The organism is Halomonas sp. Cn5-12 (assembly GCF_021532545.1).
GTDB lineage: Bacteria > Pseudomonadota > Gammaproteobacteria > Pseudomonadales > Halomonadaceae > Vreelandella > Vreelandella aquamarina.
Genome location: NZ_JAKGAY010000003.1, coordinates 1 through 57,454, shown reverse-complemented (window position 1 = coordinate 57,454; position 57,454 = coordinate 1). Strand labels below are relative to the sequence as shown.

General features: G+C 54.7%; 53 protein-coding genes and 2 pseudogenes (1 of these 55 cut by a window edge). 16 read left to right on the top strand and 39 right to left on the bottom strand.

Going from position 1 to position 57,454, the window contains the following annotated elements; all coding sequences use genetic code 11:
* Nucleotides 1-332, bottom strand: the start of a protein-coding gene (locus L1249_RS02940) for a class I adenylate-forming enzyme family protein (RefSeq protein WP_172416218.1). It extends 1,270 nt beyond the left edge of the window; only the first 332 of its 1,602 coding nucleotides appear in the window; it begins with the start codon at nt 330-332; its stop codon lies off the left edge, out of view.
* Nucleotides 332-1,483, bottom strand: coding sequence for an acyl-CoA dehydrogenase family protein (locus L1249_RS02935; RefSeq protein WP_044629402.1), 1,152 nt, complete (start codon nt 1,481-1,483; stop codon nt 332-334). Before L1249_RS02935 ends, L1249_RS02940 begins: the two co-directional genes overlap by 1 nt.
* Nucleotides 1,484-1,677: 194 nt before the next feature.
* Here L1249_RS02935 and L1249_RS02930 point away from each other — a divergent pair, with 194 nt between their 5' ends.
* The 7 genes from L1249_RS02930 (at nt 1,678) to L1249_RS02900 (ending at nt 9,002) form a co-directional block, all read left to right on the top strand.
* Entirely contained in the window at nt 1,678-3,210 is a 1,533-nt protein-coding gene (locus L1249_RS02930) for a 3-hydroxyacyl-CoA dehydrogenase (protein WP_062373858.1), read from the top strand.
* Between the two features lie 57 nt (nt 3,211-3,267).
* Nucleotides 3,268-4,476, top strand: coding sequence for a 3-oxoadipyl-CoA thiolase (locus L1249_RS02925; RefSeq protein WP_044629404.1), 1,209 nt, complete (start codon nt 3,268-3,270; stop codon nt 4,474-4,476).
* Between the two features lie 142 nt (nt 4,477-4,618).
* Nucleotides 4,619-5,440 (top strand): IclR family transcriptional regulator, encoded by an 822-nt coding sequence (locus L1249_RS02920; protein ID WP_044629405.1) that lies wholly within the window; start codon nt 4,619-4,621, stop codon nt 5,438-5,440.
* A gap of 82 nt (nt 5,441-5,522) precedes the next feature.
* Entirely contained in the window at nt 5,523-6,635 is a 1,113-nt protein-coding gene (locus L1249_RS02915; RefSeq protein WP_062361265.1) for an MlaE family ABC transporter permease, read from the top strand.
* Nucleotides 6,636-6,652: 17 nt separating this feature from the next.
* The gene (locus L1249_RS02910; protein ID WP_058576360.1) at nt 6,653-7,456 is read left to right on the top strand and encodes an ABC transporter ATP-binding protein; all 804 of its coding nucleotides are present in this window, start codon (nt 6,653-6,655) and stop codon (nt 7,454-7,456) included.
* Between the two features lie 5 nt (nt 7,457-7,461).
* A complete protein-coding gene (locus L1249_RS02905; RefSeq protein ID WP_062373861.1) occupies nt 7,462-8,403 on the top strand; it encodes an MlaD family protein in 942 nt (313 codons plus the stop codon).
* The gene (locus tag L1249_RS02900) at nt 8,400-9,002 is read left to right on the top strand and encodes an ABC-type transport auxiliary lipoprotein family protein (RefSeq protein WP_062373864.1); all 603 of its coding nucleotides are present in this window, start codon (nt 8,400-8,402) and stop codon (nt 9,000-9,002) included. The genes L1249_RS02905 and L1249_RS02900 overlap by 4 nt, the downstream gene beginning before the upstream one ends.
* Nucleotides 9,003-9,011: 9 nt before the next feature.
* Here the strand turns inward: L1249_RS02900 and L1249_RS02895 are convergent, their stop codons facing one another.
* From L1249_RS02895 to L1249_RS02850, 10 genes and pseudogenes are all read right to left on the bottom strand, one after another.
* On the bottom strand, nt 9,012-10,883 hold the full coding sequence (locus L1249_RS02895) for a protein kinase domain-containing protein (protein WP_062373867.1): 1,872 nt from the start codon (nt 10,881-10,883) through the stop codon (nt 9,012-9,014).
* Between the two features lie 18 nt (nt 10,884-10,901).
* Nucleotides 10,902-12,152, bottom strand: a complete 1,251-nt coding sequence (locus L1249_RS02890) for a 2-oxo acid dehydrogenase subunit E2 (RefSeq protein WP_172416219.1) — start codon at nt 12,150-12,152, stop codon at nt 10,902-10,904.
* A gap of 17 nt (nt 12,153-12,169) precedes the next feature.
* Complete coding sequence (locus L1249_RS02885; protein ID WP_058576352.1) at nt 12,170-13,147, bottom strand: alpha-ketoacid dehydrogenase subunit beta; 978 nt, start codon at nt 13,145-13,147, stop codon at nt 12,170-12,172.
* Nucleotide 13,148: 1 nt separating this feature from the next.
* Nucleotides 13,149-14,351: a thiamine pyrophosphate-dependent dehydrogenase E1 component subunit alpha gene (locus tag L1249_RS02880; protein WP_235253076.1), complete on the bottom strand. Its 1,203-nt coding sequence runs from the start codon at nt 14,349-14,351 to the stop codon at nt 13,149-13,151.
* Between the two features lie 152 nt (nt 14,352-14,503).
* The gene (locus tag L1249_RS02875; protein WP_286701382.1) at nt 14,504-15,280 is read right to left on the bottom strand and encodes an ABC transporter permease; all 777 of its coding nucleotides are present in this window, start codon (nt 15,278-15,280) and stop codon (nt 14,504-14,506) included.
* Nucleotides 15,270-15,872 (bottom strand): annotated as a pseudogene (locus L1249_RS02870) (ATP-binding cassette domain-containing protein); the annotation flags it as partial. The gene L1249_RS02875 and the pseudogene L1249_RS02870, both read right to left, overlap by 11 nt.
* Nucleotides 15,844-16,380, bottom strand: coding sequence for a hypothetical protein (locus L1249_RS02865; RefSeq protein ID WP_235253068.1), 537 nt, complete (start codon nt 16,378-16,380; stop codon nt 15,844-15,846). The gene L1249_RS02865 and the pseudogene L1249_RS02870, both read right to left, overlap by 29 nt.
* A 1-nt stretch (nt 16,381) precedes the next feature.
* A pseudogene (locus L1249_RS02860) lies at nt 16,382-16,660 on the bottom strand (glycine betaine ABC transporter substrate-binding protein); the annotation flags it as partial.
* 129 nt (nt 16,661-16,789) lie between these two features.
* On the bottom strand, nt 16,790-18,175 hold the full coding sequence (gene cysS / locus L1249_RS02855; RefSeq protein WP_172416220.1) for a cysteine--tRNA ligase: 1,386 nt from the start codon (nt 18,173-18,175) through the stop codon (nt 16,790-16,792).
* Between the two features lie 11 nt (nt 18,176-18,186).
* A complete protein-coding gene (locus L1249_RS02850) occupies nt 18,187-19,866 on the bottom strand; it encodes a glutamine--tRNA ligase/YqeY domain fusion protein (RefSeq protein ID WP_228168467.1) in 1,680 nt (559 codons plus the stop codon).
* Nucleotides 19,867-20,022: 156 nt separating this feature from the next.
* Between L1249_RS02850 and L1249_RS02845 the strand changes: the two genes are divergently transcribed.
* Entirely contained in the window at nt 20,023-20,523 is a 501-nt protein-coding gene (locus L1249_RS02845) for a peptidylprolyl isomerase (RefSeq protein ID WP_044629418.1), read from the top strand.
* 14 nt (nt 20,524-20,537) lie between these two features.
* On the top strand, nt 20,538-21,329 hold the full coding sequence (locus tag L1249_RS02840; RefSeq protein WP_054645075.1) for a UDP-2,3-diacylglucosamine diphosphatase: 792 nt from the start codon (nt 20,538-20,540) through the stop codon (nt 21,327-21,329).
* Nucleotides 21,330-21,387: 58 nt separating this feature from the next.
* Here the strand turns inward: L1249_RS02840 and L1249_RS02835 are convergent, their stop codons facing one another.
* From L1249_RS02835 to L1249_RS02800, 8 genes are all read right to left on the bottom strand, one after another.
* A complete protein-coding gene (locus tag L1249_RS02835) occupies nt 21,388-23,205 on the bottom strand; it encodes a SurA N-terminal domain-containing protein (protein WP_172416222.1) in 1,818 nt (605 codons plus the stop codon).
* Between the two features lie 111 nt (nt 23,206-23,316).
* Complete coding sequence (locus L1249_RS02830; protein ID WP_044629421.1) at nt 23,317-23,589, bottom strand: HU family DNA-binding protein; 273 nt, start codon at nt 23,587-23,589, stop codon at nt 23,317-23,319.
* A 191-nt stretch (nt 23,590-23,780) separates the two neighbouring features.
* A complete protein-coding gene (lon, locus tag L1249_RS02825; RefSeq protein WP_172416223.1) occupies nt 23,781-26,207 on the bottom strand; it encodes an endopeptidase La in 2,427 nt (808 codons plus the stop codon).
* 199 nt (nt 26,208-26,406) lie between these two features.
* Nucleotides 26,407-27,687: an ATP-dependent Clp protease ATP-binding subunit ClpX gene (clpX, locus tag L1249_RS02820; protein ID WP_062373880.1), complete on the bottom strand. Its 1,281-nt coding sequence runs from the start codon at nt 27,685-27,687 to the stop codon at nt 26,407-26,409.
* A 74-nt stretch (nt 27,688-27,761) separates the two neighbouring features.
* Nucleotides 27,762-28,379, bottom strand: a complete 618-nt coding sequence (gene clpP, locus L1249_RS02815) for an ATP-dependent Clp endopeptidase proteolytic subunit ClpP (RefSeq protein ID WP_044629424.1) — start codon at nt 28,377-28,379, stop codon at nt 27,762-27,764.
* Nucleotides 28,380-28,444: 65 nt separating this feature from the next.
* A complete protein-coding gene (tig, locus tag L1249_RS02810; RefSeq protein ID WP_172416224.1) occupies nt 28,445-29,797 on the bottom strand; it encodes a trigger factor in 1,353 nt (450 codons plus the stop codon).
* A gap of 151 nt (nt 29,798-29,948) precedes the next feature.
* Nucleotides 29,949-30,317, bottom strand: coding sequence for a hypothetical protein (locus L1249_RS02805; protein WP_044629426.1), 369 nt, complete (start codon nt 30,315-30,317; stop codon nt 29,949-29,951).
* Between the two features lie 2 nt (nt 30,318-30,319).
* The gene (locus L1249_RS02800) at nt 30,320-30,781 is read right to left on the bottom strand and encodes a flavodoxin (RefSeq protein ID WP_058576341.1); all 462 of its coding nucleotides are present in this window, start codon (nt 30,779-30,781) and stop codon (nt 30,320-30,322) included.
* Nucleotides 30,782-30,938: 157 nt separating this feature from the next.
* On the opposite strand from L1249_RS02800, the gene L1249_RS02795 reads away from it, so the two are divergent.
* Nucleotides 30,939-31,145: a DUF2788 domain-containing protein gene (locus L1249_RS02795; RefSeq protein ID WP_058576340.1), complete on the top strand. Its 207-nt coding sequence runs from the start codon at nt 30,939-30,941 to the stop codon at nt 31,143-31,145.
* A gap of 80 nt (nt 31,146-31,225) precedes the next feature.
* Here the strand turns inward: L1249_RS02795 and L1249_RS02790 are convergent, their stop codons facing one another.
* From L1249_RS02790 to L1249_RS02735, 12 genes are all read right to left on the bottom strand, one after another.
* Entirely contained in the window at nt 31,226-31,525 is a 300-nt protein-coding gene (locus L1249_RS02790) for an integration host factor subunit alpha (RefSeq protein ID WP_044629429.1), read from the bottom strand.
* 67 nt (nt 31,526-31,592) lie between these two features.
* A complete protein-coding gene (gene pheT, locus L1249_RS02785) occupies nt 31,593-33,974 on the bottom strand; it encodes a phenylalanine--tRNA ligase subunit beta (protein WP_172416225.1) in 2,382 nt (793 codons plus the stop codon).
* A gap of 26 nt (nt 33,975-34,000) precedes the next feature.
* A complete protein-coding gene (gene pheS / locus L1249_RS02780) occupies nt 34,001-35,020 on the bottom strand; it encodes a phenylalanine--tRNA ligase subunit alpha (protein WP_172416226.1) in 1,020 nt (339 codons plus the stop codon).
* 156 nt (nt 35,021-35,176) lie between these two features.
* Nucleotides 35,177-35,530: a 50S ribosomal protein L20 gene (gene rplT, locus L1249_RS02775; protein WP_009097607.1), complete on the bottom strand. Its 354-nt coding sequence runs from the start codon at nt 35,528-35,530 to the stop codon at nt 35,177-35,179.
* Nucleotides 35,531-35,587: 57 nt separating this feature from the next.
* Nucleotides 35,588-35,782, bottom strand: coding sequence for a 50S ribosomal protein L35 (gene rpmI / locus L1249_RS02770; RefSeq protein WP_009724291.1), 195 nt, complete (start codon nt 35,780-35,782; stop codon nt 35,588-35,590).
* An 81-nt stretch (nt 35,783-35,863) separates the two neighbouring features.
* Nucleotides 35,864-36,403, bottom strand: a complete 540-nt coding sequence (gene infC, locus L1249_RS02765) for a translation initiation factor IF-3 (RefSeq protein ID WP_074210535.1) — start codon at nt 36,401-36,403, stop codon at nt 35,864-35,866.
* Nucleotides 36,404-36,415: 12 nt separating this feature from the next.
* The gene (gene thrS, locus L1249_RS02760; RefSeq protein WP_228168469.1) at nt 36,416-38,338 is read right to left on the bottom strand and encodes a threonine--tRNA ligase; all 1,923 of its coding nucleotides are present in this window, start codon (nt 38,336-38,338) and stop codon (nt 36,416-36,418) included.
* 212 nt (nt 38,339-38,550) lie between these two features.
* Nucleotides 38,551-39,420, bottom strand: a complete 870-nt coding sequence (locus tag L1249_RS02755; protein WP_228168470.1) for an OmpA family protein — start codon at nt 39,418-39,420, stop codon at nt 38,551-38,553.
* A gap of 247 nt (nt 39,421-39,667) precedes the next feature.
* Nucleotides 39,668-40,135, bottom strand: a complete 468-nt coding sequence (locus L1249_RS02750) for a DUF2489 domain-containing protein (RefSeq protein ID WP_228168471.1) — start codon at nt 40,133-40,135, stop codon at nt 39,668-39,670.
* 57 nt (nt 40,136-40,192) lie between these two features.
* The gene (locus L1249_RS02745) at nt 40,193-41,260 is read right to left on the bottom strand and encodes a COX15/CtaA family protein (RefSeq protein ID WP_228168472.1); all 1,068 of its coding nucleotides are present in this window, start codon (nt 41,258-41,260) and stop codon (nt 40,193-40,195) included.
* Nucleotides 41,261-41,296: 36 nt separating this feature from the next.
* The gene (locus L1249_RS02740; protein WP_044629437.1) at nt 41,297-41,803 is read right to left on the bottom strand and encodes a hypothetical protein; all 507 of its coding nucleotides are present in this window, start codon (nt 41,801-41,803) and stop codon (nt 41,297-41,299) included.
* A 1-nt stretch (nt 41,804) separates the two neighbouring features.
* Entirely contained in the window at nt 41,805-42,449 is a 645-nt protein-coding gene (locus L1249_RS02735) for an SURF1 family protein (RefSeq protein ID WP_323133901.1), read from the bottom strand.
* Nucleotides 42,450-42,510: 61 nt separating this feature from the next.
* Between L1249_RS02735 and L1249_RS02730 the strand changes: the two genes are divergently transcribed.
* Nucleotides 42,511-42,699 carry a DUF2909 domain-containing protein gene (locus L1249_RS02730; RefSeq protein ID WP_058576338.1) on the top strand — a complete coding sequence of 63 codons (189 nt, stop codon included), beginning with the start codon at nt 42,511-42,513 and terminating at the stop codon, nt 42,697-42,699.
* A 7-nt stretch (nt 42,700-42,706) separates the two neighbouring features.
* Here L1249_RS02730 and L1249_RS02725 read toward each other — a convergent pair whose 3' ends face one another.
* From L1249_RS02725 to L1249_RS02705, 5 genes are all read right to left on the bottom strand, one after another.
* Complete coding sequence (locus L1249_RS02725) at nt 42,707-43,573, bottom strand: cytochrome c oxidase subunit 3 (RefSeq protein ID WP_228168473.1); 867 nt, start codon at nt 43,571-43,573, stop codon at nt 42,707-42,709.
* On the bottom strand, nt 43,570-44,154 hold the full coding sequence (locus L1249_RS02720; protein ID WP_058576336.1) for a cytochrome c oxidase assembly protein: 585 nt from the start codon (nt 44,152-44,154) through the stop codon (nt 43,570-43,572). The genes L1249_RS02725 and L1249_RS02720 overlap by 4 nt, the downstream gene beginning before the upstream one ends.
* 36 nt (nt 44,155-44,190) lie before the next feature.
* Nucleotides 44,191-45,849 (bottom strand): cytochrome c oxidase subunit I, encoded by a 1,659-nt coding sequence (gene ctaD / locus L1249_RS02715; protein ID WP_228168474.1) that lies wholly within the window; start codon nt 45,847-45,849, stop codon nt 44,191-44,193.
* Between the two features lie 48 nt (nt 45,850-45,897).
* A complete protein-coding gene (coxB, locus tag L1249_RS02710; protein WP_228168475.1) occupies nt 45,898-47,013 on the bottom strand; it encodes a cytochrome c oxidase subunit II in 1,116 nt (371 codons plus the stop codon).
* 125 nt (nt 47,014-47,138) lie between these two features.
* A complete protein-coding gene (locus tag L1249_RS02705; RefSeq protein WP_082051444.1) occupies nt 47,139-47,312 on the bottom strand; it encodes a DUF2970 domain-containing protein in 174 nt (57 codons plus the stop codon).
* Nucleotides 47,313-47,652: 340 nt separating this feature from the next.
* On the opposite strand from L1249_RS02705, the gene L1249_RS02700 reads away from it, so the two are divergent.
* Nucleotides 47,653-47,889: a hypothetical protein gene (locus L1249_RS02700; protein WP_054641114.1), complete on the top strand. Its 237-nt coding sequence runs from the start codon at nt 47,653-47,655 to the stop codon at nt 47,887-47,889.
* Between the two features lie 14 nt (nt 47,890-47,903).
* Here the strand turns inward: L1249_RS02700 and hrpB are convergent, their stop codons facing one another.
* Nucleotides 47,904-50,348 carry an ATP-dependent helicase HrpB gene (gene hrpB / locus L1249_RS02695; RefSeq protein WP_228168476.1) on the bottom strand — a complete coding sequence of 815 codons (2,445 nt, stop codon included), beginning with the start codon at nt 50,346-50,348 and terminating at the stop codon, nt 47,904-47,906.
* A gap of 3 nt (nt 50,349-50,351) precedes the next feature.
* Nucleotides 50,352-51,002, bottom strand: coding sequence for a TetR family transcriptional regulator C-terminal domain-containing protein (locus L1249_RS02690; protein ID WP_062361300.1), 651 nt, complete (start codon nt 51,000-51,002; stop codon nt 50,352-50,354).
* 207 nt (nt 51,003-51,209) lie between these two features.
* Here L1249_RS02690 and xdhA point away from each other — a divergent pair, with 207 nt between their 5' ends.
* The 4 genes from xdhA to guaD are packed head-to-tail and all read left to right on the top strand — an operon-like array spanning nt 51,210 to nt 57,246.
* Nucleotides 51,210-52,661 carry a xanthine dehydrogenase small subunit gene (xdhA, locus tag L1249_RS02685; RefSeq protein ID WP_044629447.1) on the top strand — a complete coding sequence of 484 codons (1,452 nt, stop codon included), beginning with the start codon at nt 51,210-51,212 and terminating at the stop codon, nt 52,659-52,661.
* The gene (xdhB, locus tag L1249_RS02680; protein ID WP_228168477.1) at nt 52,645-55,068 is read left to right on the top strand and encodes a xanthine dehydrogenase molybdopterin binding subunit; all 2,424 of its coding nucleotides are present in this window, start codon (nt 52,645-52,647) and stop codon (nt 55,066-55,068) included. Before xdhA ends, xdhB begins: the two co-directional genes overlap by 17 nt.
* The gene (gene xdhC, locus L1249_RS02675) at nt 55,065-55,934 is read left to right on the top strand and encodes a xanthine dehydrogenase accessory protein XdhC (protein ID WP_054641115.1); all 870 of its coding nucleotides are present in this window, start codon (nt 55,065-55,067) and stop codon (nt 55,932-55,934) included. The genes xdhB and xdhC overlap by 4 nt, the downstream gene beginning before the upstream one ends.
* 1 nt (nt 55,935) lies before the next feature.
* On the top strand, nt 55,936-57,246 hold the full coding sequence (guaD, locus tag L1249_RS02670; protein ID WP_228168478.1) for a guanine deaminase: 1,311 nt from the start codon (nt 55,936-55,938) through the stop codon (nt 57,244-57,246).
* Nucleotides 57,247-57,454 lie beyond the last annotated feature (208 nt).

Genomic DNA, 57,454 nt, shown 5'->3' with positions numbered 1-57,454 from the left:
CGCGAATTGACAATCGCGACCCAAACATCCATTTCACTGGCGGCCAACAGCAGTACTACCAGGGCACGGCAGTTTTCACTGACCGTCATAATACGGTCGCCGGGCCGTATGCCTAAATTAGCTAACCACTCGCAGGCGGCATAAATCTCTTGCCCCAGCTCGGCGTAGCTCCAGCGGACGTTGCCATCCACAAGCGCGGGGTGATCCGCTAGGCGTTTCGCATTTTCCAGCACGCGGGTGCTCAAGCGCTCGGGAAGTTCTGCTAACAGCTCGCTTGCCAGACGGCCAAAGATTTTCTCATCTGGCGCTTGGTAAGGGATCGACAGAGCCATTAGGACGCCTCCCGCACCATGTTCCGGGCAATCACCAGCTGCTGAATTTGCGTCGTCCCTTCGTAAATGCGGAACAAGCGCACATCGCGGTAGAAACGCTCAACGGCGTATTCCGACATATAGCCCGCACCGCCGTGCACCTGCACGGCGCGATCCGCGACGCGCCCCACCATCTCGGCACAGAACAGCTTGCAGCAGGAGGCTAGGGTTGAGACGTTTTCGCCATCATCCTTGCGGCGTGCGGCGTCCATGACCATGGTTTTGCCTGCGTAGGCCTCGGTTTTGCTATCTGCCAGCATGGCCTGCACCAGTTGGTGCTCCGCCAGCGGAGCACCAAACTGCTTACGCTCCATGGTGTAGCGCAGCGACTCGTCTACTAAGCGCTCGGCCACGCCCACACACACGGCGGAAATATGCAGCCGCCCACGGTCGAGCACTTTCATGGCGGTTTTAAAGCCTTGTCCCTCTTTACCGCCAATGATGTTTTCAGCCGGTACACGGCAGTTATCAAAAATGATATCGCAGGTATGCGCGCCCTTCTGGCCCATCTTATTATCCGCCGGGCCGCGAATCAGACCGGGCGTATTGCCTTCAACAATAAAGGCGGAGATACCGCCAGCGCCTTTGTTGTCTGGGTCGGTACGCGCCATCACGGTGAACAGGTCCGCCTCCGGGCCGTTGGTGATATAGCGCTTGGTGCCGTTTAACACGTAGTGGTCGCCATCGCGCACGGCGGTGGTGCGCAGGCTGGCGGCATCGGAGCCGGAATCCGGTTCGGTCAGGCAGAAAGAGCTGAGAATTTCCCCGGTGGCCAAGCGCGGCACGTATTTGGCTTTCTGCTCTTCAGTGCCGTCAATCAGAATGCCCTGGGCACCGATGCCATTATTCGTACCGAATACCGAGCGGAACGCGGGAGACGTTTTGCCGATTTCCATGGCTACCAGAGCTTCTTCTTCCATGGTGAGCCCTAAGCCGCCGTACTCTTCAGGAATGGATAGCCCGAACAGCCCCATCTCCTTCATTTCCGCCAGGATCTCGGCGGGCACTGCATCCTCTTCGGCAAGCCGTGCCTCATTGGGAATCAAACGCTCCCGTACAAAGCGGGCAATGGTATCAACCAACTGATTCAGCAGTTCGGGATCACGGATCATAACGGCTCCTGGTAGCAACGATATTTTTATGGTTGGCGTTCGCGCGGGCAGTGAGGCCTGCAATAATTCTGCATGGCGAAACTAGCGTTCACTCTCTTGTCAGGCACTTTTGCATAGCCTAGGATGGCAGTCAATAAACGAAATGCTATTTTGCAATGCAGAACAACAAACACTTGCAGCGAGGATTTTGACCTATGTCCAACGACGCAGTCGCCCATTCGTTCAACACTCTTGGCATTGTCGGCACCGGGGCCATGGGTAGAGGGATTGCTCAGCTCGCCGCGCAGGCAGGCCTGAACGTCATGCTATTTGATGTTAAAGAAGGCGCGGTGGCGGAAGCGACTGCCTTTATTAATGGATTATGGCAGCGCAGCGCCGACAAGCAGCGGATTACCCAAGCCCAAGCCGAGCAGTACGGCGAGCGATTGATTGAGGCCCGCGACCTCGCCGCTCTCGTCCCTTGCGATATTGTCGTTGAAGCGATTATCGAGAAGCTGGAAGCCAAACAGGGGCTGTTTAGCGATTTAGAGGGCATTGTTCGCCAGGATGCCGTGCTCGCTACCAACACCTCTTCACTGTCTGTTACCGAGATTGCTGCCGCCTGCCAACACCCAGAGCGCGTGATTGGCTTTCACTTTTTCAACCCCGTTCCGCTGATGAAAATTGTGGAAGTGATTCCAGGGCTACGTACCGCTGACACCGTCACCCAGCGGGTTGATGCCCTGGGCACCGCCATGGGCCACTTTACCGCCCAGGCCACCGATACCCCTGGCTTTCTGGTCAATCACGCCGGGCGCGCTTTTGGCACCGAAGCACTGCGCGTTCTGAGTGAGAGCGTGACAGACCCTGCCACCATTGACCGCATCATGGTGGATCAAGGTGGTTTTCGAATGGGACCCTTCACGCTGCTGGACCTGACGGGCCTGGACGTTTCCCATGCGGTGATGGAGTCGGTGTACCACCAGTATTATGAAGAGCCGCGCTTTCGCCCTTCACCGCTCACCCGCCAGCGGCTCTCAGCAGGCTTGCTGGGGCGCAAAACCGGTGAAGGCTTTTATCGCTACGTGGATGGCCAGCAGCAGATGCCGGAAGAGCCCGCCATTGCGACAGCCTCGCCTTGCCCCGTGTGGATCAGCCAAGACGACCCTGGCAGCGCCGCCCAGCTTGCCGAACTGGTCGCCACGGCGGGCTGGCCACTAGAAAGTGCGGATCAGCCCTCCTCAGAGGCGCTGTGCCTGCTGACACCGCTGGGCGAAGACACCACACAGTGCGCTCTGCGCCAAGGCTTGAATGCCGAGCAGTGCGTCGCGGTGGATATGCTGGCGGGGCTGGATAAGCGCCGCAGCCTGATGGCCTCCCCCATTACCCGACCCGAACTAGTCAATGCCGCCGCCAGCCTGTTGAATGCTGACGGCACGCCGGTCAGCACCCTACAAGACAGCACCGGCTTTGTGCTGCAGCGCGTGGTGGCCTGCATCGTCAACGTTGGGGCAGATATCGCACAGCAAGGCGTCGCTGCACCCGCCACTATTGATCGTGCGGTGGAACTTGGCCTGGGCTACCCATTTGGCCCGCTGCGCATGGGCGACCATTACGGCGCTTCGCGCATCCTGACCATTTTGAACAACCTATTAGACGCCACCGGTGACCCCCGCTATCGCCCTAGCCCGTGGCTGCGCCGCCGCGCCGCGCTGGGCATGCCCCTCACTGACGGGCCAACGGGCTGAACCCCCTCAGTTTCAATTACGGCTTAAGTAAGGCTTACACAAACAAGGAAAATAACCATGCAAGACGCCTATATTTACGACGGATTACGCACCCCTTTCGGCCGCCATGGCGGCAGCCTAGCGGCCATTCGTCCGGATGAGCTGCTGGGCTTAACGCTCAAAGCACTGGTGGCGCGTAATCCGTTTGCCCCAGAAAGCTACGAAGAGGTGTTGGCGGGTTGCACTAACCAAGCGGGGGAAGATTCTCGCAACGTGGCCCGTCACGGTGCGCTGCTAGCGGGCCTGCCGATTGAGGTGGCAGGCCAAACCGTCAACCGCCTGTGCGGTAGTGGCCTAGCCGCGATGATGGATGCCGCCCGTGCCGCTCGCTTAGGCGAAGGTGAGCTATTTTTGGCTGGCGGCGTGGAGTCCATGTCCCGCGCGCCTTACGTGCTGGGCAAAGCCGACTCCCCCTACGCTCGCAATCAGCCGATGTTTGATACCGTGATTGGCTCGCGCTTTCCCAACCCGTGGATTGCCAAAGAGTACGGCAGCCACAGCATGCCGGAAACTGCCGATAACATTGCCCACGACCTGAACATTGGCCGCGAGGCCAGCGACGCCTTTGCCGCCCGCTCCCAAGCGCGCTATGCCAAGGCGCTGGCAAACGGCTTTTATGAAGGCGAAATGTTTGGGGTAGACGTGCCTCAAGGACGCAAACAGCCGCCGCTGTTGGTAGATAAAGACGAGCACCCCCGCGCTGAAAGCACCGAGGAAAAACTAGCCAAACTCGGCGCGCTGTTTGAAGGTGGTGTCGTGACCGCAGGCAACGCGTCTGGATTAAATGACGGGGCTGCCGCGCTGATTGTCGGCACGCGTGCAGCAGGCGAGCGAGCTGGGCTTGCTCCGCGAGCGCGTATCGTTGCCAGCGCCGTGGCGGGCGTTGCTCCCCGCGTCATGGGCTTGGGGCCGGTACCCGCCTCGCAAAAAGCGCTGGCCCGGGCTGGCCTCTCGCTTGAGCAGATGGACGTGATTGAAATCAACGAAGCTTTTGCGGTGCAGGTGTTGGGCTGCGTTCAGCAGTTGGGTCTTTCCGCCGACGACCCGCGCCTTAACGCCAACGGTGGCGCCATTGCCATTGGCCACCCGCTGGGTGCCTCGGGCGCACGTTTGGCACTCACTGCGCTGCGCCAGCTAGAAGCCACCGGCGGGCGCTATGCGCTGGTCACCATGTGTATTGGCGTTGGCCAGGGCATCGCGACCATCATTGAACGCCTGGACAGCTAACCGCCCTCCTGCGGCGCTAGCACAGTATCTAAGGCAGGCGCCGCAGGCCAAGCGTTGACTAAGCTCTCTTATCGCGCTTTGCAACGCCCCAGCGCAGGTATGCGATACTTGCCATTCAATGATTGATTAGCCGAGACGCTTGATGGAACCAACCGACGCCGCTGCTGATGAGCCGCAATCACCCGAAAAAGATCGCAACTTTGTCACCGCGCTTGCGCGGGGGTTAGAACTGCTCCGCGCTTTTGGAACAGGGGAAGAGTACCTGGGCAATGCAGAGCTCTCTAATCGCACCCACATCCCGCGCCCCACGGTGTCCCGGTTAACCTATACGCTGACCCAGTTAGGCTACCTGCAACACAACCGTCACCTGGAGAAGTACCGCCTCGGGCCAGGTGTGCTGGCGCTGGGTTACCGCTTTCTGGCCAATATGGGCATTCGCGAAATTGCTCGCCCCCATTTACAGCACTTTGCCGACGCCACCGACTGCAACGTGAGCCTGGGCGGTGCCGACCGCAGCGACATGGTGTATCTGGAAACCTGCCACGGCCACGGCCCGCTGATTATTCGCTTAGATGTTGGCTCTCGTCTACCGATTGCCACCTCGGCGATTGGTCGTGCCTGGCTGTGCGGATTATCTGACGAGCGCCGCCAACAGGTGATGCAAGAGCTAGCCGCGTTTCACGGCAGCGATTGGCCGCGCCTTCATGCCGGTATTGAACAGAGCCTGCGCGACTATGCCGAGTATGGCTTTTGCCTATCCGAACAGGATTGGCAGCGGGATATCAGCGCCGTGGCCATGCCGCTCATTTTAGAAGATGGTGCCGAAGTGATGGCGATTAACTGCGGTGGCTCTAGCCTGCGTTTAGATCATGATCGATTGGTCAACAACCTTGGCCCCAGACTCAAGGAAGTAGCAGCAAAAATTATGCAGGAGCTGGCCCCCAAGTATCGTGCGTCACGTTAAGAAACGACGGCTTACCTTTCACTAACGCTCGTTTTATTGCATCATAGGCCTTCACTGCATGTGAAGGCACTGAGGAGCAGGGATGCCAAACGAGTGGATCACTCAACAGGGCGAGCATGTCTCGCTGCACGGCGAATGGACACTACGCCACTACGCTGAGCTGAAGCGCGCCCTACAGCAGCAGGGTCGGCTAAGCTCGGCAGCGCTGTCGCTACCCGGCTTTGAGGGGCTGGATACCGCCGGCGCGGCGCTGATCGTTGAGCTAATTGGTGTTGAAAAAACCAAACAAATTGGCGAGTGGGCAAGCGATCTTCCCCAGGTGCAGCAGGCCTTGCTAATACGCATTGCCGAGGCTATGGACGCTCCGCTTGAGAGCCCCACACCCCGCCCCAACCGGATTAGCGAAGCCTTAGCGACAGTGGGCCAGCAAATGGTGGCGCTGGGGTCTCAGCAGCGCCAGCTACTGGCTTTCATTGGCTTGGTGCTGGCCACATTTACCTCACTTCTGTTTCGACCCCGCCACTGGCGTATTACCGCCACCGTCGCGCATATTCAGCAAAGTGGCTTGAATGCGGTGCCTATCGTTGCGCTCTTAACCTTTATGGTGGGCGCAGTGGTGGCGTTTTTGGGGGCCACGGTGCTCCAAGACTTCGGTGCAACGGTTTACACCATTGATCTCGTAGCATTTTCATTTTTACGGGAATTTGGCGTGCTCTTGGCCGCGATACTTTTGGCAGGCCGCACTGCCAGCGCCTTTACCGCCCAGCTTGGCGCGATGAAATCCAACGAAGAGATTGATGCCCTTAAAACATTGGGACTCGACCCGATTGAGCTGCTAGTGCTTCCCCGGGTGATGGCGATGTTGATCAGCCTACCGCTGCTGGCGTTTGTGGGCATGCTGAGCGGCCTCGTCGGCGGCGCGGTGGTGGCCACCCTATCGCTGGATATTTCTGTGAGTCAGTTCATCACCACACTGCAAAAAGACGTGTCGGTCACTCATTTTCTGGTCGGCTTGAGCAAAGCGCCGGTATTTGCCTTTGTGATTGCCGTCATTGGCTGCCTAGAAGGGTTTAAAGTTAGCGGCAGTGCCCAATCGGTAGGCGCCCACACCACCTCAAGCGTGGTGCAGTCCATCTTTATGGTGATTCTGATAGATGCGTTAGCGGCGCTATTTTTCATGGAGATGGGCTGGTGACCGAGCGATATTCAGAGATGCCGCAACAGCCCGAGCGCGATGAAGCGGTTATCCGCGTGCAGGGGCTGGTGAATCGATTTGGCGACAACGTCGTTCACGAAGGGCTAGACTTGACCCTCTACCGAGGCGAAATTCTCGGCGTTGTCGGCGGCTCAGGTACCGGTAAATCAGTTCTACTGCGCAGTATTGTGGGCTTAAAGCGGCCAAATGACGGCACAGTAGAAGTGCTGAACCAGCGGTTAAATGAGTTAAGTGAGTCCCAACGCAGCCAGGTCGAGCGGCGCTTTGGGGTGCTCTTTCAACGTGGGGCGCTGTTTAGTTCGCTCAACCTGCAAGAAAACGTTGCGCTGCCGCTTATCGAGCACGCCAAACTCTCTAGGGAAGAGGCCGAGTATCTGGCGCGTATCAAGCTCTCGCTGGTAGGCCTGCCCCCTCATGCCGCCCGACAATTTCCAGAATCGCTCTCTGGGGGCATGGTGAAACGTGCCGCGCTTGCCAGGGCACTCGCCCTGGACCCGGATATTTTGTTTCTCGATGAGCCTACCGCAGGACTCGACCCCATTGGCGCCGCCGCGTTTGACCAACTGCTGGTCACGCTGCGCGATGCAATGGGCTTTAGCGTTTTTTTGGTCACCCACGACCTCGATACCCTCTATGCAGCCTGCGACCGGGTCGCTGTGCTGTCGCAAAAACGCGTTCTGGTGGTGGATACTCTGGAAAACGTCGCGAAAACGGACGACGAGTGGGTACAGGATTACTTTAATGGACCACGTGGACGCGCTGCACAGCGCTCTGCTGGCCCAACCTCTTCTCAGGAGTGACGCACATGGAAACCCGCGCGCACCATATTTTGATTGGCCTGTTTACCGTGCTGACGGCCGCTGCCGCCCTGCTGTTTGCGCTCTGGATGAGCTATGCGGCTGACCAACGCGACTATCAACCCTACCGCATTTTGTTCGAGCGCAGCGTCAGCGGCCTCTCGGTGGGCAGCAAAGTGCAGTACAACGGCATTGAAGTGGGCGATGTTACCGAGCTCTCCCTCAATCCTGACGACCCACGCCAAGTGATCACACTTATTCGCGTGTATGAAGACACTCCGATCAAAGTGGATACCCGCGCAAAGCTAGCCTTTGCCAGCATTACCGGCAGTATGTCCGTGCAGCTCTATGGCGGCACCCCAGAAAGCCAACGCTTGCTAGCGCAAAGCAGCGACGATACGCCTTTCATTCAAGCCGACCCGTCGCCTATTGCTACGCTGTTTGACGAAGGCGAAGAGATGGTCGAAAACCTCAACGCGATTTTGCAGAGTGTGAACGAGCTCTTCGATGACAATAATCGTGAGCAAGCAGGCAATATCCTGACCAATATTGCCCAGATCACCGAGATGATTGCCTCTCAGCAGTCTGCCCTGGATGAAAACATGGCGCTCTTTGGCGATGTGTCACGCCAAGCCTCCACCACGCTTGAAAGCATCGAATCGCTTAGCCTAGAGGCGAACCGCTTGCTGAGCCAGGAGGGTCAGCAGGTGATGCGCAGCGCAGAGAGCGCCAGCCGCGATGTTGCCAGCGCTGCCCAGCGGATAGAACAGTTGGTGAACGATAACGCGGGTGCTGTCGAAGGCACTCTACAAAGCACCCGCGACATTGCCCCGGCCCTAGCGGCGTTACGCTCGACACTCGCTACCCTTGACCGCATTACGCGAGAACTTGAAGAGAGCCCGACGGACTTTTTCCTAGGCCGCGATCAAGTAGAGGAGTTCCGCCCATGAACATGCACGCTTTACGTAACGGCTTTCTTTTAAGCGCCCTATTCACCCTTTCGGGCTGCTCTATTTTACCGGAGAAAGCGCCATCGACGCTGTATCGCTTGCCTGCGACCACGATGCAGAGCGACCCTGCCACCATCACGCAGCCAGAGCGGCTGGCTATCGCTACACCAGAAGCCGGCCACCTGCTCAGCAGCAATCGTATCGTGGTGTTTCCCGAAGGCAATGTGGTCAATGTGTATGAGGGTGCTCGCTGGCATGAAGATGCACCGGACATGCTGCAGGCCCAGCTCATTGCAGGCCTTCAGCAGCAAGAGCTGTTCGCCAACGTGAGCAGCGATCGGCTCCCTCACGACTTGCTGCTATTAAGCGAGCTGCGCCACTTTCAGAGCGAGTATGACACTTCTCCGCCAAGCGTTAACCTGCAGTTGGACGTTCAATTACTCGGCGCGGACCAACAGCCCGTGGCCTCCACCAGCTTTGCGATCCGGGAGCGCGCCACAAGCACTGGGATACCCGATGTGGTGAACGCCTTTGGTAGCGCCACCGACCGTTTAACCGAACAGTTGGCGAGCTGGCTAATCACAAACGCGCCGAATTAACAGTGCCGCCTAACGCGGCGGCGCGGGCAAGGCGCTTTTTCTCACATACTCTTTTGGATCTTTGGGGTAGAAGTGCTCTGGCTGTCGTTCTAAGTGGGTAAAAAAGCGCGTGTCTTTGTAGGGCATCTTCATAAACCCTGACACGCCCAGCCCCTCGATTTGACTGACAGCGGCCAGCATTCGGCTCAGTAGGCTGCGAAACTCCTGCTCACGTTGAGGGTCGAGCAGCCGGTAGTAGCTATGGATTTTGAGATGTTTGGGCAGCGCTTCAAAGATGATCATACCGGTATGGTGAATCTCATTGAGCCGCTGAAGCAGTTGCATAATGGTATCCGGCAGCACCAATAGCTCTTCTGGGTCAGGGCCATCTTCAAAGTAGCTGTGCTGCCGGGTGCGATCCTCCATTTCCGGCACCGCGCTCACTTCGTAATTAATCGCCATCTCTGGCTGGCAGTGAAACGCCTCCTCAGGGCTAGCACGCTCTAAGTGCAGCGTTTGGCGGGCATTGAACAGGCAGCTTTTAAATACTCCCTGGCGATGAATGGCCCGTGCTAAGTGCACCATGTTATTCACCGCTTCGATAAACGCGGGCTTTAGCGCTGGGTCATGCAGGTTGAGCGACGAATCGATATAGACCCCCTCCCGCTCCCAGCGCACCGCTAAACCACCGACGACTGGGTATTTGCCCAACCGGCTCACCGAAGCCAAAAAGGCTTTTTCGGTTTCTCCCATCCCCTGCATAAACTGTTTGTAGTAGCGATCTAGTTGCACATCGTTAACGTCGTTTAACGTCTCTTCAGCGCTTGCCTCGCGTAAAAACGCCTTTCGTGAGCTGTACACCACGGTATCGATCTCTTGGCTAGCCGGGCGACGCAGGCCTTTTCCCCATACGGGCACTAGCGGCGTTTGGGGGGCGATTGGCAGGTCAACCATAACCAGCTTCGCCATGCGCGGCATTTCACGAATAAAGTAATCCCCCGCTTTACGCCGCACCTGTGGGTCGGGGTCGAGCATGCCATCCAGCGTGCGTGCAAACTCAATGGGCAACCCCAATGAGCTGGCCGGAATTGCTCGATGGCCAAAACGGCAGGACTGCGCCGAGGCCAGCGCATAGAGCGTACCTGCCGCCCCCTGCTCATCGAACCGTGGCGACGAGAGCGCTCCGTTCAACTGCTCTTCACCGATAAAATAGACATCCCCCAGCCGTGCATTGGTTTGCTGCAGATTGTCCGACATCAACTCCATTACGTTGGCGCCCACGAACTGAAGCGATTCATCCAACTGTGCGAACACCGATGAGCCCCAGTCGATCAGCGCGATGGCCTCGCAGGTGGCGTCAAAGACCAGATTAGAGGGTTTAATGTCGCCATGCACCACCGGCCGCGCGTTCGGGCCTGTTTCACGACGCAGTGCTTGTAAGATGTCTGTTAACTGTGCAGCGATGCGCATAATTAACCGAGGTGAGAGCCTTCCCTGCTTGAGCGACACTTGCTCCAGATTCCAGCCAGGGGCACGCTCCATGACCAAAATCGACTGGCCGCGTGCGCGCTGGTAGGTAATGAGCTTGGGAATTCGAGGGTGCGATACCTGATCGAGCATGAACGCCTCCTCTTCGAGGCGTTCTTGTAAATGAGTGGGCAGCGTAATGCGTGAAAACTTGAACACGTAGTGCGCCTTGACGCCTTGCTGCCAAGCGCTACCCGCAAACACAAACCCGTAAGCCCCCTTACCAATCAGCTCGATATTTGAATAGCCCAACTGGGCAAGCTGTGCCTGGCACAGCGCTACCCAGTCTTTTAGCTTTCGCGCATCGTGATGGCTTAGCAGGTAGACCGACTGCTCTTCGGGTATGTAAAACTGCTGCAGCGGTGCCTGGCTCATAGCAAGGTGCCTACACGGTTAGGCCAGATGAAGCAGCATGCTTTCCGGCGCCTCGAGAAAGCCTTTCCAGGCGTTGCAGAAGCGAGCAATGGTACCGCCATCAATAAAGCGATGATCGCCTGCCCAGGTGACCGTCAAGATAGCCCGGCGCTGCACAGCCCCGTGCTCATCAAAGCGCGGCAGCCACTGGGTTTTGCCAATGGCCACAATGGCGGCTTCCGGCGCATTAATAATCGGCGCCGCGTAGGTGCCCCCGAGGGCACCAATGTTGGAGATACTAATGGTGCCGCCCTTTAGATCCGCCTGCTCCACGCGCCCTTCCCGCGCGGCATTGGTTAGCCTGCCGACCTCTTTGGCAATCTCAAACAGCGTTAAGCCCTCGACACCCTTCACGTTAGGTACCAAAAGCCCCGCTTTGCCATCCACCGCCATGCCGATATTGCACTGATCGTAGTAGCTCAGCTCGTTGGCTTCGCTGTTTAACTGTGCATTGATGATCGGCGTCTCCGCCACGGCCAGCGCCATCGCTTTCATAAAGAACGGCATCAGCGTGAGCCGTTCGCCCTTCGCCTCTACCTGCGGCTTGAGCCGCTCGCGCAGCGCCAACAGCTCGGTGACGTCGATCTCTTCACCGTAGTGAAAATGAGGAATGGAGCTAGCGGCCTCTACCATACGCTTGGCCATCACCGCCCGCACGCCGCGCAGCGGCTCTACTTTTGAGGGTGCTAAGCCGGTGCTTGAAGGCATCGAAACACTGGCCGTTTGGTGAGATACCGCTGGCGCGTTGAGGTGCGCTAGCACGTCTTCTTTCAACACTCGACCATCTTTGCCACTGCCTGAGATCTCCGACAGGGCTAGGCTGTGCTCGCGTACTAAGCGGCGCACCGCAGGGCTAGCGGGCACTTTGCCTGCAGCAGCCGGGGTAACGGCTTGGCTTTTAGGCGGCGGGCTATTTTCATCCGCGGCCACCGCGTGGCTACTGGGCGGCGCTGGAGGTGCCTGCTCGGTAGCAGTAGTGTCTCTGTTCATCTGACCGGCGGCTTGGTATGCATAAAGCGGCGCGTGAACCTTGGCAATCTTCCCCTGGGCCACATACAGCTTGGTGACCGTCCCGGCTTCTGGCGCGGTGATTTCCACCAGCGCCTTGTCGGTCATCACTTCGACAATCGGCTGGTCCTCTTCGATGGTGTCGCCTTCGGCCACGCGCCACTCCACCACTTCACACTCAACGATACCTTCACCGATATCTGGCAGTAAAAAATCACTCATGGCTGTTCTCCCTGGCGCTAAAAGTTCACGCTTTCGCGAATCGCTTCAAAAATTTTCAGGTGGTCGGGCAAGTACTCTTTCTCCAGCACAAGTGGGAAAGGCGTATCCAGCCCGGTAACCCGAGTAATCGGCGATTCCAGATAGAGAAAACAGCGCTCCTGTATCGTCGCGGCAATTTCACCGGCAAAGCCGCCGGTGAGCGGCGCTTCATGACTAACAATCATACGGCCGGTTTTGAATACCGACTCTGCCACGGTATCCACATCCCAGGGCAGCAGCGAGCGCAGGTCGATGACCTCGCAGGCAATGCCCTGCTCTTCAGCAAGCTCGGCGGCTTTACTGATCACTTCCATCTGCGCACCCCAGCCCACCAGGGTAATATCGGTGCCCTCTTTGATCACTTCTGCTTCACCAATTGGCAGTTGGTAGTCTTCATCAGGCACTTCACCTACGGCGGCACGATAGAGCCGTTTTGGCTCTAAAAACAGCACGGGGTCGGGGTCACGAATCGCCGCCAGCAGCAGCCCTTTGGCTTGATAGGGGTTGCGCGGCACCACCACTTTTAAGCCCGGCGTGTGGGTAAAGTACGCCTCAGGTGATTGCGAGTGGTATAAGCCCCCGGAAATGCCGCCGCCATAGGGTGTGCGAATGGTGAGCCCGCCTACGTTGAAGAGATCCCCAGAGCGGTAGCGGAATTTGGCGGTCTCGTTAACGATTTGATCAAATGCGGGGAAGATGTAATCCGCAAACTGGATTTCAGCGACGGGAACAGAGCCTTGTGCGGCCAGTCCGTTAGCAAAGCCAATAATGCCTTGCTCCACCAGCGGCGTATTAAAGCAGCGCGCTTTGCCGTACTTCTCTTGTAAATGGCTGGTGGCTCGGAAAACACCGCCAAAAATACCCACGTCTTCACCAAAGCAGATGACTTTCTCATCTTCCGCCATGGCGATATCCAGCGCGTTATTAATCGCCTGGAGCATGTTCATCGTCGCCATATTACGCCTCTCCCTGAGTATCAGTGGCTGACGAAAGCGTCAGATCTAGCGATTTTGCGCCGCGCGGGTAGGCATCTGGGTAGCGGCGAATATGGCGCTTCAACTGATCCAGCTGGTGCTGTAGCGCAGGTGTCACATCGGCGTAAACATCGCTGATTAACGACTCCAGCGGCGGCGGCGGGCGTTTTTCGGCGCGCTTCATGGTTTCCAGCACTTCACGGCGCAGGCTCTCCTGCTGGGCAGCTTCCTCTTCATCGCTCCACCACCCTTTCTTCGCCAGCCAGCGCTGCATGCGTAGCAAGGGATCTTTGGCGCGCCACGCTTCCTCTTCGCTCTTAGCGCGATAGCCCGAGGGGTCATCCGAAGAGGAGTGGGCAGCCAACCGGTAGGACATGGCTTCAATCAGCACCGGCTGGTTCTGCTCAACGGCGATTTTTCGCGCTTGGCGGGTCGCTTCATATACCGCTAGGGCGTCGTTACCATCCACGCGAATCACGTGCATATGGTAGCCAAAGGCACGGGGAGCAATGCCGTCAGCGGCAAACTGTTCTGTGGAGGGAGTAGAAATAGCGTAGCCGTTGTTGCGGCAGAAAAAGATCACCGGCACCTGATGCACCGAGGCCATATTAAGCGCGGCGTGAAAGTCCCCTTCTGAGGCTGCGCCTTCGCCAAAAAAGGTCAGCGTACAGTGGCCTTCACCGGCCAGCTTTTGGCCATAGGCATACCCGGTGGCTTGAGGAATCTGCGTCGCCAGCGGCGATGAGATGGTCATGTAGTGCAGCTTGCGAGAGCCGTAATGAATCGGCATTTGGCGGCCTTTGCCGTAATCAAGCTCGTTGCCAAATAGCTGATTCATAAACTCGTCGATGGAGAATCCGCGATACATAAGTGCGCCCTGTTCGCGGTACTGCGCCATGATCATGTCGGCATCGTCCAGGGCTGCGGTGGCTCCCACCACCGCGGCCTCCTCACCGGTACACTGCATGTAGAAGCTGAGCCTGCCCTGGCGCTGCGCGGCCATCATGCGCTCATCGAGAATACGCGTGGCCAGCATGGCCTGGTAGAGCCTACGGGCGTGATCGCGGCTCAAGGCGGGCTCGTCGGCACCTTCATAAAGCTCGCCCTCGGGGCTGAGCACGCTGAAGGTGTCTATGGAGAATTCGTCGCCGGTCATGAAGGCCGGCTGGTGTACGTACTGAGTCATCATTATTGTCCTTGTTTTTACCCCTTTTGAGGGCAGTGTTGTCGGTCATGACCTTTTATGCCAGTGGATTTATCTGACACGGGTCAACGCAACACTTGGACAGTAACTCAGTGCAAGCCGTTTAGGGATTCAACTTAAGACGCAGAGAGCACTTAAGAAGCAGAGAGGCGTTGGCGCAGCCGCTGCTGATAGACGTTAAAGGCGCTATCCGCGCTCAGCGCCAGCAGCGCGATCAACAGCGCGCCTTGCAGCACGTAGGCCATATTACCATTGACGATACCGGCAATAATCGGATCACCCAGGTTGCTAGCCCCTACCGTCGCCCCAAGGGCTGCCGTGGCAATATTGATCGTCACGGAAGTACGTACTCCTGCCAATATGACAGGAGCCGCTAAGGGAAGCTCCACGTGACGCAGCACCTGCCAAGGCGTCATGCCCATGGCCTGGGCCGCCTCTTTGATGGTCGCGTCAACATCGTTAATGCCCGCCAGCGTATTGCGTACGATTGGCAGCAGCCCGTAAAGCATTAGCGCAACGATAATGGGAAACGTACCAAACCCTAACACTGGCACCGCTAGCGCCAGCACCGCCACCGGGGGGAACGTTTGCCCTAAAGAGGCCAACTGCCCCACCAGAGGCAAGAAATCCCGCCCTCGCTCGCGGGTAACGGCAATACCTGCCGCTACACCAACCGCAATGGTGACCACTGCCGCCACGCCAACGACTAACACATGGCGGCCCAGCAGCTCGTAAAACGCCGCGCGATCATAGACGACTTGCCGGGCGTCAGGCTCTACCCAACGAAACAGGCCCTCGAGGAGCGGCATGCCGACGATGCACATCGCCAGTAGCGCGACCCAAATAAGCGGCAGAAACCATTGAATGCTCGGTGCGTTCGGCAAGCTGACGGCGGCAGAATTACGCGTCACGTTGGCTCACCTTATCCAACTGCGCCTCTTTGACGATGCGGCGCAGCGAAAGCTCCCCTATCGGTACATCGCCTTGATCCACCACGGTTAAGCGATCGCAGTGGTCCCGCAGCATCATGGAAAGCGCTTGGCGCAGCGAGAAATCGGCGGGAATTCGAGATTGTGCCGGCAAAGTAGGCCCAAGCGATGTCATGTGATCTTTTACGCGCGTTAACGCTGCCTGCTTCAACCCCCGCTCAAGCCCACCGAGCAGGGATTCCACAAACGGATCAGCGGGCCGTTGAAGCAGTGCCAGCGGCGTGCCCTGCTGGACAATACGGCCATCACGCATGACGACCAAATGGTCGGCTAACTTCAGCGCTTCATCCATATCGTGGGTCACGAACACAATGGTTTTGTGTAACCGTGCCTGTAGCTTGGCCAGCTCATCCTGAAGCTTTTCCCGGGTAATGGGGTCCAGAGCACCAAACGGCTCATCCATCAGTAGTATATCGGGGTCTGCGGCTAAGGCACGGGCCACCCCGACCCGCTGCGCTTGACCACCTGAGAGCTGATGCGGATATTTATGGGCAAACTCGCCCACTGGCAGGCCACAGCGCGGCACATCCCCACCAAGCAATGCCCACGCCTGCCAGCAGCAGCGTGGGCCACCAGCGGGATAACCCTAAGCGTAGGCGTAGCTCTACCAAACACAGCAACAGTACGAACAGCACGGTCCAGTAGGCTGCGCCAATGCCGAGTCGCGCCTGGGGTAACGAGGGGTCGACCAACCAGTGGCCTGCCACCATTAAGCCAAACGGCATCAACAGCAAGATGAGTATGATGATGCCCAGCATCGCCCGGTAGTGCCTTGAGGTAGGCACGGACGACAACGCCGCCATGGCGATAAAGAGCAGTGATACCAGTGCCGCGCCCGGCCAGCTAATGGCGTCTACCATGCCAAAAGCCGTGCCGGAAACAATGCGATTAGGAGCAACACTGACAAAGCTTAACAACCAAGCGGCAGCCAGCATGGCACCGCTTAGGCACAACAGCACAACATTCGGGTGCCATGGGCGTCGTTTAAACGATGGCGAGGGCAAGGCGTCGATTAACGACATTTTCAGCACTGTTCCATACCGGGCTATCGGTCATATCAAAGAAGAAAGCACCGTTGCCGGTGTATTCGGGATACAGACCAACCTCACCCGCCTGCAACGCGCTGCGTACCACGCAGCTACCACCAAGCTGAAGCCGATCTTCCGTTGGAATACCGTTGCGCTCCAGCGTCTGAATAATTAACTCGCCTAGCACCGAGCCTTCGGTATCGATTTTAGAAGAGGCCACGATGGGGTCGTTGGCACTGGCCGTGGAGAGCACCGTTGATAAACAGGCAGCCATGGCAGGTGTGAACAATTAGCGCATGGAGTCGTCCTTTTCAATGAACTTCTGGGGCGTATCGTTTCAGTATAAGAGCCTGCTGCGTTGAAGTCAGACGCCGCAGTAACGACGCCTGACTGTTTACAACGATTAAGGCGCTTCGATCACCCAGGTGGTTCCTTCCCGAGAATCTTTGAGAATAATGCCAAGCGCTGCCAGCTCATCACGAATAGCATCAGCGCGGGCAAAATCCTTACTTCCTTTCGCCGCTTGTCGCTCGGCGATTTTTGCTTCGATCTCTTCTTCGCTCAGCGCTACCTGCTGCTGGGCGCCTTTTAGAAACGTTTGTGGCGTTTGCTGCAGTAGTCCCAGCACACCGGCCAAACGCTTTAATTCACCAGCCAAGCGTGGTGCCTCTGCTGGCTGAGCACTTTTCGCTCGGTTGAGATCGCGGGCCAAATCGAAAAGCGCGGCCAAAGCGATGGGCGTGTTGAAGTCGTCGTCCATTGCCGCGGTAAAGCGCTCCGCAGCATCGCTGGCGGCTGCCTGTTCGTCGGCGTTCACTCCGTCTAACGCCGTATACAGCCGAGTTAGCGATTTGCGCGCCTCGACCAGCGAATCCGCTGAGTAGTTAATAGCGCTACGATAGTGGCTTGCCACCAACAGGTAGCGCACCACTTCTGGGTCGTGTTCGGCTAGCACGTCGCGGATGGTGAAGAAGTTGCCCAGCGACTTGGACATCTTCTCTTGATTGACGCGAACGGCTCCGGCATGCATCCAGGTATTGACGTAGGTTTTCCCTGTCGCCGCTTCCGATTGGGCAATCTCGTTTTCATGATGGGGGAAGGTCAAATCCGGCCCGCCGCCATGAATATCGAAGGTATCGCCCAAGCAGCAGGTCGACATCGCGGAGCACTCGATGTGCCAACCCGGTCGCCCGTCTCCCCAGGGGGAATGCCAGTGAGCTTCACCGGGCTTGGCCGCTTTCCAGAGCACGAAATCCAGCGGGTCTTCTTTGTGCACATCCACGTCGACCCGTGCACCAGAGCGCATGTCATCCAGCTGACGGTTATTCAATTTGCCGTAGTCGGTGAACTTGCGCACTCGGTAGTAGACATCACCATTGGCCGCGGCATAGGCAAAACCTTTGTCGATGAGCGTTTCGATCATCGCGATAATATCGTCGATGTGCCTCGTTGCCCGGGGCTCCTGACTGGGTGGCAGCACGTTGAGGCGAGCTTCGTCCTCATGCATCGCGGCAATCATGCGCTCGGTGAGCGCGTCGATGGGCTCGCCGTTCTCCTCGGCCCGCTTGAGGATTTTATCGTCGATATCGGTGATGTTGCGCACGTAGGTCACGTCATAGCCGCGATGGCGCAGGTAGCGGGTAATCACATCAAAGGCCACCATCACCCGGGCGTGGCCAAGGTGACAGTAGTCATACACCGTCATACCGCAAACGTACATGCTGACCTTGCCATCGACAAGGGGCTTAAAAGGCTCTTTGCGGCGAGTCAGCGTATTGTAAATATGCATATGACGTTTCCTTATCCCTTCTGTTTGATTTTCGCCCAGCTATCTTTCAAGCCCACGGTGCGGTTGAACACCAGGTGGTCGGCAGTGGAGGCGTGACGATCGGCGCAGAAGTAACCGACTCGCTCGAATTGGAAACGATCTTCCGGCGCGGCGCTGGCCAGGCTTGGCTCGCCAATGGCATGGCACACCACCAGCGACTCGGGATTCAAATGCTCGAGGAAGTCTACGTCCTTATCACGATCGGGCTGCTCGACCATGAACAGGTTGTCGTACAGGCGCACTTCCATCGGCACGCCGTGGGCCGCGCTGACCCAGTGAATTACGCCTTTCACCTTGCGGCCTTCCGGGTTTTTACCCAGGGTGTCGAAATCGACGGAGCAGTGCAGCTCAATAATCTCACCTGCATCGTCTTTAATCACGTCATCACAGCGAATTACGTAGCTGTTGCGCAGGCGCACTTCTTTGCCCGGTGCTAGGCGGAAGAATTTCTTCGGCGCGTCTTCCATAAAATCGTCTTGCTCGATGTAGAGCTCACGACCAAAAGGAACTTTACGCATCGGCATGTCTTCACGCGCCGGGTGGCCTGGCACCTCGTACACTTCCTCGTGATCTTCCGGCACGTTGGTCAGCACCACTTTTAGCGGCTTGAGCACGCACATCGCCCGGGGTGCGTTATCTTCCAGGTCCGAACGAATGGCGTGGGTCAGCATGGCGATATCCACCAAACCACCGTCGGAACGGGTCACGCCGATCATTTCACAGAATTTACGAATCGAAGCGGGCGTATAGCCCCGGCGACGCATACCGGAAATGGTCGGCATTCGCGGGTCATCCCAACCATCGACGATCTGCTCATCCACCAACAGCTTCAGCTTACGTTTGGAGGTCAGCGTGTAGTCGAGGTTCAGTCTGGCAAATTCAATCTGGCGCGGCTTGGCGGGCACCGGCAGATTGTTCAAGAACCACTCGTATAGCGGGCGGTGGTCTTCGAACTCCAGCGTACAGATGGAGTGAGTAATACCCTCGATGGCATCCGACTGACCGTGGGTAAAATCGTACGAGGGGTAGATTTTCCACTTGTCACCTGTTTGGTGGTGATGCGCATGACGAATGCGGTACAAGATCGGATCGCGCAAATTGATGTTGGGCGACGCCATATCGATTTTGGCGCGCAGCACTTTTTCCCCTTCACCAAACTCACCGTTACGCATCCGTTCTAGAAGGTCCAAGCTCTCTTCGGCGCTGCGCTCGCGGTAGGGGCTAGGCTTGCCGGGCTCGGTCAGCGTACCCCGATACTCGCGGATTTCATCCGGAGACAGGTCATCCACATAGGCTTTGCCTTCACGAATCAGATGCTGCGCCCAGGCGTAGAGCTGGTCGAAGTAGTCGGAGGCAAAACGTACCGGGCCTGCCCACTCAAAACCCAACCAGCTAACGTCTTCTTTGATGGCGTCAATGTACGCCTGCTCTTCTTTTGCTGGGTTGGTGTCGTCAAAGCGCAGATGACACTCACCACCAAACTGCTCTGCCAACCCGAAGTTCAGACAAATCGACTTGGCGTGGCCGATGTGCAAAAAGCCGTTGGGCTCCGGAGGAAAGCGCGTCACAATTTTGGTGACCTGGCCGCCCGCTATCTCGTCGCGTACTTGGTTGCGAATGAAGTTCGGCGCTGGGGTGGTCTCGTTGGTCATGGTGGTGTTGATAACCTCATGGTGGATGGCGTGCTGGGCAAACGATGCAAAGGCAATCAGGGTTAGCGCTTCGCGGTGCCGAGCAAAACCGCTATTATAACGTGACGCCGATGCACAGCGCCAAGGCGAACGCTTTTATTGAACAGGAATTTATCCATGATCGTATTACAGACGAACTACGGTGACATCACCATCGCGCTCAATCATGAAAAAGCCCCGGTTACGGCAGCCAATTTCGAGCAGTACGTGCGCGACGGTTTTTACGACGGCACGCTGTTCCACCGGGTCATCGATGGTTTCATGATTCAAGGGGGCGGCTTCGACCAGGAGTTCAACCAGAAGCCGACACGCGACCCCATCGAAAACGAAGCCGACAACGGTCTGCAGAACACCATCGGCACGCTGGCCATGGCCCGTACCCAGGATCCCCACTCTGCCACCGCCCAGTTTTTCATCAACGTCGGTAACAACAGCTTCCTGAACCACAGCGGCAAAAGCCTGCAAGGCTGGGGTTACGCGGTATTTGGTGAAGTAGTGGACGGCATGGACGTGGTCAACGCCATCAAGGCCGTGAGCACCACGCGCCGTGGCATGCACGCAGACGTGCCCGCCGAAGACGTGGTCATCGAGCGCGCCTACCTGAAGGATGCGGAATAACCGTCGGGAGTCTTATGCGTACGCTGCTGATCGCTGACATGCATTTGAGTAACGACACCCCTGAGCTCAATCAGGGGTTTTATCGTTACCTGGAGCATACCGCCAAAGGGGCCGAGGATCTTTACATTCTGGGCGACCTGTTCGACGCCTGGATCGGAGACGACTTGCTGGATACGCCTCACCCCCTCAGCGGGGTGGCCCATGAGGTGATCAAGCGCCTGCGGGCACTGAGCGATGCGGGCACGTCCATCTTTTTCATTCACGGCAACCGGGACTTTCTGATCGGCGAACGCTTCATCAACGCCTGTCAGGCCACCCTGCTGCCCGACAGTGAGCAAGTGGAATTGCAGGGCGTAGCCGCCGTCATTCTGCACGGTGACAGCCTGTGCACCAAAGATGAGGCCTACATGGCGTTTCGCGCCCAGTCTCGCCACCCTGAGTGGCAGGCGCAGATCCTGGCCATGCCGCTGGAGCAGCGGCTAGAGTTGGCCAAGAGCCTGCGTATGCAGTCTGGGGATGCCAACGCCAACAAGGCCGAAGCCATCATGGATGTGACCCACGCAGAAGTCGTGACCACGATGCAGCGCCATGGGGTGAACATCATGATCCATGGCCACACCCATCGCCCCAAGGTCCATGACCTCACCGTCGAAGACGTGCCTGCCAAACGCTTTGTGTTAGGCGATTGGGATAGCGAACACGGCTGGGATATTGTCGTGGAGCACTCGAGCGAGCGCCACCCAGAGCCCGTACTGCGCCAGTTCTCGCTGATCCAGCCGCCTGGTAGCGACAGCGAATCGCATTGAGCCATTGAGCACAGGCCCCGTCATGAAAAAGCCGATCACATGGATCGGCTTTTTAGTTTTAGCGCTCTATCCTGGCATCACTGCGCAGGTCATCGATCAATCCTTGAATGATCGCCTGAGCCCGCAGTTGTTCTGCCATTTGTGACACGAAAGCATTCATCTGCTCGTCGGCCTGCCCTTCGTTGACACTGTCCAATGCAACGACAGCAACGCCCTGAGGCAAGGTCACGGCACGGTAAACGCTGTCGCCCTCTTCAGGGTGTGGCATGCGGAACACTTCACGGATCAGCGCCTGAGGCAGCGTACTGTCAGACTGGCGAGAGACGTTATTGGCTTCCAGCCACTCCAGCTCAACGGCATCGCCCGCACGGAGCAAGGCGATCAATTCTGCTGCCTGCTCCTGAAGTGCTTCTTGGCGCTGCTGAGCAGCAACAGCCTGCTCTACTTCATCGCGCACTTCATCTAGGGGCAGAACAGTTGCATCACGATGCTCGGCGACACGAAGCACTAAGCGGCGGTCGTTGTCGAGCTCAATCACTTCGCTGTTGTAGCCCTCTTCCAGCACGTCAGCGCTGAACGCCTCATCCAGCACGCCCGGCTCGGAAAGCGCTCCTTCACCTTCCCCACGCGCCAACCAGTCGCTCTCGTTGAGCGTCAGGCCGAGGTCATCCGCAACGGACTGCAGATCGTCTGCCGCGAAGCTCTCATCGATCAGACGCTGCACCTGACGATTGAAGTCATCATTGACCTCACGCAGCGCCACTTCCTGAGCCAAACGGTCACGCTGCTCTTCGAAAGAAGGCGCATCCAGCTCGGTAACCTGCAGAATATGGAAAGCACCGTCCATTTCGACGACCTGGGACGTCTCACCGACCCCAAGGGCAAACGCTGCGTCATCGAAGGCATCACCAAAGAAGCCGCGACTGATCACGCCCAGATCACCACCCTGCTCGGCACTAGCGGTGTCATCCGAAAAACGCACGGCGGTATCGGCGAAACTCTCACCACGGCTCAGGTCAGCCAGCGCTTCATTGGCTAGCTGCTGGGCCTCTTCACGGCCACGCTCGGAACCAAAGGTCACCATGATATGGGAAACACGACGGTTGGCATCGCGATTCTGCTCACGCCAGGCAGCGCGGAGTTCGCTCTCGTCCACAGCAATATCTTCAGCCATGGCCTGGCGGTCGATCACCACGTACTCGACGCGCACCTGTTCCGGGCGCTCGAAGCGTTCCTGGTTGGCGTCATAGTAGGCCTGCATCTGCTCCTCGGTGACCTCTACTTCATAAGCAGCATCATTGGCATCCAGCATCACGTAGCGGAAATCTCGCTGCTGGCCTTGCAGGTCTGCCAGACGCTGCTCTTCATTGGCCAAGCTGAAGTCACTGAATGCCAAGCCCTGCTGCAGTTGCTGACGCTTGATATCCATCCGCAGCTCTTCACGGAACGAGAGCGGCGTGTAACCCGCTCCTGCCAGACGATTCCGGAAAATTTCTGCAGAAAAGCGCCCATCCTGATCATGAAACTCAGGCAGTGTCACGATCATCTGGTCAAGCTGAGCGTCGGAGACGTAAAAACCGCCGTCCTCAGCATACTGACGCAGTAAAGACTGAGTGATGAGCTGGTCGAGCATATCGTTGCGCAGTGCCCGCTCCTGCTCAGGAGGCACTTGCCCAGAACGCAGCGCGCGCTGCACTTCTAGCTCAACTTGCTGACGCATAATGGGTTCGCCATTAACGCTCGCCACTTCATTGGGGTCGCTACCAAAGACACTGAACAGCGACTCCACACCAAAAAGCGCCATGGCCGCGACCATGACACCAATGATTATCTTGGCACCCCAGCTTCTGGAGCCATCTCGTATACTTTGCAGCATGCTAGCCTCAGATCATCAAAGCCATCTATTGCCCAAACCATCGGGCCAGAAAAGAACATGGGCGCATCGCGGATGCGATGCGCCCATTAGGTTACAGCAAACGCGAGCCAATTAGTTGACGGCGTCTTTCAGCGCTTTACCGGCTTTAAAGCTGGGCACTTTGGCAGCGCTGATTTCGATTGGCTGACCCGTTTGGGGGTTGCGACCAGTACGCGCAGCCCGCTCTTTAATAGCGAAGGTACCAAAACCTACCAGAGAAACACTCTCGCCTTTTTTGAGGCTATCGGTGACAGACTCCACCATGGCATCCAATGCGCGGCTTGCCGCTGCTTTAGGAATATCTGCAGATGCGGCAATAGCTTCAATCAGCTCGGACTTATTCACACTTCACCCCTTAACTGTTTCAAAAAATGGCTCTGAACGGCACGGCCACCAAGTGCATCAACCTCAAAGCATAGCTGCGTTTTATAGCAATGCCTTGAAACACCTGTCAAGCGACCGGACCGTGAAATGCCCGCTGCTCAAGGCATTGGGCAAACTTATTAAGTAAAATTAAAGCAAAACTGCTTTAACGCTTAATGGGTACTTGCAACAGCATTTGCATTGAAAGACTTATCTGCGCCCTTTAATGAAGCGCCTTCGGCAACATTCTCTGCCAGCGCCACGGCCAGCACGTCATCTATCCAGCGTACGGGGCGAATATCAAGCGCTCCTTTGATATTCTCCGGTACTTCCTTGAGATCTCGACGATTTTCCTCAGGGATTAAGACGGTCTTTATACCACCCCGCCTAGCCGCCAGCAATTTCTCCTTTAGACCCCCAATCGGTAATACTTCACCACGCAGGTTTACCTCCCCTGTCATGGCCACATCGCACCTTACTGGCCGCTGAGTATAAGCGGAGACAATCGCCGTTACCATGGCAATACCAGCACTGGGCCCGTCTTTAGGTGTGGCACCTTCGGGCACATGGATGTGCAGGTCTTCGTTTTCGAAGCGCTGGGGGTCAATTCCATAGGCCTGAGCACGCGCCTTCACGACGGTTTGTGCTGCACTTACCGACTCTTTCATGACATCACCAAGCGAACCGGTCTTGTTAATACGACCTTTACCTGGCGTCACTACCGACTCAATGTTGAGCAGCTCCCCACCTACGGACGTCCAAGCCAAGCCGGTTACACGACCGACTTGGTCCTCCTGCTCCGCCAAGCCATAGCTATAGCGGCGTACACCGGCATAAGTCTCAATCTGATCAGCGGAGAGCACTTGCTGCGCCTGCAGCTTGTTGCCTGCCTTATCTTTCGAGGTGCGCTCAGCTTCTAAGCGCTCACGCAGCACTTTACGGCACACTTTAGCGATCTGACGCTCAAGCTCGCGCACACCCGCTTCACGAGTGTAGTAGCGCACCAACTCAAGCAACGCGTCGTCATTCAGCGCTAGCTCTTCTTCCTTAAGCCCATTAGCTTCTAGCTGCTTGGGTAGCAGGTAGCGCCTAGCGATGGCGAGCTTCTCGTCTTCGGTGTAGCCCGGTAGACGAATAATCTCCATACGGTCCAGCAGCGGGCCTGGGATATTCATTGAGTTCGCGGTACAAATAAACAGCGTTTCAGAGAGGTCGTAATCCAGCTCAAGGTAGTGATCACTAAAGCTGTCGTTCTGCTCGGGGTCCAATACCTCTAGAAGCGCTGACGCCGGATCACCACGGTGGTCCATGCCTAGTTTATCCACCTCATCCAACAGGAAAAGCGGATTTTTCACCCCGGCACGGCTCATACGCTGTATCAGCTTGCCTGGCAGCGAGCCAATATAGGTGCGGCGATGGCCACGGATTTCCGACTCATCGCGCACACCACCCAGCGCCAGGCGGACGTACTTACGATTTGTCGCGCGGGCGATGGATTGACCAAGGGACGTTTTACCTACCCCAGGCGGTCCTACCAAGCAGAGCACCGGCCCTTTCATTTTCCGTACGCGCTTTTGTACGGCTAGGTACTCAAGAATGCGCGCCTTCACTTCTTCCAGGCCGTAATGATCTTCATCCAGCACCTGCTGGGCTTTTACCAGATCGTGCTTAACGCGCGTGCGCTTTTTCCATGGAACGGCAATTAGCCAGTCCAGATATGAGCGCACTACGGTCGCCTCAGCAGAATTGGCAGCCATCATTTTGAGCTTATTAAGCTCTTGAGTCGCTTTATCAGACGCCTCTTTGGGCATCCCAGACTCTTTGATCGCCTGTTCGTACTTTTCGGCTTCGTTGGGTACATTATCCAGCTCACCCATCTCTTTCTGGATGGCCTTCATCTGCTCATTGAGATAGTACTCACGCTGCGTTTTTTCCATCTGCTCTTTAACACGCGAGCGGATGCGCTTCTCGACCTGGAGCAGATCAATCTCAGACTCAATCAGCGCCATCAGGTGTTCAATACGGTCGCGTACGCGATCCATTTCGAGCAGCTCTTGCTTGTCACCAATTTTCAGCGACAGGTGGGCGCAGATGGTGTCGACCAAACGGCTAGGGTCTTCGATGCCCGACAGCGAGTTAAGCACTTCGTTGGACACTTTCTTAGACAGCTTGACGTACTGCTCGAACTGATTGAGCAGGACACGCACTAGCGCTTCTTGCTCACGACTGGTAAGCGGCTCGCTTTCACGTGGGATTAAGTGCGCCTGAGTGTAGCCCGCTTCATTTTCTTCGATATCGATAACATCAGCGCGGAAGCTGCCTTCAATCAACACCTTTACAGTGCCATCAGGCAGCTTAAGCAGCTGCATGATGTCAGCGACGGTCCCCATCGCGTAGAGGTCCGCATTATCAGGATCATCCTGTGAGGCCTCGCGCTGAGCCACCAGCAGTACACGCTTGTCGGCTTCCATCGCTGCCTCTAAGGCTTGAATGGACTTCTCACGGCCAACAAAAAGCGGAATAACCATTTGCGGATACACAACCACATCCCGCAAAGGCAACAGGGGTAGACATTGTGTCTGATCGGCGTTCTGCTGCATCGCAGACGTTCCTCAAATTCGGATGAGTACTTGAAGGGTACTTAGCCAAGTACCTCACAGTATGAAAGGGCATGGCACGACACATCACCGTGTGCTGGCCAGCCGTTTCAACAATAACGTAGAACAACAAGGGGCCGCCTAGGCGACCCCTTGGTTTGGCACAAGCGGTGAAAGCTAGGCCGTGGTACGTACCGAAGGGTTAACCGTCAGTACCGTCGACCCGCGCTTCTTCCTGCTGCGAGTAGATCAACAGTGGCTCGCTTTCGCCAGCAATGACGGAACCATCGATGACGACCTTGCTCACCCCTTCCAAGGAAGGAATTTCATACATGGTATCCAGCAGCACAGACTCTAGGATAGAACGCAGCCCACGAGCACCGGTTTTACGTTCCATGGCTTTCACAGCCACAGCCCGTAAGGCGTCGTCTCTAAACTCAAGCGTGACGCCTTCCATCTCGAAGAGCTTGGCATACTGCTTGATCAGCGAGTTTTTCGGCTCAGTCAAAATCTGAACCAGTGCGTCTTCTGTCAGCTCAGTCAGCGTTGCAATCACTGGCAGGCGACCCACAAACTCAGGAATCAAGCCAAACTTGACCAGATCCTCTGGCTCGACATCCGCGAGTAGCTCGCCAACGCCTCGCGAAGACTCTTTGCTTTTCACGCTGGCATTGAAACCAATACCGCCTTTCTCAGCACGGTCGCGAATGACTTTATCCAAGCCAGCAAAAGCACCACCCACAATAAACAGGATATTGGCCGTATTGACCTGAACAAACTCCTGCTGGGGATGCTTACGCCCACCTTGGGGAGGAACGGACGCCGTTGTGCCTTCAATTAGCTTCAGCAGCGCCTGCTGTACGCCTTCGCCAGAAACATCACGGGTAATCGACGGGTTATCCGATTTACGCGAGATTTTGTCGATTTCATCGATATAGACGATGCCGCGCTCGGCTTTCTCAACGTCGTAGTCGCACTTTTGCAGCAGCTTTTGGATGATATTTTCAACATCTTCACCCACATAGCCTGCTTCGGTCAGCGTCGTTGCATCAGCAATAGTAAAAGGTACATTCAATAGCCGCGCCATGGTCTCGGCGAGGAGCGTTTTACCGCTACCCGTCGGGCCAATTAGCAGGATGTTGGACTTACCTAGCTCCACATCGCCTTCACGTACTTCTGACTTCAGACGCTTGTAGTGGTTATAAACCGCTACAGACAGCACCATCTTGGCGCGGTCTTGTCCGATGACGTAGTCGTCCAATGTATGACGTATTTCGCGGGGCGTAGGTAAACGCTCCTCATCGCTCTCGGCATCGGCTTCGAGAACTTCTTCGCGAATGATGTCATTACATAAGTCGACACACTCATCGCAGATATACACGGACGGGCCGGCAATCAGCTTACGAACTTCGTTTTGGTTTTTACCACAAAACGAGCAGTAAAGCAGTTTGCCACCTTCGTCCTTGCCTTTGCCGTCGGCCATTCGCGTACCTCTGTCACTGCGGCGGCTGACGCCGCCTGAAAAGCTCGTTAGAAAAGCAGAATCCTATCACGCTATCAGGATGTAGGTCGCTTATCCAGCACTGCGTCAATCAAGCCATACTCTTTTGCTTTATTGGCGCTCATAAAATTGTCGCGGTCAGTATCCTGAGCCACTTTCTCAACATCCTGGCCAGTGTGGTGAGCCAGAATTTGATTCAGTTTCTCACGAATACCGAGAATTTCACGGGTGTGAATCTCAATATCCGACGCTTGACCTTGGTAGCCACCTAGCGGCTGGTGAATCATCACGCGGGAGTTAGGTAAGCAGTAACGCTTGCCCGCAGCGCCTGCTGTTAGCAGGAGCGCGCCCATGCTGGCAGCCTGACCAATACATACGGTGGAAACATCCGGCTTGATAAACTGCATGGTGTCATAAATTGACATACCCGCCGTTACCGAACCACCGGGTGAATTGATGTAAAGATGGATATCCTTATCGGGGTTTTCAGACTCAAGAAACAACAACTGCGCCACGACAAGGTTAGCCATGTAATCTTCTACCGGCCCTACCAGGAAAATCACACGCTCTTTTAAAAGGCGCGAGTAGATGTCGTAGGCTCTTTCCCCTTTGGCGCTCTGCTCAACCACCATGGGCACTAAACCGCCGGCGTTTTGAATATCAAACTCACTCATTCGGGTGATTCCTTGCGTCCGGTAAGGGAAAAGCGCACCCAGATAGGGTGCGCCACGCGATGAGATCAGGCGCCTGCCTGTTCGCCCTCTTCGGCCTTCTCATCTTGCTCAGCCTGCTGCTGAGCAGCAGCCAACGCTTGCTGGTAAGACATTTCGACGTCTTTGACGTTCGCTTGCTCAAGCAGCTTCTCAACGGCTTTCTCTTCGAGAATGGCAGATTTTACCTGGGTTTTCAGCTGCTCATTACCCATGTAGTACTCAACCACTTCGGATGGATCTTGATACTGCTCAGCCAGCTCTTCTACTTTGGCTTTGATGGCCGCGTCGTCTGCGTCCAGTTCATTGGCTTTGATCACTTCAGCTAGCAATAGACCAACCTGAACACGGCTCTTCGCCTGCTCTTCAAACAGCTCATTCGGCAGCTGGCTAACGTCAAAATCGTCACCCAGGCCAAACTGCTGAGCGGCTTGACGCTTCATGCCGTCCGTTTCTTGCTGAACCAGCGCGGTAGGCACGGGAATGTCGTTCGCTTTTTTCAGCGCATCCAGCACCTGCTGCTTAACACGGTTGTCAACAGCCTGAGCCGCTTCGCGGGTCATGTTCTTTTTAATTTCAGCACGGAATTTGGCTTCATCGCCGTCTTCCACACCGAAACGCTCGATGAACTCAGCATCAACTTCCGGCAGTTTCTGGCTGCTTACTTTGTGAACGGTCACCTTGAAGGTGGCGTCTTGACCGGCCAGATGCTCGGCTTGGTAATCCGCAGGGAAAGTGACGGAGATGGTTTTTTCTTCGCCTGCTTTAGCACCGATCAGTTGCTCTTCAAAACCTGGAATGAAGCTGTTAGAACCGATGACCAACGCGTGGCCTTCTGCACTGCCACCTTCAAACGGCTCGTCGCCCAGGAAGCCTTGGAAATCGATAGTGACTTGGTCACCGTCAGCAGCGGCAGCGTCAACTTCTTCCCATGCGGCGTTTTGCTTACGCAAGGTATCGATCATTTCATCGACATCTGCTTCGCTGACAGACACAACTGGGCGCTCAACGTCTGTACCTTCGATAGAGGTCAGCTCAACCTGCGGGTAAACTTCCATTACCGCAACGAACTCAAGGTCTTTACCCTCTTCATTAACTTTTGGCTCAATCTGCGGGAAACCGGCAGGGTTGAGTTCTTTTTCTGTGATCGCGCGAACGTAGCGTTCACGCATCACTTCGCCTACCACTTCACTGCGCACGCTGTCGCCATAGCGCTGACGCACGACGGCCATTGGCACCCGGCCTTGGCGGAAACCGTTCAAGCGAACGTTTTTCGCGGTGTCTTTCAAGCGAGCGCTGACGGCCTCGTCGATTTCTGCTGCCGGAACTTGAATCGTGATACGGCGTTCGATCTGGGAGGTCGTCTCGACGGAAACTTGCATGAATTGTCCTCTAGCGGCTGGGCGTTGTGTTGATTGCGTAAAATATGTTCAAGGGGGCAATTTTAAGAACCCTGACGCATGGTGGCAAGCGCCATGCTCGCAAGATGGGGGCGCAAGCACCAATTACAAGGGTTTAAAGGTACAAAAATCGTTACTCCCGCGCAGACCACCACAGGGAAACCGCATGCAGCAGCAGACCACACGTCGCCGCGTGAGAGATAAAGACCTGCCAGCTAATCCAATCAGTAAACATGGCGTGCCAAGCCCCCATCACCAGCGCCCCGAGCACTAGCATGATCGCTAGACGCTTTATTAGTGCTGGTAGCGCCTGACGAGCCTCTTGAGACAGCATCCTCCACTGGAACGCGGCTGCGCCAGCCACTAGCACCAAGGCCATCAGCAGAAGGGTTTGGCGCGTCTCATGCCCTCCCACCATATAGCGCGGGAGCGCAGCGAGCATCACGATGCATAAGCCAACCGCTACGCTCACTCGCTTGGGAGAGTAAACCGTTTGCTGCATGGCTATGCTACCTTTAGCTTCTGAGCATCAATCCACTCCTCTACCCACGGCACCGCTGCATCATCCGCCATGAAGGTTTCCATCGCGTCGATTTCAAGGCGCTCACCTAAACGGTGGGCGCCTTGATCCTGCAGCAACTCATCTAAGGCTCTCCCCGCGCCACAGAACGTATCACCGTAGGAACTATCGCCAAGCGCGATCAACCCATAACGCAGTCCCGCCAGCGAGGGGCTTTGATCTTTTAGACTGCGAACAAAGGGCACAAAGTTACCGGGAAAATCACCGCTCCCCGTGGTAGACACACAGAAAAGCGTTAGATCACTGGCTTGGGAAACATCGTCTACAGAGGGCTGTTCTGAAATATCAACGTCATAGCCCGCCTGCTCAAACAGCGGCTTTACCTGCTCTGCAACGTCTAACGCACCACCATACATGGTGCCGACCAGAATGGTTAACTTAGGCATTGGCCTACTCCTCGGCAAAGTTGTCATACTGCGCTTTGTTAAGTCCGCAAAGTTCAGTCGACAAATACCTGATGAATTTGCTCAAATATTAACACGACTGACAAAAATGACGCACGCCCCACCATGGGCTACCGACAATCGTCCAACAGGAGCGCTTATGCAGCAGACCTTTGAGACATGGATCACGCCCATTATGATTGGCGGCCTGATCATTTTTATGTGTTTTATTATTTGGGATCTCGCAAAAAAATCGAACGCAGGTAAATTTGGCACGATTATGTTGTTTGTGGTATTAGGTGCCGGAATGTTGGGCTACGTCATTAAAGTGGTGATCACTTGGCTGATTGAGGGTGGAGGTATTTAGCCAGATAGCGCCCTATTTGTAGCCTATAAAAAAGGAGTGCCATTAGGCACTCCTTTTCGTTGGGCAGCTTGATGTGCTCGCTACTGACCACTTGAGTAGCGTTCTACCTGCTGCTTTAGCTTTTGCCCGGGGCGAAAAGTCACCACACGCCGGGCAGAGATAGGGATTTCTTCGCCAGTTTTAGGGTTTCGCCCAGGCCGCTCGCGCTTATCACGCAGATCAAAGTTACCAAACCCCGACAGTTTCACCTGCTCGTTTTCACGCAAACAGGCGCGGATTTCTTCAAAGAACGCCTCCACCATCGCTTTTGCTTCTCGCTTTGACAGCGCCAGCTCAGTATGCAAATGCTCAGCTAGCTCTGCTTTGGTCAACGCACCCATAGGGCTCCTCCATGTAGCATACGCATTGCCAAGAACGTGATAAGCGTCGTGTCATGGCATAGCTTAGTTAGCCGCGAAGTTCGGCATCTAATTCGGCTCGCACGTTAGTGATGATCGAGTCGACCAACTGGTTGATTTCTTCATCATTTAGCGTGCGCGAAGCGTGCTGCCAGGTCAAGCCCAATGCAATACTCTTATAGCCCTCGGCTACGCCTTTACCAGCATAGACATCAAATAGCTTAATGTCTTTCAAGTAATCGCCTGCCTGAGCTTTTGCACAATCAAGTAGCGCTTGCACAGGCGTTGCTTCTTTGAGCATAAACGCCAAATCGCGTCGCACTTCTGGGTAGCGTGAAAGCGGCTCAAAGGCGGGAATTTCCCCCTGACTCAATACATCTAGGCGAACTTCAAACAGCACCGCATCAACCTTAAGCCCCAGCTTGGCACGCACTTGCGGGTGCAGTGTGCCAATCCAGCCGGCGGGTTCGCCATTGTAAAAGAGCTGGGCGGTTTGCCCAGGATGCAGAGAGGGGTGCTCGCCCGGCTCAAAGCGCCAAGCTTCCCGGGCCCCACCCATTGCCAAAAGACTCTCTAGATCTCCTTTCAGGTCATAAAAATCTACCTGAGCCTTAGTGCTGCTCCACCCCTCCCCTTCACGGCCACCGCACACTAAGGCGCCCATCATCGGCTCTTGGGTTAAGTTATCGAGATGGCCGTTAAATACCAGCCCTGTCTCGAAAATGCGCACACGGGTTTGCTGGCGATTGAGATTATACTCTAGGGCACGCACTAAGCCCGGGAAAAGGCTGGCGCGCATCACCGAGAGGTCCGACGAAATCGGATTCGCAAGCACGGGGGACACAGCATCTGGCAGCATTGCTGCCTGCAGGTCCGGCGCTACGAAGCTGTATGTCACCGCCTCCTGGAAACCGCGAGCAACCATCTGGTTGCGCAACTGAGACTGAGTGAGGAGTGCCTCGTTAGCTGGGCGAAGTGCTAGTCGAGCGGCTGGGCGACGAACCGGAAGGTTATTGTAGCCATGGATACGCGCCACTTCCTCGATGAGGTCTTCCTCAATGGCAACGTCAAAACGCCAGCTAGGGGCGACCACTGACCAACCTTCCGCCTGTTTATCAACCTCAAGCCCTAAACGCTGAAGGATATCGGTGACATCATCCGGCTGCAGCCGCTTGGAGAGCGCACTCTCAAGGCGAGCCTCGCGAAGCATAATGATGCGCGGTGCCGGTAAATGCTCATCGCTTACCGTCTCAACCACGGGCCCTGCCTGCCCCCCACAAATCTCCATCAGGAGCTTTGTAGCACGCTCAACCGCCATGGCAGGAAGCTCTGGATCGACGCCACGCTCATAACGATGCGATGCGTCGGTATGCAGACCGTAGGAACGCGCCTGCCCAGCAATGCCAAGCGGAGCAAAAAAGGCCGACTCAAGAAAAATCGTGTGCGTTTTTTCGTTTACCCCTGAATTTTCTCCCCCCATGATGCCAGCCATTGCCAGGGGGCCACGCTCATCGGCAATGACCAGTGTTTCAGGGCGAAGTGCTACCTCTTGGCCATCCAGCAGTTTTAAACGCTCCGCCTCTCGTGCCAAACGGACAGTAATGCCACCCTGCAGGTTGTCCCGATCAAACGCATGCAGCGGCTGACCAAGCTCTAGCATGACGTAGTTGGTGACATCCACCACAGGGTCAATCGAGCGTACGCCGCTGCGACGTAGCCGCTCAACCATCCACAGCGGCGTTTCAGCCTCTACATTCACGCCCTTAATAACGCGCCCTAAGTAGCGAGGGCACTGCTCAGCCGCCTCAATAGTGACGGGGAAAGTATCGTCGATACTCGCTTCAACGACTGTGATCTCAGGGCCACTTACCGGCAGGCGGTTAAGCACACCTACCTCTCTCGCAAGGCCTTTTATGCTCAGGCAGTCGCCGCGGTTAGGGGTAAGATCCACCTCGATGGTCATATCGTCGAGCTGCATATACTCGCGAAAGCTAGTGCCCACGGGGGCCGACGCCGGTAACACCAGGATACCAGAAGAGGTTTCTTCCTCTAACCCTAGCTCTGATGCCGAGCAGATCATGCCGCGCGACTCAACGCCACGCAGTTTTGCCTTTTTGATTTTAAAATCGCCCGGCAGCACGCCACCCACTTGGGCGAAGGGAATTTTCTGACCCACATCAACGTTGGGCGCACCGCATACTACTTGCACCGGCTCACCAGTACCGTCGTTCACCGTGCATACGTTGAGCTTATCGGCATCAGGATGCTTCTCTTTGGACAGCACTTCAGCCACGACCACACCGCTAAAGGCAGCGGCGACCGCTTCAACGGCATCCACTTCAAGGCCCGCCATGGTGATCTGATCGGCAATGGCCTGAGTATCAAGCTGCGGGGATACCCATTCACGCAGCCACTGTTCTGAAAATTTCATGTTGATTCCCGTCGCTGGCAGCGGTCTTAGGTGAATTGACGAAGAAAGCGCAGGTCGTTCTCAAAGAACAAGCGCAGGTCATTAACGCCGTAGCGCAGCATCGCCAAACGCTCTGCGCCCATACCAAAGGCAAAGCCGGTGTATCGTTCGGTATCAATGCCGGAGTGCCGGAAAACTTCAGGGTGCACCATCCCGCAGCCCATCACTTCCAGCCAGCCGCTATGTGAGCAAACACGACAACCGTTACCACTACACATCACGCACTGAATATCGACCTCAGCAGAGGGTTCAGTGAATGGGAAGTAAGAGGGGCGGAAGCGGACCGATAGATCATCACGCTCAAAAAACGCCTGAAGGAAGTCTTCAATGGTGCCTTTTAGATCAGCAAAGCTCACGCCCTCATCGACCAACAGACCTTCTACCTGATGAAACATCGGCGTATGCGTCAGGTCCGAGTCGCTGCGATAGACGCGCCCCGGGCAGACGATACGGATGGGCGGTTCACTACTCTTCATGGTGCGTACTTGCACAGGAGATGTATGAGTGCGCAGCAAGCGTGTAGCATCGAAATAAAACGTATCTGCCATCCCCCGCGCCGGGTGATGCGCGGAAATATTGAGCGCCTCGAAGTTATGGTAGTCATCCTCAATCTCAGGACCTACCGCCACATCATAACCAACGCGGGTAAACAAACCCTCTATGCGCTCAAGCGTGCGTGTCACAGGGTGTAAGCCACCACTCTCCTGCCCACGCCCCGGCAATGTTACATCGATCCGCTCAGCTGCCAAGCGGGCATTCAGCGCCTCACTCTCAAGCTGCTGGCGTTTGGCGTCTATCTCGGCTGATAGCGTTTGCTTGGCTTGGTTAATTTGCTCACCAGCCGCAGGACGCTCTTCTGCCGATAGCTTGCCCAGCCCTTTCAATAAGGCCGTCACTTCGCCTTTTTTACCCAAGTAACGTACGCGCAACTCATCTAGCGCTGAGACACTCTGCGCAGCTTGAATAGCATCGCGGGCCTCTAACACCAGAGTAGGAAGGTGGTCCATCCGATTTACTCCGAATTAAGCGGTTCCATCTTTCAAGATGGCTGGCATGTTGAAGGTGACAAAAAAACAGGGGAAGAGCGGCTGCTCTTCCCCTGCATGGGTCACACTGAAATGACCTCGGCACTTCACACTGAATTTAGCTCAGTGCAAATTGCCTTATTGGGCAGCCTTGGCTTTTTCCACGATAGCAGCAAATGCCGCTTTTTCGTGTACTGCCAGGTCGGCCAATACTTTACGGTCAATTTCAATACCGGCTTTCTTCAGACCGCCAACAAAGCGGCTGTAAGACATACCGTTGATACGCGCACCAGCATTGATACGCTGAATCCACAGCGCACGGAATTGGCGCTTGCGGTTGCGGCGGTCACGGTACGCATACTGGCCGGCTTTGATGACAGCCTGTTTGGCTACGCGGAAAACACGCGAACGGGCACCGTAGTAACCTTTGGCCTGCTTCAGTACTTTTTTATGGCGACGACGGGCAACTACGCCACGCTTAACACGGGTCATAACACACTCCTGACTTTATGACTGAGGCTAAATGCACTCAGATAAGAAAATTCGACCTTACAGGTTCGGCAGCATGCGCTGGATCAGCGCTTTGTCGGAAGCATGAATCTGCTTCATGCCACGCAGCTGACGCTTACGCTTGGTCGACTTCTTGGTCAAGATGTGGCTACGGAAAGACTGCTTGTGCTTGAAGCCGTTAGCGGTCTTTTTGAAGCGCTTAGCAGCGCCGCTGTTGCTTTTGATTTTCGGCATGAGAGAACTCCGCTCGATATTTTTTAGAAAACCCAGGGCCGACCAGCGCCTTCGCGCTGGCCCGTTAACTTCGCCGTTGGATCACTTCTTTTTCGGGGCAAGAATCATGATCATTTGGCGGCCTTCCATTTTCGGGAAAGACTCCACCACTCCGATCTCTTCCAGGTCTGCTGCGATCCGTTCCATTAGCTTACGGCCAATGTCCTGGTGCGCCATTTCACGACCACGGAAGCGCAATGTGACCTTACCCTTGTCACCACCTTCCAAGAAGCGGATCAGGTTTTTTAGCTTCACCTGATAATCGCCTTCGTCGGTGCCAGGACGGAATTTAACTTCCTTAACCTGGATTTGCTTCTGCTTTTTCTTTTGAGCCGCTTTCTGCTTTTTGGTCTCAAAAACGAATTTGCCATAATCCATGATCTTACAAACAATCGGATCGGCATTCGAAATTTGCACGAGATCTAAACCGGCAGCTTCCGCACGCTCAAGAGCCTCAGTGGTGGGCACAACACCCAACTGCTCACCTTCGGCATCAATTAGACGTACTTCTTCTTCGGTAATACGCTCGTTCATTGGAGGGCGTTTGTCTTGTGGACGCCCGCGCTGATTGCTTCGCTTGATCGCTCCGTCTCCTTAGGCAATTGACGATGTCGCCAGGGCTGCTCGCTCTGCATTAAAACGTTCGATGAATTCATCGACAGTCATGGTGCCGAGGTTTTCGCCGCTACGAGTTCGCACGGCCACTGAGTCAGCTTCGACTTCCTTATCTCCCACCACAAGGAGATAGGGAACTTTCTGTAACGTATGCTCACGGATTTTAAAGCCGATCTTCTCGTTCCTCAAGTCCGCCTTAACCCGTAAGCCATTTTTTTGCAGCCGCTGCTCCAAATCAAGCGCGTAATCACGCTGCGCGTCGGTAATGGTCATAAGCACAGCTTGCTGCGGGGCCAACCATAGTGGCATAGCACCAGCGTAATGCTCAATTAGTATACCCAGGAATCGTTCAAATGAGCCCAGGATAGCACGATGGAGCATTACAGGGGTTTTACGCGTACCGTCTTCATCGACGTATTGCGCCCCTAAACGCCCTGGCAAATTAAAATCTAGCTGAAGAGTACCACACTGCCAAACACGATTCAGACAATCTCTTAACGCGAACTCAATTTTCGGCCCATAAAACGCACCTTCACCCGGCTGCAGATCCCAAGCCAAGCCAGTAGCGTTCAGCGCGGCCTCAAGGCCCTGCTCTGCCCGATCCCACATTTCGACTTCACCCAGAAAGTCTTCGGGACGGGTGGAGAGCTTGAGCTCAACGTCTTCAAAACCGAGCGTTTTATAGACTTGCAGCGTTAGAGCAATAAACGCCTCAGCCTCAGCCTGAATCTGACTTTCGGTACAGAAAATATGGGCATCATCTTGCGTAAACCCACGAACCCGCATCAGACCATGCAGCGAGCCTGAAGGTTCATTTCGATGACAGCTACCAAATTCAGCCAAACGTAGCGGAAGGTCACGGTAGCTCTTAAGGCCTTGATTAAAGACCTGCACGTGACATGGGCAGTTCATCGGCTTCACCGCATACTCACGCTTTTCCGACTCTGTGGTGAACATCAATTCACTGTAATGTCCCCAGTGGCCTGATTTCTTCCACAGTGACAAATCCACTACTTGCGGCGTCTTGATTTCCTGGTAGCCATGCTCACGTTGAATTTTACGCATGTACTCTTCTAACGCCTGATACATCGTCCAACCGTTAGGGTGCCAAAAAACCATCCCAGGCGCTTCTTCTTGAAGGTGGAACAAGTCCATCTTCCGCGCTAGCTTACGGTGGTCTCGCTTCTCAGCTTCTTCCAGCCGCTTCAAGTAAGCTTTTAACTGCTTTTTATCGCCCCATGCCGTGCCATAAATGCGCGTCAGCATCGGATTGGAAGAGTCACCACGCCAGTAAGCACCTGCCAGCTTCGTCAGCTTAAATGCCTTTAAGTGTCTTGTGTTAGGCACATGGGGCCCACGGCACATGTCCGTGTACTCTTCGTGGTGGTAAAGGCGGATAGTCGCACCTTCCGGGATATCACGGATGATCTCTTGCTTATACGGCTCATCACGCTTTTCAAACGTTGCCATCGCTTGGTCGCGGCTGACGTACTCACGAATAACATCGTACTCATGATCGATGAGCGACTGCATGCGCTTTTCAATGGCCTCCATATCGTCTGGCGTGACTGATTTTCCAAAGTCAATGTCGTAATAAAAGCCATCATCAATGACCGGACCGATGGCCATTTTGGCATCGGGATATAGCTGTTTCACCGCATGACCAATCAAGTGAGCACACGAGTGACGAATAATTTCCAAACCTTCTTCATCGCGGGCAGTAATAATAGAGACGTCCGCATCCTGCTCAATCATATCGGCAGCATCAACCAGCACCCCGTTAATTTTGCCTGCCACACAGGCCTTGGCCAAACCAGGGCCAATGGACTCTGCCAGCTGCATAATAGAGAGTGGTGCTTCAAACGTTCTTTGGCTGCCATCGGGCAGTGTCACAATAGGCATTCAGGTATTCCTTGAGCGCAGTGGTGATCCATACCAAGGATCACATTTCGCTATCAATGGTCGGGGTATTGGGCACATCTTGAAGGCTGCTCAGCCTACCAGAATTTATGACTGCGTAAAATAAAACGGGAGGCATAAGCCTCCCGTTCTTTGTCAAAGGGTTTAACGAACCAGCATGCTGGCTCTACCCATTGATTAATCAGCTAAGTGGATTACTTCCACTCATCCAGTTCTACACGACGGTTCTGGAAACGACCCTCTTCGGTATCGTTGGTTGCCACGGGACGCTCTTCACCGTAGCCCACAGCACGCATACGGTTAGCTTCGACGCCGCGCTGGTTCAGATAGGTTGCAACGGACTCAGCACGACGCTGAGACAGATCCTTGTTGTACTGGTCAGAACCACGAGAATCGGTGTGACCTTCAATGCTCACACGTACATCTGGGTTGTTAACCAGACGCTCAGCAACGCCGTTAAGAACATTTTGTGCATTCGGTGTTAGCTGGGCGGAATCGAACTCAAAGTTCACATCCTGAAGAACAACGCTTTCCGGGCAACCCAGTGCGTTTACGTCAACGCCTGCCGGGGTATTCGGGCACTGGTCACGGTAATCCGGCACGCCGTCGTTATCGGAGTCCAGCGGGCAACCGTTGGCGTTAACTTCTACACCAGCCGGCGTGCCCGGGCACTGGTCACGGTAGTCCGGCACGCCATCACCGTCGGAGTCCAGCGGGCAGCCTTCGGCATCAACAGCAACGCCAGCTGGCACTTCACCGTAGCTTGGGCACTGCGGTGCTACCGGCTCGGGCGTGCGATCTGCACACAACAGACCACCAATAGCAGCACCTGCTACAGCACCTGTGGCAGAACCGCTCTCTTCATCAGAGCTACCGCTGGTGGCATAGCCAATGCTGCCACCAATAAGACCACCCGCTAAACCGCAAACAGCCGGATGCTGATACCAGCTACGATCGCTGCTAGCGCTTGCCTGACCGGAAGACTGAGAGGCAGAACTGGCACAGCCAGAAAGACCTACTACAAGTGCAGAACCGATTAGCAAGCCAGTCGTTGATTTTTTCATGCAAGACTCCTTCTTGATCCAATGCTGATTTGGTCAATCGACCAAATCTATCCAATGCTTCTTATCGCGAGAGCATCCATTTTTCGCTGTTCTGCTTCAAGGGCAGGACAACCCGCCCCCTGAACCCGAACAAGGCGCCTATCATTAACGTTTCGGCGTTAGAAGGCAACAATGCCAATATATCAACTTCTTGCCAATACTGGCCCTTCCAGCATAGCAAAGCTGGCATCGTTGACATTAAAAAATTTCACTGAAGTGTAGATGGGCTCTCAGCCCGCCATTTAAGCACCTCAGCAGCGGCAGCTAGCACAGCGGGACGCATTTCGTCTTCAACGGCTAGGCGCTCCTTGTCTTCCTGCATTCTTTCCCTAGGCGTGAGCTGTTTTCGCGCAGAGTGTGTCTTTAAATGGCGAGTGCGCTCATATACATCCGCAAACGCCCGGAACTCAGGGCGCTCCGTCAAGCTAGGGTCAACAATTTCAAGCAGCACCTTACAGCGCCACGAACCTTCGGTGATATCAACCTGCTCTTGGACGAGCGCACTCACCACATAATCAAGGTTTTCAAGACTGTTTTGCTGAGCGCGCTGCTCTTCGTCAAGTCGAAATTCCTCGCGTCGCTTTACCTCTTTGCGCAAGAAGAAAGCATAGCCGCCGAGTGCAGCGATGACCGTAACAGCCAGCGCAAGCAGTATAAGTGCAACCGTAGAACTCATAGAGCTCCTTATACCCAGTAAGTAAATAGCTTAACGAGAATTGTACACCTAATTGCCTCAAGTAGACCAACCTGATTCATGCGCCTTCAGGTTGCTTGCATTTGACGGGCAAAGAACAGTAACCTGCCCCGCCTTTTGGTACCGCCAGCACCACCACGCCCATCCCATGCTCAGCGCTAGCAATACAGCCCCTGCCGTATGCAACAAGGCTAACCAAAGCGGCAGCCAGAGCAGAACGTTAGCGACCCCAAGCGCCACCTGTAAGCAATAAGCTCCTAATGCGAGACTCAAGGCGGTGCTGACTACTTTGATACCCCGATAGCGCCACCATAACGCTAGTAAAGCGGCACCCAACAACAGTGCTCCCATACGATGGACCATATGAATAGCGGTGCGAGCATCTGCGTGTAGTTGACCATGGAGATAATTAGGGCCAACGCTTTGGGTTAGGTGGAAGCCTTCGCTTAGGTCCATGCTTGGCCACCATTGTGAATTACAGGTAGGAAATCCTTGGCAAGCAATACCGGCATAGTTGCTTGTGACCCAGCCACCCAGTGCAAGCTGCAACAATAAAACCCCACCTGCCAAGTACCACAGTACGCTACCCTTTTTAGCCTGCCCTATTTGCCCACGCCATGAACGGCGTATGCGAAGATGCAGCCAAAAAAACAGCATTAAAACGCTCAACCCACCCAGCAAATGAAGTGTCACCACCTGCGGCCATAGTTTTAATGTCACAGTAAAAGCACCAAACGCCCCTTGTAACAGAATAACGGCCAACAGAACCATGCTTAATCGCCATGGATAACCCGCTTGATTACGTACCGACCAGCCCAGCGCAAGAACGCTAAGTACTATCAACCCTAGAAAGCTCGCCACATATCGGTGAGCCATTTCCACCCACGCTTTAAAGGGCTCTAACGGAGCATCTGGATGGTGAAGGGCAACATGCTCACTATCAGGCACAATTAGGCGCCCATAACAGCCAGGCCAATCAGGGCAGCCTAGGCCAGCATCCACTAACCGAGTCCATGCGCCTACCAATATGACGAACGCAGTCAACAGGGTCCCCACCAGCGTAACCCTCATGAGCCAACGAAGACGACACTCTCGATAGGTCTTCATTAAGTTTCCTTACGGCTATTGCTAGCCGAACATAAGCTAAATAGGATTTACTTTGAATAGGTGCCGGATGTCATCAAGAATCTCGGCGGTTGCCGCTTCTTGAGTAAACGCGAGTGCAGGCCTTCCCATAGGGTCGAATAACCAAACGCTGTGCGCAATGCTCCAAGAGGGTACACTTTGCCAAACTGTCACCGTCTCCCCAGGCAGCGTGGCATCGTCACCACCAACTCTTAATCGCTTTAATCGAGTGGCTTCACGCCCTAATGCACGGTGTAACCGCCACAGTTCATCCTGTTGCTGCACACAGTTTGCGCCGCAGTCTAATACCAGCGTCCATTGTTCAGAGGCAGTGATGGAAGCCATCAACGGCCAATCCTCAAGCGGCGGCACATCTATGGTTACTTTTCCGTGGGCAGTATGGCCCTGAGGAATTCCCACATTCCAAGCCACCATCCCCCAGGCCGTCACAATAGGAGCGGCAAAAATGGCAAACAAGAGAACCACCTTAAGCCTTGCGTAACGTACTGGACGACGGTGGTGCATGTTAACGCCCTCCTTCGTAGCTTTCTCGAAAGTCGCTCACTAGACGGTATCCACCCAATAGCATGATCACCAACGCTGCCAGCGCCAGTCCCCACCATTGAAAAGCGTAGCCAAGATGCCGGCTTGGCGGCATCACATTTGCCTCCCACCAAGGGGTAAAAACACCTGCACCCTGCTGGGCATGAAGCCAGCCATTATGGCTGAAGACGCCCAACGCCTCTTCCCAAGGAGCCAAGCTCAGCTGTTGCAGCCTGACGCCTTCTTGGTTGGCTCCATAAAGCGGCCCTTGCGATTGCTCCGCCTGCCACTCGCCAGACACCTCAACCGTGCCATGAGGGGTAAATACCGAAGGAGACGCCCGGCTTGTACCTGTTTCAATAAAACCACGTTGTACTAACCAGAGCTGCCCATGAGAGTCTTTCATCGGTGTCAACACCGCGACGCCTAGGCGACCGTTAACGATACGGTTATCTAAGTAAAGCGTGTGCTGCTCAAGATAGTCGCCACGTAGATGCACCTGCGCCCCTCCTTCCGGTGTTTGGATTGGCTCAACCACTGTTGGCGCTGCATCACGAATGGCTAGCAGTTCACGCTTGTCAGCGGCCCTTTCCCACTGCCATAGTCCTAGGAGCAACCCTAAAACCACTACAACACTCCAAAACACACACCATCCGTATAGTCGCGCTGGAAAATAAGAGGGCTTCATCATGTGGTTAAAACTGCTCATTGCATTAGTGTTTATAGGAATGGTGGTCAGCTTAGCCGCAGGTGCAGGCTTTTTACTACATGACGAAGGCACCTCCAGGCGGTTACTCACATCGCTTAAATGGCGCATTGCGTTAGCCTGCGTATTGATGGCCCTGCTTCTCTTTGGTTTCTTATCTGGCGAGCTTTGATAACTCACTAAAATACATAAACAAAGATAAAAAGCCCTACCCACACTACATCAACGAAATGCCAATACCAGCAGGATGCCTCAAAACCAAAGTGATGATCGTTAGTAAAGTGACCTTTGATAATTCTTACCAGCATGCTCGCCAAAATGAGCGTACCAATAATGACGTGGAGACCATGAAAGCCTGTCAATATAAAAAAAGTAGCCCCAAAAATACCGGCCTCTAGGGTAATGCCGTAATGATGATAGGCTTCATAATATTCGACGCCTTGGATAAGGATAAAGCAAATGCCCAGCAGTACTGTGCCTGCTAACCAGTTACGACAGGTCTGACGATAGCCAAGCTTCAGAGCTTCATGGGCAACCGTTAGTGTGATACTTGATGTCACCAAAATCAGCGTGTTCACTAAGGGTAATTGCCAGGGGCTAAGTACGCTGGAGGGCCCGGGCCCTGCCACAGAGGCATCAGGGGGATTGAGTAGCGGCCATTGAGGAACAAATTCGGGCCATAGCAAAGCAGATACGCCTTTTGCCCCCTCCCCTCCTAGCCATGGAATTGTGAAGGTCCTTACATAAAACAGTGCGCCAAAAAAAGCGGCAAAAAACATGACTTCTGAAAAAATAAACCAGCCCATTCCCCATCGAAACGAGCGATCCATTTGTGCGTCGTATAAACCGCCCATCGACTCGTGAATGACGTCTCGAAACCAAAACCCCATGACACAAATAACGCTTAGTAAGCCAATAACTAACAATGGCGCCCCGGTGTTGTAAACCAGCTTGATACCAATACCGGCCATCATGGCACCTAGCGCAAGCGACCCTAAAATAGGCCACCGGCTATTCGCAGGAACGTAATAGCTGCCGCCGCTCATATTTTATCCCCCGCCGCGTTATTGTTATTGAGTGGATTAAGCGCAATGCGCTGTACCGGGTATAGGGTATACACCAAGGTAATGGTGCTGATTTCTTCAGGTAAGTCTTTAGCTAACTGAAACACCAGCGGAATGGTTAGTCGCTCATCGCCTTGTAGCTGCTGTTCTTGGAAGCAAAAACAGCTGACTTTACGTAAATGCGTTGTTGCACTAGAGGGTGAGACGCTAGGCACAGCGCGTCCCCAGCTTTCTTGGTGGCTGTTATTCGTAAAGGTAAAATCCACTTCTGCGGTTTGGCCTGGATGTACCCGCATTTGCCGCGTTTCAACACTCATTTGCCATGGCAGCCCCGCACTACCACGGGTAATAAATTGAACCGTAATGAAGCGCGACTGATCCACCTCTTCATGAATGATAGCTTTTGCCGTGGTATCGACCTTTCCGTTTAAACCCGTTACCTGACAAAACACGTCGTAAAGAGGAACTAAGGCAAACGCAAAGGCAAACATGCCAATAAGGGCTGCGACGCTGCGAATGACGGTCCGCCTAACGCCAGCTTGTTGAGAACCATCTGCTGCCATTTTTCATCCCTCCGCCTTCTCCAACGCTTTTATGCATTAATCGTGCGATTGAGCACGGTGAAATACCGGCGGCGTTTCAAAGGTGTGTAACGGCGCAGGGCTAGGCACACTCCACTCTAAATCAACAGCACCCTCCCAAGCTTTTGCAGGCGCTTTTTGGCCACCTCGTACACACAGCACTACCACCAGCACAAAAAGTAGTTGCGAGGCACCAAAGAAGAAGGCACCAATACTTGAGAGCAGATTAAAATCAGCAAATTGCAGCGCATAATCAGGGATGCGCCTAGGCATGCCTGCCAAACCGGCAAAATGCATGGGGAAAAAGGTTAGATTGACCCCAATGATTGAGCACCAGAAGTGGCACTGCGCCAGACGTTCGTTAGGGTAATGGCCTGTCCATTTAGGCAACCAGTAGTAAACGCCCGCCATGATGGCGAAGATCGCGCCAGGCACCAATACATAGTGGAAGTGCGCCACCACAAAGTAGGTATCGTGGTACTGAAAATCGGCGGGTGCGATGGCTAACATCAGGCCTGAAAAGCCGCCAATGGTAAATAGCACTACAAACGCCAACGCAAAAAGCATAGGGGGCTCAAAACTAATCGACCCGCGGAATAGCGTTGTCACCCAGTTAAATACCTTCACCCCTGTTGGCACAGCAATCAACATGGTGGAGTACATAAAGAACAGTTCCGCCGTCAAAGGCAGGCCCACAATAAACATATGGTGCGCCCACACCAGAAATGACAGCAGCGCAATGGCTCCAGTGGCATAAACCATCGAGGCGTAGCCAAATAAGGGCTTACGAGCAAATGTAGGGATAATCGCCGACACAATGCCAAATGCTGGCAGGATCATGATGTAGACTTCTGGGTGGCCAAAAAACCAGAACAGATGCTGGAATAAGACAGGATCTCCTCCGCCCGCTGCATCAAAGAAGCTAGTCCCAAAGTTAATGTCCATTAACATCATGGTAATGACGCCCGCTAACACCGGCATAACGGCGATAAGTAGAAATGCCGTAATCAGCCATGTCCAAACGAATAGCGGCATATCCATCATGCGCATGCCAGGCGCACGCATATTCAGGATGGTCGCGATGATATTAATCGCCCCCAAAATAGAGCTAATGCCTGCCATATGCAGCGCTAAAATAAAAAAAGTCGTTGAAGCTGGCGCATACGTTGTTGATAACGGAGCGTAAAATGTCCAGCCAAAGTTGGGGCCGCCCCCAGGCATAAAAAGAGTAGACAGCAGTAGGGTAAAAGCGACCGGCAGTAGCCAAAAACTGAAGTTATTTAGCCGCGGCAAGGCCATGTCAGGGGCTCCAATTTGCAGCGGAATCATCCAGTTAGCTAGGCCTGTAAACGCTGGCATAACGGCTGCGAACACCATAATTAGGCCATGCATGGTGGTCATCTGGTTAAAGAGCTCGGGCTCTACCAACTGCAAACCAGGCTGAAATAGCTCAGCCCTAACCACGAGCGCAAAAATGCCGCCGACAAAAAACATCGTGAGCGAGAAAATCAGATATAGCGAGCCAATCTCTTTATGATTGGTGGTCAGCAGCCAACGCATCAAGCCTTTGGGTTGGGCTGCATGAGGGTAATGCGACTGGCCTTCCTGAGACTGGCCACCAGCCACGGCAGACGAACTATGCTGCAGTGAGTGTTGTGGAGGTAGTTTGGGCGCCATATGTCTCTCCGCATGCTTGTCGTTTTAGTAGAAGAAGTTGGTCAACACCTACTGGGCAATACGCTCGGCCACCGTAGCTGGCTGAACGGTATCACCAGTCTCATTCCCCCAAGCGTTGCGCGTATAGGTCACAACAGCCGCTATCTCTACCGGATTCAGCGTATTGCGGAAAGCAGGCATGGCGGCTCCAGAAACACCGTTAATCACGCGATCCAAATGCCAGTCGAGTTCATTAATAAGCTGTTCATTTCCGGCGAGCGCTGGAAAGGCTGGCGGTGCGCCCTGCCCTTCGCCTTGATGACAGGAAGAGCAAATAGATTGATACACCTCTTCACCGCGAGCCATTAGCTCCTCTATAGCCCATTCGCGATCAACACCCATTGCCTCTTGCTCAGCAGCCTCTTTGCGCTCTTCAAGCCATGTTTCAAACTCCGTTTCTTCCATGGCATGCACCACAATGGGCATAAAGCCATGATTCACACCACACAGCTCGGCACACTGGCCACGATAGATACCAGGCTCGTTAATTTGCACCCAATTTTCATTAATAAAGCCAGGAATGGTGTCTTGTTTAACAGCAAGCTCTGGAACCCACCAGGAGTGAATCACGTCGTCTGATGTCATCAGAAAGCGTACTTTGCGATTAATAGGCAGCACGAGAGGCTCGTCAACATCAAGCAAATAGTGCTCGTCTCGATCGGATTCGCCTCGAATCTGTTCGCGTGTGGTGCTTAAGTTCGAGGTATAGGCAATGTCCTCTCCTAGGTATTCGTAACGCCAGCGCCACTGCTGCCCCGTGATCATAATGTCTAGATCCGCTTCAGAGGCGTCATACATATTTTTAAGCGTGGCCGTCGCAGGTACCGCCATACCTACCAAGATCAAAATGGGAATGGCCGTCCACAGCACTTCAACGGAGGTATGTTCATGGAAGCGGGCAGCTTTGGCTCCTTTAGAGTGGCGATAGCGAAACAAGGAGTAAAACATGACACCAAAGACGATCACCCCAATCACTACACACACCCAAAATATGGTCATGTGTAGGCCAAAAATATTGCGGCTGGTATCAGTGACCCCCACCGGCATATTCCAACTGCTAGCGTGGGCTTGAGAGAGACTTGCGACACTGGTAATGGTGAGAAGCCATTGCCACGGTAAGCGCATAGAAACCTCCTTTATTCTTATTGTTCTCGCCAACCCTTTTATTAGGTCAGGGTTAAGTGATATCGATCAGTATAGAAAACATGTGGCATTCGTCACGAACTACTATCGTGATGCCTCTCAACGCTTCATCCCGCTGCATAAATCGCAATACCCGCTAAGAGCAGCACAAACATCATCGTCACTACCACCGCCGTGATAATGAAGGCGACTGGCTTGCCGTTTGAAAAATCCTGCTGACGCTGGCGGTCATTCTGAACACCTAGTAGTGCTGCTAATACTGACTTAACCACTGACCACATAGAGCCTCCCTCAAGGTTGAGGTATTGCATACTCAATTTGGCAACTGCCCTGAAGCACTCAGCTATAGTTGAGGATAGGCAATTTTATGAATCGTGCTGCCTGAAAAGCAGCTTGATCAAAAAAAGAGTTTGCTAACGAGCACTATCAGGCATTGGCAAAAACGCTAGCCGATGCCCATGCTGACCGCATAGCTGGCATGACGCAGCTATCGAACGACTTTCGACGCTGCCTTTGGGAGGAAATTTAGCGACTCGTAAATAAGCTTGCGGCTTGTAGTCTGGCAATTCACACTATGCATCACCAAGTTAAAACCAAAATGGCCTGTCAAGGGAGCCGTGTATGCCCAAGCATCGTGGAGTCGTTCTTCGCCACCTGTGTTTCGCCTTATTGCCGCTTTTGCCACTCGCGGGCTGCACCACTTATACGTGGCCAGATGGCTCCCAAGAGACCGTACTGGGCGTAGTACCTGAAGATGAAAACCGCCGCTATGAAGAGCCCCAAGCCGACGGTGTACGCTACCGCAAGCCCGGTGAAATCCCAGAAGAAACCCCGCGTGAAGACACTCCGAGCAACTAAGAAAGGCAAGCCTTTCAACGCTGGCGGCGCTTTGTATATGCTGTGGCTTGAGCGGTAAGAGGATCTTCTGGCCAAGGGTGCTTTGGGTATCGCCCGCGCATTTCTTTGCGTACTTCTGAGTAGCCGTTCAACCAAAAGCTTCGCAAATCTTGAGTCACCTGCAGTGGCCGCCGTGCAGGGGAAAGCAAGTGAAGTGTCACTGGTACACGCCCATCCACTACGGTGGGCGTTGCCTGCCAGCCAAAGGCTTCCTGAAGCTTCAACGCCAGCACCGGTGGCCTGCCTTCCCGGCAGGGTGTGTAATCCACTTTAACGGCATTGCCACTAGGCGCTTCTATCAAACTGGGCACTAAGCGCTCTAGCTGAGTCTGCTGCTTCCAATCAAGCGTGTTCATTAAGTACGTTTGAAACGGTAGTTTTTGCAACTGCGTTAAGCGCGTCAGACCCGCCATATAGGGGGCCAGCCATGTCTCGAGACTGCCTAACAACGCAGAGTCGGACCAATCGTTCCACTGTTCAGGATAAGCGCCAAAGAGCAGCGCCATTCTCCCCTGCAGTTGAACCACTTGTGCGTTAAACAGCATGTTGGGACGCTGTTTTAACGCTGCCATTAGCGCTTTTTCTACCGCGTCGGCAGGCAACCGACGCAGTGGGCGTGTTGCTAACACAAGCTCGCTGTGCCGCTGAACGGCTTCACCAACCAGCTTACCCTGCTCTTCTGACCAGACAATGCGCTCTTCCCACTGCTGGGTCTCGGGGTAAAAGTTAGTCAGCGTGGCTAACGTGATAGGCTCTGCTAAATAGATGCCTGCCTCGCTGTTAGCGCTCTCTACACTCACTGCCACTAAAAAAGGCTCTTGAGCCAGTGGATGGTGAGCAGGTAGCGTAGCGGTTTTACCGTTAGCCAGTTTAAAACGACCCGGTGTCATCAGCTGAGCGATGCGATCCGGGTATGCTAGGCAAAGCAGCGCACCAAGCTGCTCCAAGGAGCTGTGCCGCGGCACAGGCGAACGCATCAGGCTCGACAATCGCTTTACTTCATGTCGCCACTGAGGATAAGCCGCAGGCTGGTTAACCCTTTGAGCTAAGGCGTCGCGCAGCGTGCCATTGATGCGCTCCCTGCCTTCCATTAAAGCCGCTAAGGCACAGGCAAGTGGCACCGCTTCAAATGATGCCGCTTGAATGAGCATGATAGCTAAACGCGGTTCGAGGGGCAGTTGAGCGCTCTGTTTACCCAGCGGGGTCAACATACCGGCACTATCTACTAAGCGAAGCTGCTGCAACAGCGCTTGGGCACTTTTCCATGCTCCTTCAGGTGGCTGTGTCACCCATGAAAGCTCACTCGGCGAGTGCACACCCCATAGCGCTAGCTCTAGCGCTAATTTAGATAAATCAGCCTGCAACATCTCAGGCTCACCATAAGCGACCAGCGGCTGCTCAGCTGACCATAAGCGGTAACAAACGCCAGGCTGCTGCCTACCCGCTCGGCCACGTCGCTGGTCAGCACTCGCTCTATTCACCCGCCGAGTCATGAGACGCGTAAGCCCAGTGCGAGGGTTAAATAGCGGCACTCGTTCTAAGCCAGCATCAATCACGCTATTGACGCCATCGACGGTAACGCTGGATTCCGCAATGGCGGTTGAAACGATGACACGTTGCCGTGTTGTAAGAGGCCGCAATGCCGCTTGCTGGGCGTCGAGCGGCATGCTTCCATGAAGCGCACGAATCTCAACATCCATACTGCTACTTTCTAGGGCCTGCACAAGCTGGGAAATTTCTGCGATACCGGGCAGTATTACCAGCACATCTCGGCTACCCTCTCGCTTCAGTGCCTCCTTGGTGACTCGCAAGGCAGCCCTATCTAATGATTCATGAGCCTCCACAGGACAGTAGCGCGTTTCCACTGAAAATTCGCGGCCACTACTCTCAATAACGGGGGTGTCACTACCTAACACACCTTTTAAAGCAGCGACATCCAATGTGGCAGACATCACCATTAGCCGAAGATCATCACGGATGCTCTCTTGTACATCCAGTGCTAACGCAAGTCCTAGGTCTGCTTCAATGCTTCGCTCATGAAACTCATCGAAAATAATGCCCGCCACCCCTTCCAATAAAGGATCGTCTTGCAGTATTCGGGTAAGCACGCCTTGGGTGACCACTTCCAGCCGGGTATTGGGGCCTACATTGCTATCGCCCCGCATCCGGTAGCCTACCGTTTCACCTACCTGTTCGTTGAGCTGTGACGCCATAAAGGTGGCTGCCAAGCGAGCGGCGACACGACGCGGTTCTACCAGTAAGAGACGCTGACCTTGCGCCCAGGCGCTGGAGAGTAACATTAGCGGGACACGGGTTGTTTTACCGGCACCTGGTTGAGCCACCAAAATAAGCCGAGTGTGTTCGGCTAGCATGGTTTGAATGGAGCTTAGATGTTGTTCAATGGGAAGCGATATGGTCATGAATCAGTGCGAGGTTGCATTTGAGGAAGTAATACCGCATCCCTTCAGGATAACGTGCTCAAGGAACTGACAAATGGAAGCCAAGTCAGCCTCACTCAGCGCTTCTTCCCCAAGAATGCCGGTCACTTGAGCGCTATATTCCGTGTAGTGCTGAGTGGCCGACCAAATTAGAAAGATCAGCCAACGTGGATCAACATCGTCCATTTTACCCTGCTGGGACCACTGACGAATAATCACTGCGCGGGAGGCTACCCACTCCTTTAGTTCGCCGGCGAGATACTCTTTTAAGAAAGGTGCCCCCGCCAATATCTCTGCGGCAAACAGTTTGGACCCCTCAGGGTAACGCTGCCCAAGCATCATTTTGGTGCGAATAAAATCACTGAGTACCTGCCCTGGGTCGCTATCCTCAGTAATATCCTCTAGTACCGCATTCCAGCGATTCATCATCCGATTTAGCAGTCGTACATACAGCGCCTGCTTGCTCCCCATATAATAAAGAATATTGGCTTTTGGCAGCTTAGCTTGGTCTGCAATCGCCTGCAGGCTAGCACCACGATAACCATGTTGTGAAAACACCTGCTCTGCAGCGCTTAATATGGTCTGTTCAATACGGTCCCTGCTGGCATTTTCTTGGTTCGCGGTATCAGCCGTCATTCAGTAAGCTCCTTTAATAAACCTTGCAGTGTAATCGCGAGAAATGTCTACCAAGCGTGCGTGTCGCATCACTGTGCATTTCGCAGTGCGATGCGCACTAATAGTGCATGCCACATCTCATATAACAAAGTCTTGCAAGATTTGCATTTTTGTCCCAAGCTCAACATTGTTGACCGATCGGTCAAAACAATCATAACGGAGTTTGGCATGGCAACAATTGAGTTTTTGCTCAATGGCACCCCGACCCGGTGTCATGTGCCCTCTGACACAAGCATTCTAACGCTGCTACGCGACTATTTGGGGATGACTGGCACGAAAGAGGGCTGTGCATCGGGTGACTGCGGCGCATGTACCGTCGCCATTAAAAGCGATACAGCGCCTCATTTTGTAAGCCTGAATGCGTGTATTACACCCGCTCACCAGTTACATGGCCAGCACTTGCTAACCGTAGAGGGCTTGGCCACTGACGAAGAACTTCACCCGGCACAGCGTGCCATGGTGGAGTGCCATGGCAGCCAGTGCGGCTTCTGCACGCCCGGCATCGTAATGTCGCTATTTACGCTACATTCACAACAGCAACAGCGGCCAGCACCCCTTACGCCAGAGCGGCTTGAAGCAGCACTGGGCGGCAACTTGTGCCGTTGTACCGGATATCGGCCTATTCGTGACGCAGCGCTAAGCATGCAGGAGTCTTCTTGGAAAGCACCGCAATGGATTGATGCCAGCCAACCCGCTCATACTCCACTTACCGCTCCTCAATCTGCGGAAGCCAACACGGACCTTTTTGCTCAGCCCACGACACTGAGTCAACTAACTGAACTACGCCGACACTATCCATCTGCACGCCTTGTTGCCGGTGCCACCGATCTGTGGCTGGAAAATACGCAGCGCCTGGCGTTGCTTAATCAACTTATTGATGTCACACGGGTTGATGAGCTACGCCATATTGAAGAAGCCATCTTTGATGAGCAGCCAGGCTGGTGGGTAGGCGCAGGCGTCACCTATTCACAGCTCGAACCACTGCTAGAAACCCACTATCCCGCCTTTGCACATCTACTTCATCGGCTCGGCTCACAGCAGGTGCGTAACCGCGGCACACTGGGTGGCAATATTGCCAACGCATCGCCCATTGGCGACACCCCGCCCGTACTGCTGGCGCTCAATGCCTGGGTAGAACTGGCTAACCAGGATGGCAGTCGCGCGCTGCCGCTGAGCGACTTCTTCCTGGATTATAAAAAAACGGCGCTGGCAGCGGATGAAGTCGTGAGTCGAATATTTATTCCACAATTGGCGGACGACGCCGTCCTGAAAGTATGGAAACTCTCCAAACGGCGTGAAGACGACATCTCTGCCGTACTAGGAGCCTTCCATTATCGTATCGACGATGGCGTTATGCAGGATGTTCGTATCGCCTTTGGCGGCATGGCGGCCATCCCTAAGCGAGCGCTACAAACAGAGGCAGCGTTAACAGGGCAGCCTATCGCGAAAGAGAGCTTTCAAGCGGCACAGCGGGCGTTATCGGAAGAGTTTCATCCCATGAGCGATGTGCGCGGTACACAACACTATCGTCATCAGGTGGCAGCCAACCTGCTCGAACGCCTTTATCTATCGCTCTCAGTACCTAATCAAGAGGTGATGCTCCATGCGTACGCTCACTAAGCTTGATGGCGACAGCAGCCGCGCTCGCCGCGAGCTGCATGACCATATCCAAGGTTCTGGTCCACTGGCTCGCCATACGGTGGATAGCCACGGGCAACGGCAAGCCGGTGCTTCCAGCTTCCATGAAAGCGCAGAGAAACATGTCACCGGTAAAGCAACCTATATTGATGACATTAAAACACCCCAAGATGCCCTGTACGTGGCGCTCGGCCTTTCACCTGTCGCTCACGGCACGCTAACGAAACTGGAACTTGATGCTGTAAGACAGGCGCCTGGCGTTGTCGACGTGATCACTCTCCATGATGTACCAGGACACACAGATATTGGGCCGGTGTTCCCCGGCGACCCTATTTTTGTCGACCAGGACATCAGTTACGCGGGACAATGCCTATTTGCGGTGGCTGCCACCTCTTTACAGGCAGCTCGCCAAGCCGTGAAGCTGGCCACACTGCATATCGACGAACAGCCGGCTAGCCTAGATCCTGTGGCCGCTGCTGGACGTCAAGAGGTTGTGCGCCCAACCCACGTGCAGGAGCGGGGCGACTGGCAAACTACCTTACAGCAAGCCGAACAAACTATAGAAGGCGAGCTATTTATCGGTGGGCAGGAGCACTTCTATCTCGAGGGCCAAGCGTGCATTGTGGTGCCTACGGAGGATGAAGGGGTGATGGTTCATACCTCTAACCAGCACCCCAGTGAGACCCAAAAATTGGTGGCGGAAGTGCTCGGTATTCCTTTTCATGCGGTCACTGTAGAAGTGCGCCGTATGGGCGGCGGCTTTGGCGGTAAAGAGACACAAGCATCGCCCTGGGCCTGCATTGCCGCCATTATTGCTCGGCGTACCGGTAAAGCCACGCGACTTCGCCTGCCACGCAGTGAAGATATGCGTGCCACTGGAAAACGCCATCCTTTCCATAACCGCTATCAATTAGCGATTGATGCCCAAGGCGTTATCAAAGGCGGCGATATTACCGTTATTGGTGACTGCGGCTATTCACCAGATCTCTCTGATGCCATCGTGGACCGCGCGATGTTCCACGCGGATAACGCTTACTCATTGGGAGATGCCCGCGTCACCGGCCACCGCGCTAAAACCCATACGGCGTCAAATACCGCCTTTCGTGGTTTTGGTGGCCCTCAGGGCATGATGATCATTGAAGCGGCGATGGATGATATTGCCCGCCGCGTTGGTGAAGATCCTTTAACGATTCGTAAGCGCAACTTTTACCGGGAGGGGCGAGATACCACCCACTATGGTCAGCAGGTTGACCAAAAGCAGCTTCTGCACACGCTGGTTGACACCCTGGAAACGAGCAGCGACTACTGGGCACGCCGACAACACATTCGGGACTACAACGCGGCAAGCCCTGTTATTAAAAAAGGGCTCGCACTGACTCCTGTCAAGTTCGGTATCTCTTTCACCGCCCAGCATCTTAATCAAGCAGGGGCACTGCTGCATGTCTATACCGATGGCAGCATCATGATTAACCACGGCGGCACAGAAATGGGCCAGGGGCTGCACACAAAAATCTGCCAAGTGGTTGCCCGAGAGCTTGGACTAGACCTAGATAGCGTGCGGATCAGCGCTACCCGCACAGATAAGGTGCCTAATACCTCACCCACCGCCGCATCCAGCGGTGCTGACCTAAACGGTATGGCAGCACGAGACGCCGCAAGCAAGCTTCGGGAGCGGTTGTTTGAGTTTGCAGCGGGGCATTTTGAGGGCGGGTTAGATAGAGAAGGCATGAGGCTAGAGCATGGCATGCTCATCGCTGGCATTGGCGAAAGTGAGCGTCGAATTCCTTGGGGCGAACTCGTTCAAACCGCCTATTTGAACCGTGTCTCTCTTTCTGAGAAAGGCTTTTATGCCACGCCGTTAATCCATTACAACCGGGCTACAGGCCAAGGCCGCCCTTTTTATTATTACGCTTTCGGCGCGGCAGTGGCTGAAGTGAGTGTAGATACACTCAGCGGGGAGTATTTGGTTGACCGTGTTGACGTACTACACGATGTAGGCAACTCACTGAACCCTGCTATTGATATTGGCCAAGTAGAGGGTGGGTTTATTCAAGGCATGGGCTGGCTGACCAGCGAAGAGCTGAAGTGGAACGCCAAGGGAGTGCTCGTCAGCGATGGGCCAGCCACTTATAAAATCCCTACCTATGGCGACTTACCGAAAGTATTCAATGTCGATCTGTTGGAGGGGCACCCAAACTCTATGGCAAGTCTTTACCGTTCCAAAGCGGTGGGAGAACCGCCCTTTATGTTAGGTATATGCGTGTGGTCTGCGCTTCGGGATGCACTAGCAAGCCTAGCGGATTATCGCGTCTCCCCTCACCTGGACACGCCAGCTACACCTGAAAGAGTCATGCTGACAGCCAATGCCATTAGGAATAAAGCGTTATGACGCAAGCGCCCGAAGCATGGCACGCTGCGCTGAACCGCCTGCAGCTCAGCGGTACTCCTCACGTGCTGGCAACTCAGGTGACCAGCGCGGGCTCGACTCCTCGTGAGCCGGGCGCGCGAATGGTGATCACCGCTGATACTATTTTCGATACGCTGGGAGGAGGAACATTTGAGTGGCAAACCATCAGCGCCGCCCGAGACTTCTTGCAACAAGGCAGCGCTGGCTTTCATTTAGAGGCTTTCTCGCTGGGTGGGCGCAGCGGCCAGTGCTGCGGCGGCTTTGTTAACGTACTACTGGAAGTATTTCCCGGCGTTTCCAGTCACATTGCGCTCTTTGGGGCCGGTCACGTGGGTTGCGAGATCGTTAAACTCAGCGCTCCTTTGCCCTGGCACCTTGATTGGTACGATAGCCGTACCGATATATTTGACGAACAAGATGACCAGCAGCCTCGGCTTAGCTGTCACACACTAACAAGCCCCCAAGAGAGCGTTTTAGCACTTCCACCACATTGCCATGTCCTGGTACTCACTCATAACCATGACGAGGACTACGCACTGATAGCAGCGCTACTTAGACGCGCTGACATAGCCTCTATCGGGCTGATTGGTTCTGATAGCAAATGGACTAGCTTTCAAAGTCGTTTGAAACGCGATGGTTATAAGCCAGAAGAAATACAGCGTGTGCGCTGCCCTGTTGGCGCTGTTCATGGCACCAAACTCAGTAATAAAACGCCCTACGCGATTGCTATGACAGTGGTCACTGAGCTTTTATGGCTTACTGATAAACCCACTGCCCACCAAACCCGAGGGCTTGAGCCTGACGCACTGCGCTCTCTATTTCACGATACTGCGACAAACCCGAGTTAATATGACTTCTACTGATACGTTTATCCGTGCGGAGCTAGTTAGCTTTGCCCGCGACCCAGGCGACGGCAACTTGCCTCAACCGGGCAGTCTTAAGCACTACGGCGACGGTCTTTTATGGCTTAAAGAGGGCCATATCCAAGCGATTGGGCACTATGCCGACCTCATTGACCAGCTACCTCCAAATAGCCAAGTGCTCGATTATCGCGGCAGACTGATTATGCCTGGGTTTATTGATACCCATGTGCACTACGTTCAGCTTGATATCATGGCCTCCTACGGGCGTCAGCTGCTGGACTGGTTGAATGACTATACCTTTCCTGAGGAGTGTCGGTTTGCCAGCCACGCCCATGCAGAGGCACTTTCTAACGCCTTTCTAGACGAAATGCTCCGTGCAGGCACAACGACAGCCCAAGTGTTCGGCTCGAGCCACCCAGGCTCGGTAGATGCCTTCTTCACGGCTTGCCAAAAACGCCAGCTGCGTATGCTGGTAGGAAAAGTCTTGATGGATCGCAACGCGCCTGATGCGCTGATGGACGGCTCGACGGGAATCACCGATACAGAGCGTTTGATTGAAGACTGGCACGGCAAGCAGCGTCTTGGTTACAGCGTCACGCCACGGTTTGCGCCGACATCTACCAAGACACAGATGGATGCTGCTGGTGCCCTGCTTCGCAATGACCCTACTCTGTGGTTACAAACTCACTTGGCTGAAAACAGTGGGGAGTTAGACTGGGTCGCCGAACTCTTCCCAGGCAGCAGGGACTACCTCTCTGTTTATGAAGAAGCTGGCCTAGTAGGACCACGCAGCACTTTTGCCCATGGCATCCACCTTGATAACGGAATGCGCAAGCGTTTGGCCGAGCGAGGCGCTAATATTGCCTTTTGCCCTAGCTCAAACCTTTTTCTGGGCAGCGGACTCTTTGATCGAGAAGCGGCGAAAGAGACTGGGATGGCATTTACCTATGCCAGTGACATTGGCGCAGGTACGAACCTATCAGGCTTTGGCACCTTGAAAAGTGCCTATCAGGTTGGTCAACTACGCGGGCAGCCGCTTACCGCTTGGCAAGGCTTCTACGGATTAACCCACGGTAATGCAAAGGCACTCTCGCTGAACAGTCAGGTTGGCCAGCTTGCCCCCTCCTATGAAGCAGATTTTGTGGTTATTGATCCTCATGCTACATCGCTCCTTGAGCGCCGCATCCAGCACTGCAACACGCTTGGCGAGCGTTTATTTGCACTGATGATGCTTGCTGACGACCGCGCCATTTATGAAACCTGGGCGGGTGGCATTTGCCAACACCGCAGGGATTAACCTCAGCCATTGCTACACAGCCATAAAAGCCGCTCATAAAGAGCGGCTTTTATGGATTATTCCGCGTCTTAGCATGCCCACATCGAGTAGGAAGGGGAGTCGCCTCCCCTGTCCTCTCACACCACCGGGCATACGGTTCCGTACCACGGCGGTTCATGAACAACGTTTGAGCCATCTTACCGTATCCAGTATCGATATCAGGCCCTGA

Excerpts from the sequence above, each read along its gene's own strand:
- L1249_RS02905 (WP_062373861.1), top strand. The coding sequence starts at position 7,462 with ATGGAAACCCGCGCGCACCATATTTTGATTGGCCTGTTTACCGTGCTG.
- L1249_RS02865 (WP_235253068.1), bottom strand. The coding sequence starts at position 16,380 with ATGTCGTTAATCGACGCCTTGCCCTCGCCATCGTTTAAACGACGCCCA.
- xdhC (WP_054641115.1), top strand. The coding sequence starts at position 55,065 with ATGACGCAAGCGCCCGAAGCATGGCACGCTGCGCTGAACCGCCTGCAG.
- L1249_RS02885 (WP_058576352.1), bottom strand. The coding sequence starts at position 13,147 with ATGGCGACGATGAACATGCTCCAGGCGATTAATAACGCGCTGGATATC.
- ctaD (WP_228168474.1), bottom strand. The coding sequence starts at position 45,849 with ATGGCGCCCAAACTACCTCCACAACACTCACTGCAGCATAGTTCGTCT.
- L1249_RS02915 (WP_062361265.1), top strand. The coding sequence starts at position 5,523 with ATGCCAAACGAGTGGATCACTCAACAGGGCGAGCATGTCTCGCTGCAC.
- L1249_RS02895 (WP_062373867.1), bottom strand. The coding sequence starts at position 10,883 with ATGAGCCAGGCACCGCTGCAGCAGTTTTACATACCCGAAGAGCAGTCG.
- L1249_RS02720 (WP_058576336.1), bottom strand. The coding sequence starts at position 44,154 with ATGGCAGCAGATGGTTCTCAACAAGCTGGCGTTAGGCGGACCGTCATT.
- L1249_RS02845 (WP_044629418.1), top strand. The coding sequence starts at position 20,023 with ATGATCGTATTACAGACGAACTACGGTGACATCACCATCGCGCTCAAT.
- L1249_RS02835 (WP_172416222.1), bottom strand. The coding sequence starts at position 23,205 with ATGCTGCAAAGTATACGAGATGGCTCCAGAAGCTGGGGTGCCAAGATA.
- L1249_RS02920 (WP_044629405.1), top strand. The coding sequence starts at position 4,619 with ATGGAACCAACCGACGCCGCTGCTGATGAGCCGCAATCACCCGAAAAA.
- thrS (WP_228168469.1), bottom strand. The coding sequence starts at position 38,338 with ATGCCTATTGTGACACTGCCCGATGGCAGCCAAAGAACGTTTGAAGCA.
- lon (WP_172416223.1), bottom strand. The coding sequence starts at position 26,207 with ATGCAGCAGAACGCCGATCAGACACAATGTCTACCCCTGTTGCCTTTG.
- L1249_RS02795 (WP_058576340.1), top strand. The coding sequence starts at position 30,939 with ATGCAGCAGACCTTTGAGACATGGATCACGCCCATTATGATTGGCGGC.
- L1249_RS02740 (WP_044629437.1), bottom strand. The coding sequence starts at position 41,803 with ATGCACCACCGTCGTCCAGTACGTTACGCAAGGCTTAAGGTGGTTCTC.
- L1249_RS02805 (WP_044629426.1), bottom strand. The coding sequence starts at position 30,317 with ATGCAGCAAACGGTTTACTCTCCCAAGCGAGTGAGCGTAGCGGTTGGC.
- hrpB (WP_228168476.1), bottom strand. The coding sequence starts at position 50,348 with ATGACCATATCGCTTCCCATTGAACAACATCTAAGCTCCATTCAAACC.
- L1249_RS02690 (WP_062361300.1), bottom strand. The coding sequence starts at position 51,002 with ATGACGGCTGATACCGCGAACCAAGAAAATGCCAGCAGGGACCGTATT.
- L1249_RS02930 (WP_062373858.1), top strand. The coding sequence starts at position 1,678 with ATGTCCAACGACGCAGTCGCCCATTCGTTCAACACTCTTGGCATTGTC.
- L1249_RS02935 (WP_044629402.1), bottom strand. The coding sequence starts at position 1,483 with ATGATCCGTGATCCCGAACTGCTGAATCAGTTGGTTGATACCATTGCC.
- L1249_RS02700 (WP_054641114.1), top strand. The coding sequence starts at position 47,653 with ATGCCCAAGCATCGTGGAGTCGTTCTTCGCCACCTGTGTTTCGCCTTA.
- tig (WP_172416224.1), bottom strand. The coding sequence starts at position 29,797 with ATGCAAGTTTCCGTCGAGACGACCTCCCAGATCGAACGCCGTATCACG.
- L1249_RS02750 (WP_228168471.1), bottom strand. The coding sequence starts at position 40,135 with ATGAGTTCTACGGTTGCACTTATACTGCTTGCGCTGGCTGTTACGGTC.
- clpX (WP_062373880.1), bottom strand. The coding sequence starts at position 27,687 with ATGGCCGACGGCAAAGGCAAGGACGAAGGTGGCAAACTGCTTTACTGC.
- L1249_RS02925 (WP_044629404.1), top strand. The coding sequence starts at position 3,268 with ATGCAAGACGCCTATATTTACGACGGATTACGCACCCCTTTCGGCCGC.
- L1249_RS02745 (WP_228168472.1), bottom strand. The coding sequence starts at position 41,260 with ATGAAGACCTATCGAGAGTGTCGTCTTCGTTGGCTCATGAGGGTTACG.
- rplT (WP_009097607.1), bottom strand. The coding sequence starts at position 35,530 with ATGACCCGTGTTAAGCGTGGCGTAGTTGCCCGTCGTCGCCATAAAAAA.
- L1249_RS02840 (WP_054645075.1), top strand. The coding sequence starts at position 20,538 with ATGCGTACGCTGCTGATCGCTGACATGCATTTGAGTAACGACACCCCT.
- pheT (WP_172416225.1), bottom strand. The coding sequence starts at position 33,974 with ATGAAATTTTCAGAACAGTGGCTGCGTGAATGGGTATCCCCGCAGCTT.
- L1249_RS02730 (WP_058576338.1), top strand. The coding sequence starts at position 42,511 with ATGTGGTTAAAACTGCTCATTGCATTAGTGTTTATAGGAATGGTGGTC.
- L1249_RS02850 (WP_228168467.1), bottom strand. The coding sequence starts at position 19,866 with ATGACCAACGAGACCACCCCAGCGCCGAACTTCATTCGCAACCAAGTA.
- L1249_RS02705 (WP_082051444.1), bottom strand. The coding sequence starts at position 47,312 with ATGTGGTCAGTGGTTAAGTCAGTATTAGCAGCACTACTAGGTGTTCAG.
- rpmI (WP_009724291.1), bottom strand. The coding sequence starts at position 35,782 with ATGCCGAAAATCAAAAGCAACAGCGGCGCTGCTAAGCGCTTCAAAAAG.
- L1249_RS02755 (WP_228168470.1), bottom strand. The coding sequence starts at position 39,420 with ATGAAAAAATCAACGACTGGCTTGCTAATCGGTTCTGCACTTGTAGTA.
- xdhA (WP_044629447.1), top strand. The coding sequence starts at position 51,210 with ATGGCAACAATTGAGTTTTTGCTCAATGGCACCCCGACCCGGTGTCAT.
- L1249_RS02890 (WP_172416219.1), bottom strand. The coding sequence starts at position 12,152 with ATGAGTGATTTTTTACTGCCAGATATCGGTGAAGGTATCGTTGAGTGT.
- cysS (WP_172416220.1), bottom strand. The coding sequence starts at position 18,175 with ATGCATATTTACAATACGCTGACTCGCCGCAAAGAGCCTTTTAAGCCC.
- clpP (WP_044629424.1), bottom strand. The coding sequence starts at position 28,379 with ATGAGTGAGTTTGATATTCAAAACGCCGGCGGTTTAGTGCCCATGGTG.
- L1249_RS02725 (WP_228168473.1), bottom strand. The coding sequence starts at position 43,573 with ATGAGCGGCGGCAGCTATTACGTTCCTGCGAATAGCCGGTGGCCTATT.
- coxB (WP_228168475.1), bottom strand. The coding sequence starts at position 47,013 with ATGCGCTTACCGTGGCAATGGCTTCTCACCATTACCAGTGTCGCAAGT.
- xdhB (WP_228168477.1), top strand. The coding sequence starts at position 52,645 with ATGCGTACGCTCACTAAGCTTGATGGCGACAGCAGCCGCGCTCGCCGC.
- L1249_RS02880 (WP_235253076.1), bottom strand. The coding sequence starts at position 14,351 with ATGACTCAGTACGTACACCAGCCGGCCTTCATGACCGGCGACGAATTC.
- L1249_RS02900 (WP_062373864.1), top strand. The coding sequence starts at position 8,400 with ATGAACATGCACGCTTTACGTAACGGCTTTCTTTTAAGCGCCCTATTC.
- L1249_RS02910 (WP_058576360.1), top strand. The coding sequence starts at position 6,653 with ATGCCGCAACAGCCCGAGCGCGATGAAGCGGTTATCCGCGTGCAGGGG.
- pheS (WP_172416226.1), bottom strand. The coding sequence starts at position 35,020 with ATGGACCACCTTCCTACTCTGGTGTTAGAGGCCCGCGATGCTATTCAA.
- L1249_RS02790 (WP_044629429.1), bottom strand. The coding sequence starts at position 31,525 with ATGGGTGCGTTGACCAAAGCAGAGCTAGCTGAGCATTTGCATACTGAG.
- L1249_RS02800 (WP_058576341.1), bottom strand. The coding sequence starts at position 30,781 with ATGCCTAAGTTAACCATTCTGGTCGGCACCATGTATGGTGGTGCGTTA.
- guaD (WP_228168478.1), top strand. The coding sequence starts at position 55,936 with ATGACTTCTACTGATACGTTTATCCGTGCGGAGCTAGTTAGCTTTGCC.